The 57,671-nt window shown below is 43.3% G+C and carries 55 protein-coding genes (1 of these 55 running past the window's edge); 24 read left to right on the top strand and 31 right to left on the bottom strand.

What is annotated here, in order from left to right; all coding sequences use genetic code 11:
* Nucleotides 1-72, top strand: part of the annotated coding region (locus L4D05_RS22600; RefSeq protein WP_428793569.1) for an IS3 family transposase (this coding region is incomplete at its 5' end). The annotated region extends 170 nt beyond the left edge of the window; 72 of its 242 annotated nt are in view.
* Nucleotides 73-149: 77 nt separating this feature from the next.
* Here L4D05_RS22600 and ttcA read toward each other — a convergent pair.
* The 4 genes from ttcA to L4D05_RS22580 all read right to left on the bottom strand — a co-directional run bounded on the left by ttcA (nt 150) and on the right by L4D05_RS22580 (nt 3,530).
* On the bottom strand, nt 150-1,043 hold the full coding sequence (gene ttcA, locus L4D05_RS22595) for a tRNA 2-thiocytidine(32) synthetase TtcA (protein ID WP_428752436.1): 894 nt from the start codon (nt 1,041-1,043) through the stop codon (nt 150-152).
* A gap of 178 nt (nt 1,044-1,221) precedes the next feature.
* Nucleotides 1,222-1,881 carry a DUF2987 domain-containing protein gene (locus tag L4D05_RS22590; RefSeq protein WP_428795347.1) on the bottom strand — a complete coding sequence of 220 codons (660 nt, stop codon included), beginning with the start codon at nt 1,879-1,881 and terminating at the stop codon, nt 1,222-1,224.
* 4 nt (nt 1,882-1,885) lie between these two features.
* On the bottom strand, nt 1,886-2,686 hold the full coding sequence (locus L4D05_RS22585; protein ID WP_428795346.1) for a glucosaminidase domain-containing protein: 801 nt from the start codon (nt 2,684-2,686) through the stop codon (nt 1,886-1,888).
* Nucleotides 2,679-3,530 (bottom strand): DUF2189 domain-containing protein, encoded by an 852-nt coding sequence (locus L4D05_RS22580; RefSeq protein WP_428795345.1) that lies wholly within the window; start codon nt 3,528-3,530, stop codon nt 2,679-2,681. Before L4D05_RS22580 ends, L4D05_RS22585 begins: the two co-directional genes overlap by 8 nt.
* A gap of 335 nt (nt 3,531-3,865) precedes the next feature.
* Between L4D05_RS22580 and potA the strand changes: the two genes are divergently transcribed.
* From potA to L4D05_RS22555, 5 genes are all read left to right on the top strand, one after another.
* The gene (gene potA / locus L4D05_RS22575) at nt 3,866-4,981 is read left to right on the top strand and encodes a spermidine/putrescine ABC transporter ATP-binding protein PotA (protein WP_428795344.1); all 1,116 of its coding nucleotides are present in this window, start codon (nt 3,866-3,868) and stop codon (nt 4,979-4,981) included.
* On the top strand, nt 4,965-5,822 hold the full coding sequence (gene potB / locus L4D05_RS22570; RefSeq protein ID WP_428795343.1) for a spermidine/putrescine ABC transporter permease PotB: 858 nt from the start codon (nt 4,965-4,967) through the stop codon (nt 5,820-5,822). The genes potA and potB overlap by 17 nt, the downstream gene beginning before the upstream one ends.
* Nucleotides 5,822-6,592, top strand: a complete 771-nt coding sequence (gene potC / locus L4D05_RS22565; protein WP_428752442.1) for a spermidine/putrescine ABC transporter permease PotC — start codon at nt 5,822-5,824, stop codon at nt 6,590-6,592. Before potB ends, potC begins: the two co-directional genes overlap by 1 nt.
* Nucleotides 6,593-6,687: 95 nt before the next feature.
* The gene (locus tag L4D05_RS22560) at nt 6,688-7,719 is read left to right on the top strand and encodes an extracellular solute-binding protein (RefSeq protein WP_428795342.1); all 1,032 of its coding nucleotides are present in this window, start codon (nt 6,688-6,690) and stop codon (nt 7,717-7,719) included.
* A 247-nt stretch (nt 7,720-7,966) separates the two neighbouring features.
* The gene (locus L4D05_RS22555) at nt 7,967-9,004 is read left to right on the top strand and encodes an extracellular solute-binding protein (RefSeq protein WP_428795341.1); all 1,038 of its coding nucleotides are present in this window, start codon (nt 7,967-7,969) and stop codon (nt 9,002-9,004) included.
* A gap of 134 nt (nt 9,005-9,138) precedes the next feature.
* Here the strand turns inward: L4D05_RS22555 and cobB are convergent, their stop codons facing one another.
* From cobB to L4D05_RS22500, 11 genes are all read right to left on the bottom strand, one after another.
* Nucleotides 9,139-9,879, bottom strand: a complete 741-nt coding sequence (cobB, locus tag L4D05_RS22550; protein ID WP_428752445.1) for a Sir2 family NAD+-dependent deacetylase — start codon at nt 9,877-9,879, stop codon at nt 9,139-9,141.
* 225 nt (nt 9,880-10,104) lie between these two features.
* The gene (locus tag L4D05_RS22545; RefSeq protein ID WP_428795340.1) at nt 10,105-11,325 is read right to left on the bottom strand and encodes an ammonium transporter; all 1,221 of its coding nucleotides are present in this window, start codon (nt 11,323-11,325) and stop codon (nt 10,105-10,107) included.
* Nucleotides 11,326-11,731: 406 nt separating this feature from the next.
* A complete protein-coding gene (locus L4D05_RS22540) occupies nt 11,732-12,163 on the bottom strand; it encodes a hypothetical protein (protein WP_428752447.1) in 432 nt (143 codons plus the stop codon).
* A 16-nt stretch (nt 12,164-12,179) separates the two neighbouring features.
* Nucleotides 12,180-13,241 carry a formate dehydrogenase subunit gamma gene (locus tag L4D05_RS22535; RefSeq protein ID WP_428795339.1) on the bottom strand — a complete coding sequence of 354 codons (1,062 nt, stop codon included), beginning with the start codon at nt 13,239-13,241 and terminating at the stop codon, nt 12,180-12,182.
* A gap of 11 nt (nt 13,242-13,252) precedes the next feature.
* A complete protein-coding gene (gene fdh3B, locus L4D05_RS22530; protein ID WP_265677060.1) occupies nt 13,253-13,861 on the bottom strand; it encodes a formate dehydrogenase FDH3 subunit beta in 609 nt (202 codons plus the stop codon).
* Between the two features lie 11 nt (nt 13,862-13,872).
* Nucleotides 13,873-16,728, bottom strand: coding sequence for a formate dehydrogenase subunit alpha (locus L4D05_RS22525; RefSeq protein ID WP_428795338.1), 2,856 nt, complete (start codon nt 16,726-16,728; stop codon nt 13,873-13,875).
* 11 nt (nt 16,729-16,739) lie between these two features.
* Complete coding sequence (locus L4D05_RS22520; RefSeq protein WP_428752450.1) at nt 16,740-16,958, bottom strand: twin-arginine translocation signal domain-containing protein; 219 nt, start codon at nt 16,956-16,958, stop codon at nt 16,740-16,742.
* Between the two features lie 108 nt (nt 16,959-17,066).
* The gene (locus tag L4D05_RS22515; protein WP_428795337.1) at nt 17,067-17,696 is read right to left on the bottom strand and encodes a TorD/DmsD family molecular chaperone; all 630 of its coding nucleotides are present in this window, start codon (nt 17,694-17,696) and stop codon (nt 17,067-17,069) included.
* 6 nt (nt 17,697-17,702) lie between these two features.
* Nucleotides 17,703-19,367 (bottom strand): 4Fe-4S dicluster domain-containing protein, encoded by a 1,665-nt coding sequence (locus L4D05_RS22510; RefSeq protein ID WP_428795336.1) that lies wholly within the window; start codon nt 19,365-19,367, stop codon nt 17,703-17,705.
* 305 nt (nt 19,368-19,672) lie between these two features.
* Nucleotides 19,673-20,440, bottom strand: a complete 768-nt coding sequence (locus L4D05_RS22505; protein WP_428795335.1) for a DUF3306 domain-containing protein — start codon at nt 20,438-20,440, stop codon at nt 19,673-19,675.
* The gene (locus tag L4D05_RS22500) at nt 20,430-20,867 is read right to left on the bottom strand and encodes a DUF3305 domain-containing protein (RefSeq protein ID WP_428752454.1); all 438 of its coding nucleotides are present in this window, start codon (nt 20,865-20,867) and stop codon (nt 20,430-20,432) included. Before L4D05_RS22500 ends, L4D05_RS22505 begins: the two co-directional genes overlap by 11 nt.
* Nucleotides 20,868-21,097: 230 nt before the next feature.
* Between L4D05_RS22500 and L4D05_RS22495 the strand changes: the two genes are divergently transcribed.
* Nucleotides 21,098-21,922: a formate dehydrogenase accessory sulfurtransferase FdhD gene (locus tag L4D05_RS22495; RefSeq protein ID WP_428795334.1), complete on the top strand. Its 825-nt coding sequence runs from the start codon at nt 21,098-21,100 to the stop codon at nt 21,920-21,922.
* A gap of 230 nt (nt 21,923-22,152) precedes the next feature.
* Here the strand turns inward: L4D05_RS22495 and L4D05_RS22490 are convergent, their stop codons facing one another.
* The gene (locus L4D05_RS22490) at nt 22,153-23,745 is read right to left on the bottom strand and encodes an ABC-F family ATPase (RefSeq protein WP_428752456.1); all 1,593 of its coding nucleotides are present in this window, start codon (nt 23,743-23,745) and stop codon (nt 22,153-22,155) included.
* Between the two features lie 270 nt (nt 23,746-24,015).
* Between L4D05_RS22490 and L4D05_RS22485 the strand changes: the two genes are divergently transcribed.
* The 3 genes from L4D05_RS22485 to L4D05_RS22475 all read left to right on the top strand — a co-directional run bounded on the left by L4D05_RS22485 (nt 24,016) and on the right by L4D05_RS22475 (nt 28,123).
* Nucleotides 24,016-26,364 (top strand): ATP-binding protein, encoded by a 2,349-nt coding sequence (locus L4D05_RS22485; RefSeq protein ID WP_428795333.1) that lies wholly within the window; start codon nt 24,016-24,018, stop codon nt 26,362-26,364.
* A 14-nt stretch (nt 26,365-26,378) separates the two neighbouring features.
* A complete protein-coding gene (locus tag L4D05_RS22480) occupies nt 26,379-27,272 on the top strand; it encodes a mechanosensitive ion channel family protein (protein ID WP_428752458.1) in 894 nt (297 codons plus the stop codon).
* A gap of 77 nt (nt 27,273-27,349) precedes the next feature.
* Nucleotides 27,350-28,123, top strand: coding sequence for a hypothetical protein (locus L4D05_RS22475; RefSeq protein WP_428752459.1), 774 nt, complete (start codon nt 27,350-27,352; stop codon nt 28,121-28,123).
* A 202-nt stretch (nt 28,124-28,325) separates the two neighbouring features.
* On the opposite strand, the gene L4D05_RS22470 is transcribed toward L4D05_RS22475, so the two are convergent.
* From L4D05_RS22470 to L4D05_RS22455, 4 genes are all read right to left on the bottom strand, one after another.
* A complete protein-coding gene (locus L4D05_RS22470; RefSeq protein ID WP_428752460.1) occupies nt 28,326-28,823 on the bottom strand; it encodes a hypothetical protein in 498 nt (165 codons plus the stop codon).
* A 146-nt stretch (nt 28,824-28,969) separates the two neighbouring features.
* Nucleotides 28,970-30,733 (bottom strand): phospholipase D-like domain-containing protein, encoded by a 1,764-nt coding sequence (locus L4D05_RS22465; RefSeq protein ID WP_428795332.1) that lies wholly within the window; start codon nt 30,731-30,733, stop codon nt 28,970-28,972.
* A 47-nt stretch (nt 30,734-30,780) separates the two neighbouring features.
* On the bottom strand, nt 30,781-31,863 hold the full coding sequence (locus L4D05_RS22460; protein ID WP_428795331.1) for a DUF2955 domain-containing protein: 1,083 nt from the start codon (nt 31,861-31,863) through the stop codon (nt 30,781-30,783).
* Entirely contained in the window at nt 31,853-33,001 is a 1,149-nt protein-coding gene (locus L4D05_RS22455) for an HlyD family secretion protein (RefSeq protein WP_428752463.1), read from the bottom strand. Before L4D05_RS22455 ends, L4D05_RS22460 begins: the two co-directional genes overlap by 11 nt.
* A 241-nt stretch (nt 33,002-33,242) precedes the next feature.
* On the opposite strand from L4D05_RS22455, the gene L4D05_RS22450 reads away from it, so the two are divergent.
* From L4D05_RS22450 to L4D05_RS22425, 6 genes are all read left to right on the top strand, one after another.
* Entirely contained in the window at nt 33,243-34,280 is a 1,038-nt protein-coding gene (locus L4D05_RS22450) for an AraC family transcriptional regulator (RefSeq protein WP_428795330.1), read from the top strand.
* A gap of 107 nt (nt 34,281-34,387) precedes the next feature.
* Nucleotides 34,388-34,738 carry a hypothetical protein gene (locus tag L4D05_RS22445; protein ID WP_265677043.1) on the top strand — a complete coding sequence of 117 codons (351 nt, stop codon included), beginning with the start codon at nt 34,388-34,390 and terminating at the stop codon, nt 34,736-34,738.
* Nucleotides 34,739-34,740: 2 nt separating this feature from the next.
* Nucleotides 34,741-35,196 carry a hypothetical protein gene (locus L4D05_RS22440; RefSeq protein WP_428752465.1) on the top strand — a complete coding sequence of 152 codons (456 nt, stop codon included), beginning with the start codon at nt 34,741-34,743 and terminating at the stop codon, nt 35,194-35,196.
* Between the two features lie 2 nt (nt 35,197-35,198).
* Entirely contained in the window at nt 35,199-35,720 is a 522-nt protein-coding gene (locus tag L4D05_RS22435) for a hypothetical protein (RefSeq protein ID WP_428752466.1), read from the top strand.
* A gap of 10 nt (nt 35,721-35,730) precedes the next feature.
* Entirely contained in the window at nt 35,731-36,144 is a 414-nt protein-coding gene (locus L4D05_RS22430) for a hypothetical protein (RefSeq protein ID WP_428752467.1), read from the top strand.
* Between the two features lie 7 nt (nt 36,145-36,151).
* The gene (locus L4D05_RS22425) at nt 36,152-36,628 is read left to right on the top strand and encodes a hypothetical protein (protein ID WP_428795329.1); all 477 of its coding nucleotides are present in this window, start codon (nt 36,152-36,154) and stop codon (nt 36,626-36,628) included.
* Between the two features lie 96 nt (nt 36,629-36,724).
* Here the strand turns inward: L4D05_RS22425 and L4D05_RS22420 are convergent, their stop codons facing one another.
* Together L4D05_RS22420 and L4D05_RS22415 are read right to left on the bottom strand one after the other, a co-directional pair.
* Nucleotides 36,725-38,782 (bottom strand): sensor histidine kinase, encoded by a 2,058-nt coding sequence (locus L4D05_RS22420; RefSeq protein WP_428795328.1) that lies wholly within the window; start codon nt 38,780-38,782, stop codon nt 36,725-36,727.
* A complete protein-coding gene (locus tag L4D05_RS22415) occupies nt 38,772-40,232 on the bottom strand; it encodes a sigma-54-dependent transcriptional regulator (protein ID WP_428795327.1) in 1,461 nt (486 codons plus the stop codon). Before L4D05_RS22415 ends, L4D05_RS22420 begins: the two co-directional genes overlap by 11 nt.
* Nucleotides 40,233-40,475: 243 nt before the next feature.
* Between L4D05_RS22415 and L4D05_RS22410 the strand changes: the two genes are divergently transcribed.
* The 7 genes from L4D05_RS22410 (at nt 40,476) to L4D05_RS22380 (ending at nt 46,204) form a co-directional block, all read left to right on the top strand.
* Nucleotides 40,476-41,309, top strand: coding sequence for an ABC transporter substrate-binding protein (locus tag L4D05_RS22410; RefSeq protein WP_428752470.1), 834 nt, complete (start codon nt 40,476-40,478; stop codon nt 41,307-41,309).
* Complete coding sequence (locus tag L4D05_RS22405; RefSeq protein WP_250619059.1) at nt 41,309-42,010, top strand: ABC transporter permease; 702 nt, start codon at nt 41,309-41,311, stop codon at nt 42,008-42,010. The genes L4D05_RS22410 and L4D05_RS22405 overlap by 1 nt, the downstream gene beginning before the upstream one ends.
* Before the next feature lie 145 nt (nt 42,011-42,155).
* Nucleotides 42,156-42,893 (top strand): energy-coupling factor ABC transporter ATP-binding protein, encoded by a 738-nt coding sequence (locus L4D05_RS22400; RefSeq protein ID WP_428752471.1) that lies wholly within the window; start codon nt 42,156-42,158, stop codon nt 42,891-42,893.
* Nucleotides 42,871-43,455, top strand: coding sequence for a molybdenum cofactor guanylyltransferase MobA (gene mobA / locus L4D05_RS22395; protein WP_428752472.1), 585 nt, complete (start codon nt 42,871-42,873; stop codon nt 43,453-43,455). Before L4D05_RS22400 ends, mobA begins: the two co-directional genes overlap by 23 nt.
* A 142-nt stretch (nt 43,456-43,597) precedes the next feature.
* Nucleotides 43,598-45,382 carry a bifunctional molybdopterin-guanine dinucleotide biosynthesis adaptor protein MobB/molybdopterin molybdotransferase MoeA gene (locus L4D05_RS22390; RefSeq protein WP_428795348.1) on the top strand — a complete coding sequence of 595 codons (1,785 nt, stop codon included), beginning with the start codon at nt 43,598-43,600 and terminating at the stop codon, nt 45,380-45,382.
* Between the two features lie 27 nt (nt 45,383-45,409).
* The gene (locus L4D05_RS22385; RefSeq protein WP_250619056.1) at nt 45,410-45,676 is read left to right on the top strand and encodes a DUF2960 domain-containing protein; all 267 of its coding nucleotides are present in this window, start codon (nt 45,410-45,412) and stop codon (nt 45,674-45,676) included.
* Between the two features lie 279 nt (nt 45,677-45,955).
* Nucleotides 45,956-46,204, top strand: coding sequence for a hypothetical protein (locus tag L4D05_RS22380; RefSeq protein ID WP_428795326.1), 249 nt, complete (start codon nt 45,956-45,958; stop codon nt 46,202-46,204).
* Nucleotides 46,205-46,258: 54 nt separating this feature from the next.
* Here the strand turns inward: L4D05_RS22380 and L4D05_RS22375 are convergent, their stop codons facing one another.
* The gene (locus L4D05_RS22375; RefSeq protein ID WP_428752474.1) at nt 46,259-46,894 is read right to left on the bottom strand and encodes a LysE family translocator; all 636 of its coding nucleotides are present in this window, start codon (nt 46,892-46,894) and stop codon (nt 46,259-46,261) included.
* Between the two features lie 251 nt (nt 46,895-47,145).
* Here L4D05_RS22375 and L4D05_RS22370 point away from each other — a divergent pair, with 251 nt between their 5' ends.
* Nucleotides 47,146-48,627, top strand: coding sequence for a carboxypeptidase M32 (locus tag L4D05_RS22370; RefSeq protein ID WP_428795325.1), 1,482 nt, complete (start codon nt 47,146-47,148; stop codon nt 48,625-48,627).
* A gap of 157 nt (nt 48,628-48,784) precedes the next feature.
* On the opposite strand, the gene L4D05_RS22365 is transcribed toward L4D05_RS22370, so the two are convergent.
* From L4D05_RS22365 to L4D05_RS22330, 8 genes are all read right to left on the bottom strand, one after another.
* Nucleotides 48,785-49,483: a hypothetical protein gene (locus L4D05_RS22365; RefSeq protein WP_428795324.1), complete on the bottom strand. Its 699-nt coding sequence runs from the start codon at nt 49,481-49,483 to the stop codon at nt 48,785-48,787.
* A gap of 84 nt (nt 49,484-49,567) precedes the next feature.
* Nucleotides 49,568-50,632: a DUF1254 domain-containing protein gene (locus L4D05_RS22360; RefSeq protein ID WP_428795323.1), complete on the bottom strand. Its 1,065-nt coding sequence runs from the start codon at nt 50,630-50,632 to the stop codon at nt 49,568-49,570.
* Nucleotides 50,633-51,013: 381 nt separating this feature from the next.
* Entirely contained in the window at nt 51,014-52,300 is a 1,287-nt protein-coding gene (locus tag L4D05_RS22355) for a radical SAM protein (RefSeq protein ID WP_428795322.1), read from the bottom strand.
* On the bottom strand, nt 52,291-52,974 hold the full coding sequence (locus L4D05_RS22350) for an ABC transporter ATP-binding protein (RefSeq protein ID WP_428752478.1): 684 nt from the start codon (nt 52,972-52,974) through the stop codon (nt 52,291-52,293). The genes L4D05_RS22355 and L4D05_RS22350 overlap by 10 nt, the downstream gene beginning before the upstream one ends.
* Nucleotides 52,967-54,229 carry an efflux RND transporter periplasmic adaptor subunit gene (locus L4D05_RS22345; protein ID WP_428795321.1) on the bottom strand — a complete coding sequence of 421 codons (1,263 nt, stop codon included), beginning with the start codon at nt 54,227-54,229 and terminating at the stop codon, nt 52,967-52,969. Before L4D05_RS22345 ends, L4D05_RS22350 begins: the two co-directional genes overlap by 8 nt.
* Nucleotides 54,230-54,236: 7 nt before the next feature.
* The gene (locus L4D05_RS22340; protein ID WP_428795320.1) at nt 54,237-56,603 is read right to left on the bottom strand and encodes a hypothetical protein; all 2,367 of its coding nucleotides are present in this window, start codon (nt 56,601-56,603) and stop codon (nt 54,237-54,239) included.
* Nucleotides 56,604-56,687: 84 nt separating this feature from the next.
* The gene (locus L4D05_RS22335) at nt 56,688-56,891 is read right to left on the bottom strand and encodes a hypothetical protein (RefSeq protein ID WP_428795319.1); all 204 of its coding nucleotides are present in this window, start codon (nt 56,889-56,891) and stop codon (nt 56,688-56,690) included.
* Between the two features lie 354 nt (nt 56,892-57,245).
* Nucleotides 57,246-57,671, bottom strand: a 426-nt coding sequence (locus tag L4D05_RS22330) for a zinc-binding dehydrogenase (protein ID WP_428795318.1), incomplete at its 5' end; no start/stop codon positions are given.

The raw sequence follows: 57,671 nt of genomic DNA, 5'->3' as shown, positions 1-57,671 counted from the left end.
AAGCGTATAAAAGTGAAACTGAAAGGCCTGACTCCGATAGAATATCGAACTCAGGCCTTAAAAGCCGCTTAACAGAAATGTCCAACTTTACGGGGTCACTTCATCATGGGGCTTTTTTATTGACGACCGTTGGTGACTGAGCTAAAAAATTAAATGTTAGCAACATTGATAAACATCGATTCATCAATGTTTGACGATGAAATTTCAGCCTCATTAAATCCGTATTGAGCGCGTTCCCCTTCTCTATCGATTGGGAGGTTTTCAAAATCAAATAAATCTTTATCAGCCAATTGGCTTGGACTTACGTTTTGAATCGACTTGAAAATCTTTTCAACGCGACCCGGTGTTTTCTTATCCCAGTCAATCAGCATAGCTTTAATGCTTTGGCGCTGCAGATTCTCTTGCGAGCCACAAAGATTACATGGAATGATTGGGAATTCTTTATGCTCAGCATACTGAATTAAGTCGGTCTCACGACAATAGGTCAGCGGACGAATGACAACATTTCGTCCATCATCAGAACGAAGTTTAGGCGGCATAGCCTTTAGACGCGCACCGTGGAACATATTTAAAAACATAGTTTCAACAATGTCATCTAGGTGATGACCAAGTGCGATTTTAGTTGCACCAATTTTTTCTGCAAACGAATAAAGAGTGCCACGACGTAAGCGTGAGCATAAGCCACATGTGGTTTTACCTTCAGGGATTTTCTCTTTCACGACTGAATAGGTATCTTTATCAACAATGTAATAAGGAATATTTAGCGTTTCAAAGTACTCAGGCAAAATATGCTCTGGGAAGCCTGGTTGTTTCTGGTCTAAATTGACAGCAACAACATCAAAATGAATCGGCGCCGCTTCTTTCAATCGTAACAAGATATCGAGCATCGCGAATGAGTCTTTACCACCACTGATACATGCCATTACCACATCATTTTCTTCGATCATGTTGTAATCTATGATGGCATTACCAACATTTCTCCTAAGGCGTTTTTGGAGTTTGTTGAATTCAAGTGTTTCTTTTCTGGTATCTTTTTGATTCATTGCGACTTCTCATACTACCGACTTGTTCGACGGCCATGGACCGTCGGATGCGTTATAGGGCGCGGATTATACTTTGTTTTATTGGATGTGAAAACAAGCAAAGCAATAGTAACCCTATCACTTGCTTGTTTTATCGGTTAATTAGCTATACCCGTAACAATAAAGATCACCGTTACCACTAATTTGCACTAGGAATGTACGGCAGTACTCGGCTAGTTTTAGAAGGGAGTTGCATGTGTCCATTATTACCTATTTGTTCGAGCAAGACCTGAGCTTTACCATTAACAATCTCGATAAACTCGCCATCAGATAGCTCAATACGTCCATCCGACTGTTCAGCAAACTCTAGAGTAAGTCCAGCAACGTCAGCGGTAAACCAACCAGAAAACATACCACCAAGGTCATTCAGCATCGTCTGCATTTGTGGCAAAAGACTCGCTACATCTTGATAAGACACCTTTCCGGATAGCGATTCTTTAGTCATTACTACCATAGAAAAGTCACATTGCTTCATTTGTGGCGTGTGTATATAGACTAAAGGGTTTGCTTGCTTTAAGTTGCCATCTAATGGCACCAGTAATTCGTTGTATTCACTGGTTTTTAACTCTTCGTATTTTTCCTCTTTCTCCATCCAAGCTTTTTCGATATTACACAATTGCTGGGTCTGGGCGTCCACAAAGAAGAATCCGACCTTAACGTCTTCATGCCCTTCTTTAATATTATTTTTCATTTGAGAATAGAGTTTCGAATAAGTAAAGCGATATTCTTGTGCTGTTGCAGGTATGGCTAACATACCCGCGAATAGACCAAGTAAGGCTAAATTAGCTACTTTTTTCATAGTTTTATTTTGATATCCAGAATTCTTCATTATGGCGAATCATCGCTTGTAAGTCTTTGACGTATGCCTCACCGCGCTCAGAGTAGCGAAGTAATCCGTTCGTCATCGCGAGTGCGGAGGTTTCCGTTAACAGTGATACTCCACTTTCCCTCAGCTGTCCTCGAATAGCTCGAAGCTCACTATAGGCATTGTTTCTATTCACATTCATAAAATACCCATGAATAGATTGCTGAGGCGAAGAAAACTTAGCAACCTCATGCGTTTTGCCTTCTCCACGCTGTAGAGGCACTAGACCACATCCGTTGCTATAACACCATTGACCGAAGTAATTGTTCGCCTCTTTTGCAAAGCGAGATGTTCCCCAAGCAGATTCATTTGCCGCCTGTGTTAATACCAATGACTCTGGCAATACGTCGACCCTTTGCAGAATTTGCTCTATCCACTCGTAAGTCACCTCGCTAGGCTCTAAGTTATATAGTCGCCCAATTCGTTTCGAGGTTTCGATCTGCTCTTTGGTCAAAGATTGCTCATCAAGTGCCAATTGCAATTGCAAAATACGCTTCCGCTCTTTAACAATTCGTGCATTTTCAATGGCTACACCGGGTCTTAGGTAATCAAAAAAAGTTTGTTTCTTTTGTTTAATATCAGTAATAGCGCCAATGTCAGGTGGAGAATCAGAGATTGGCGTTAGTGCTAGCCCTGAAACATCACTGTCGTCGTAGTTTTCATTATCTTGATTAAGATACCAAAAAGTACTGCCCGAAAGCAGCACGGCTGCTGCCACTAACTTGTGCGTCTTACGCATCGAAAACCTCAGGGTTCTTGTTCGGTTTATCGTTATTACTGTTATGATCATTATCGCGTGGTGGAGTACCTTGATCACCATCGGAATCATCATCTTGATTGGCAGTTATTTGCAGTTTAATACCAAACATTTCACGATATAGAATACCTTTTACGTGGAAGAAAAATGGTAAGACGAAAATCAACCCTATACCGTAAAACATGGCACCAACGATAAACATCAACATCATCACGCTATAAATACCGGCCAGAACGAAAATCTTTTTGTTTACAGCACGCAATGAAAGCAAGAGCGATTGCATTGGCGCAATACGTTTTTCACAAATAAGCAATATTGACTGGCTAAACGCGAGCGAAAGATACATTGAAATGAAAGGCAACATCATCCCAACAACACCTTGCAGTACAAGGCTTGCTAACGTTGCAATAATAACGGGTACAGTAAATTGTAAGCCTTTGGCAATATGACGAGATTTTGTTGTCAAACCACATGCATGACTCATCGCCATTAATGACACGCTGGCATAAAATGGTGCACTTACAACTTCATAGCTAAAGTTGGCAACAAAAATTGCCTGAAAGATTCGCTCATCAAGTAACGATGGATCCGCAAAGGCTTGTAAGATAAGGCTAGGATCACCAAGTTGAAGTTTTAACGCGACATAAAAGATACCTAACTGAACAAAAATAAGGGCGATGATCGCCGGAGAAAACGACATGAAATGTTTCATGGTTTGCTTCCATGCTTCTTGAAATATCTCGCCAGCTTTCAGTTCATACTGACCCGATACAGCGCGCTCAATACTGCCACCTAAATTGAAGTCTCTTTCAAAATCATTTTTCATAGTTTTTCCATGTCACACTTAAGAATGCGAACGTCTATTTTTCCGTTAAAAAGGCTGCGCCATTATAGCGGTATCACGTAATGATTATCACGCTAATAAGCTTGCTTTATTATCTTTTTGGATAATAATTAACCACTTGATAAGGTGAATTTTTCATCTTGAAGCTTTCTGAAACAAGTATGGTAAATAATGTTTACTTTTACCTGCGAAATTTTTTTTGTTTCAAGATAAAAAGTGCTTTGATTTCACCCCATTGGTGATTATGATGCGCGCCTTAATCGTGTATCGCAACAGGCCAAGAAAAACCAAACGGCCAAGGTGGAGATAAGCAGACATTGAACGCTAAACAATCAGTAGGAACACCAGTCGTACAGCTATCTGGTGTAAGTAAAAGTTTCGATGGTAAGGAAATCATCGCAAATCTAGACTTAAACGTTAATCATGGTGAGTTTCTCACTATCTTAGGTCCTTCAGGTTGCGGTAAAACTACCGTACTTAGAATGATTGCAGGCTTTGAAACCGTAGATAACGGCTCGATTAGCCTTGCAGACCAAGATGTCACCGAAGTTCCTGCTGAGCAAAGGCATGTCAATACCGTCTTCCAAAGCTATGCCCTATTCCCTCACATGACAGTGTTTGAAAACGTCGCGTTTGGCTTACGTATGCAAAAAGTACCAAGTGCAGAGATTGAACCACGAGTGACAGAAGCGCTCAAAATGGTTCGATTGGAAAAAATGGCGCAACGCAAGCCTCATCAACTTTCAGGTGGTCAGCAACAACGTATCGCGATTGCGCGAGCGGTAGTGAATAAGCCAAAAGTATTATTACTCGATGAATCTTTGTCAGCGCTTGATTACAAGCTACGCAAGCAAATGCAAATTGAGCTTAAACAATTACAACGTCAGCTAGGCATTACCTTTATCTTCGTCACACACGACCAAGAAGAAGCGCTATCCATGTCTGACCGTATCATTGTTATGCGCGATGGTGTGATCGAACAAGACGGGTCACCACGTGAAATCTACGAAGAGCCTAAAAATCTGTTCGTGGCGCGTTTTATCGGTGAAATCAATGTCTTTAATGCGACCGTCAATCAACGTATTGATGACAAGCGTATTCAAGCAATGATTGAAGGCCAAGAGTGCATAGTTTATCACGATCAGCCTTGCGTAGACGGTGAAAAGTTACAAGTATTACTTCGCCCAGAAGATTTACGAATCGAAGAAATCAAAGAGTCAGAAACCAAAGGTATTGTTGGCCACGTTGCCGAACGTACCTACAAAGGCATGACGCTAGATTCAGTAGTAGAACTTGAATCTGGAATGCGCGTAATGGTCAGTGAATTCTTTAATGAAGATGATCCTGATGTTGACCACTCTTTGGGTCAAAAAGTTGCCGTTACTTGGGTTGAAAGCTGGGAAGTGGTATTAAAAGATGAGCAAGAAATTTAATTTACAAAATGCCATCATCACATTAATCGTTGGCTGGTTAGTACTGTTTGTATTGATCCCAAATGTGATGATCATTGGCACAAGCTTTTTAACTCGAGACGAAGCTAATCTCATTGAGATGACGTTTACGCTTAACAACTACGCCCGTTTGTTGGACCCTTTGTACGCCAAAGTGGTCATGCACTCGTTCTATATGGCAATCGTTGCGACCTTAATTTGTCTTGCTATTGGTTACCCGTTTGCCTATATCGTTGCAAAGATGCCAGAAAAATGGCGTCCTTTTATGCTGTTTCTCGTCATTGTACCGTTTTGGACTAACTCTCTAATTCGAACCTATGGCTTGAAAATTGTTCTCGGAACTCAGGGCATATTAAATAAAGGCCTGCTAGCACTGGATATCATCGATAAGCCGCTACGTATTATGTATACGGAAACAGCCGTCATGATCGGTTTAGTCTACATTTTGCTACCTTTTATGATTCTCCCCCTCTACTCGGCACTAGAGAAGTTGGATCATACCTACATCGAAGCGGCAAAAGACTTGGGCGCAAGTAAATGGCAAACTATTACTAAAGTGATTTTACCTCTGACGATGCCGGGTATTATTGGTGGTTGCTTGTTGGTTCTATTGCCAGCACTAGGCATGTTCTATATTGCCGATTTGCTTGGTGGTGCGAAAAACCTACTCATTGGTAACGTGATTAAGAGCCAGATTCTCAATGCAAGGGATTGGCCATTTGGTGCCGCAACCAGTATTGCCCTAACAACAGCTATGGCTGTTATGCTCTATGCCTACTATCGAGCAGGTAAATTATTAAACCGTAAAGTGGAGCTCGAATAATGGGTCGCACTGCTAAATTTGGTTTCATGACATTAGTTTATGCATTTTTGTACTTACCAATCATTGTCTTGATTGCTAACTCCTTTAATGCCAATAAATTCGGTATGAAATGGGGTGGTCTCACGACTAAGTGGTATCACGCACTGTTCAATAACGACAGCCTTATGCAAGCGGCTTGGCATTCAATTAATGTCGCCGTGTTTTCCGCGACAGCAGCGACGTTAATTGGCAGTTTGACTGCGGTGGCGTTGTTTCGCTATCAATTTAAAGGCAAACAAGCGGTAAGTGGCTTATTGTTTATCGTTATGATGTCCCCTGACATCGTGATGGCGATTTCATTGCTCGCTATATTCTTGGTAATGGGCGTTCAACTTGGTTTCTTTACCCTGTTGGTTGCGCATATCACGTTTTGCTTGCCGTTTGTCGTTGTCACTGTCTACAGCCGTTTAAAAGGCTTCGACGTCAAAATGTTAGAAGCGGCAAAAGATCTTGGCGCAAGTGAATGGACCATCCTAAAGCAAATTATTCTTCCACTGGCTAAGCCAGCAGTGGCTGGTGGGTGGTTGCTAAGTTTTACATTATCTCTTGATGATGTCATTGTGAGCTCGTTTGTTACTGGGCCGACTTACGAAATTTTACCGCTGAAGATCTACTCTATGGTTAAGGTTGGTATTTCTCCGGAGGTCAATGCCCTAGCAACCATCATGCTCATTGTGTCACTGGCTTTGGTCATGACTTCGCAATTTCTTGCGCGTGAAAAAATTAAGTAATGTATCGTCAAATTTAAAGTGAGAGCAGAGTGACGCCGTCACTCTGCTTTTTTTATCTATGCCATTATGGCAGCGTTTGTTTGGAGCTTACGTCAATGAAAAAATGGGCTACTTTATTAGCTGGTAGTGCATGTGCACTTTCTCTTGCATCAGGCATGGTTAGTGCAAAAGAGCAACAATTAGTATTCATGAACTGGGGGCCGTACATCAACAGTAACATCCTCGAGCAGTTCACTGAAGAAACCGGTATAAAGGTCATCTATTCGACTTATGAGTCTAATGAGACGCTTTATGCTAAGTTGAAGACACACAATAAAGGTTACGATCTTGTCGTTCCGTCTACCTACTTCGTAGCGAAAATGCGCGATGAAGGCATGCTACAAAAAATCGATAAGAGTAAACTTAGCAACTTTGGTAACCTTGATAGCAATTATCTAGACAAACCGTATGACCCGAATAACGATTATTCGATTCCTCACGTTGTCGCGATCACTGGCTTGGCGGTGAATACCGACATGTATGATCCCAATGACTTTACTAGCTGGGCCGATTTGTGGAAGCCTGAGTTAGAAGGTCAGCTTATGATGATGGACGATACGCGTGAGGTGTTCCATATTGCCTTACGTAAACTGGGTTATTCTGGTAATACAACGGATCAAGCTCAAATTGATGAGGCGTACGCTGAACTTCAAAAACTAATGCCAAACGTATTAGTGTTTAATTCAGATAACCCGGGTTCTCCGTACATGTCGGGAGAAGTGGGCTTAGGTATGTTGTGGAACGGATCTGCTGCTGCTGCGCAAAAAGAAGGCGTGCCTTTACAACTTATTTTCCCTAAAGAAGGTGGCATAGGCTGGGTTGATAACTTCGCTATCAGCTCAGGAGCAGCTAACGTTGATGCGGCTCACAAGATGATTGATTTCTTACTGCGTCCAGAAATTGCAGAACAAATCTCAAATGACACTGGTTATTTAACGGCAGTAAAGGCCTCAAATGACAAGTTTAAACATGAACCCGCTCTGTTCCCTTCTCAGGAAGATTTAGACCGTGTTGAATGGCAAGATTCAGTTGGCGATAAAACCGTCGCTTACGAAGATTATTTCATGAAGCTCAAAGCTGGACAGTAGTTTCACTACTTCCCTACTAAAAGGTGGCATCTGCCACCTTTTTTTATTGAAAGACCCTTTATAACCTTCCAAACGTTTATTTTTTGTAAACAGCCACATAGAGATATCTCTCAATCACTGATATAATCTTGTGACTTACGTCAAATTATTTATGACGTCCAAAGTCATTTGATTTTGCTTGCTAAGACATCATCAAATTGTCATGCCTTCTATGGCTCTTTGTTAATAAAATACAAACGGAAAAGTAATGAAAAGCAAACTGTATGCTAGCGCCCTTTGTGCGGCGACTCTCTTCACTACCCCGGCGTTTGCTGCCAACGAAGAACTCTATTTCTACAACTGGTCTGAATACATTCCAAGTGAAGTTTTAGAGGACTTTACTAAAGAAACAGGGATTAAAGTCATCTATTCAACCTACGAGTCTAACGAAAGCATGTACGCTAAGTTAAAAACTCAAGGCTCAGGTTATGATTTAGTGGTTCCTTCAACGTATTTCGTTTCAAAGATGCGTAAAGAAGGCATGCTGCAACAAATCGATAAAGAGCAGCTATCACATTTTCAAGATCTCGATGCCAACTACTTAGACAAGCCTTTCGACCCGGATAACAACTTTTCTATCCCTTACATTTGGGGTGCAACGGGCATTGGTGTGAATACCGACATGCTTGATAAGGCTGCAGTTAAGAGCTGGGATGACTTGTGGGACCAGAAGTGGGAAGGTCAGTTGATGATGATGGATGACTCTCGTGAAGTCTTCCATATCGCGCTAACAAAACTGGGTTATTCTCCAAACACGACAAATCCAGAAGAGATAAAAGCGGCTTACGAAGAACTGCGCAAACTGGTTCCGAATGTACTGGTATTTAACTCAGATTTCCCAGCTAACCCATACTTAGCTGGTGAGGTATCTTTGGGTATGCTTTGGAATGGTTCAGCTTACATGGCTCGTCAAGAGGGTGCATCAATTGAAATTGTTTGGCCTGAAAAAGGCACGATTTTTTGGATGGATAGCCTAGCAATTCCATCTGGTGCGAAGAATGTCGAAGCCGCTCACAAGATGATCGACTTCCTACTTCGCCCAGAAAATGCGGCGAAAATTGCATTGGAAATTGGTTACCCAACACCAGTCAAGACGGCTTATCCACTGCTACCAAAAGAGTTCGCCGAAGACAAAAATGTCTTCCCACCACAAGAGGTGATGGATTCAGGTACGTGGCAAGATGAAGTTGGTGAAGCTGGTGCACTTTACGAAGAATACTTCCAAAAGCTTAAAGTTGACAATTAAGCTCGGCTAGCGTGAATAATAGGGCTACGAGTATTACGACTACCCTATTCACTCTAAATCAAAAGCCCTCATTTTTTGAGGGCTTTTTGTTATCAACGATAACGAATTGATGACAGGTGTGAAATCCTGTTGTATTACAATGACGTCTCTTGGTCTTGAGTTTGCAATGCCAGTAGTTCTTTAACTAACTTCGGCACTTCTATACTGGCTTTACCGTACCGTTTTTCTTCAAATTCACTTTGAACGGCACTTGGCTCAAGGTTAATTTCAATAGTATGAGCACCATGCATTTTTGCATCATGTACAAAACCGGCGGCTGGGTACACTACACCCGAGGTGCCGATAGAAATAAACAGGTCAGCCGCCTCTAATGCTGAATAGATGTCCCCCATCTTTAACGGCATCTCTCCAAACCAAACAATGTGAGGGCGAATCTGGCTAGGTAATTGGCAGCAATGACATAAATCACCCGTAACGATATCGTCTTTCATGTCGATCACCTGCCCTGATTCAGAGCATCGGGCCTTTAGCAGTTCCCCATGCATATGAATGACATTATCGCTACCGCCCCGTTCATGAAGGTTATCGATATTTTGTGTGATGACTGTGACGCAGCCATTAAGGTCGCGCTCAAGTTGACCTAGTGCGATATGAGCGGCATTAGGAAGAATGCTCGGTTGTTGAAGTTTTTTGCGCCTTTGATTATAAAAGCTTTGAACCAAATTAGGATCACGAACAAAGCCTTCCGGCGTCGCCACATCTTCAATTCTATGATTTTCCCACAATCCGTCTTGCGTCCGAAAAGTTTGTATTCCCGATTCTGCTGAGATACCCGCACCTGTTAATACCACAATATTTTTATAAGGGAAGTTCATAAACCATCCTTGTTCTGACGTAAGCTATACCACAAGAATAACATGGATTACTGTGGGCAACCGAGTTTTGACACTTAGACCATAGTCTAATGCCTTTGATTTAAAAGCATTATTTGGGTGCTTTTTAGCAATTTTGTGAACGATTAAACAGTACGTACAATAGAACCCAAAAGAGGTGTCGATAGACACCTCTCTTGGGTTGATTACGTATGATGATTCGCTAACCTAGTCCTCATTAGTCGATGAAATTTTGTGGATAGCTAAATCTGCGCCATTAAACTCATCTTCCTCGGATAGCCTTAGACCCGTGACCTTGTCTAATACACCATAAACTATTAGCGCTCCGATAAGTGCTATAGCGATTCCTGCAAGCGTACCGACCAATTGCGCGGCAAAGCTCACGCCCCCTAACCCGCCTAGCGCACTTTGACCAAATATGCCTGCAGCAATACCGCCCCAAGCACCACATAAGCCATGTAGTGGCCATACACCCAATACATCGTCAATTTTTGTTTTATTTTGCAGGTAGGTAAATGCCCAAACAAACAGAGCACCTGCAATTGAACCTGTGATCAGAGCACCAATGGGATGCATTAGATCAGAGCCCGCACAAATTGCAACGAGACCCGCGAGTGGACCATTATGAATAAACCCAGGGTCGTTTTTCCCAACGATAAGCGCCGCTAATATACCACCAACCATCGCCATTAAAGAGTTCATGGCTACAAGCCCACTGATACCCTCGAGCGCTTGGGCGGACATAACATTAAATCCGAACCAGCCGACACTCAATATCCATGCCCCTAAAGCTAAGAACGGAATATTGGATGGTGCAAAGTTTGTATGTTTACCTGCGCGAATACGGCCTTTTCTCATCCCTAAAAATATAACCGCGACTAACGCTATCCAGCCACCTACACCATGCACCACGACAGAACCTGCGAAGTCATGGAACCCGGCGCCAAATGTGGTTTCTAGCCACCCTTGAAACCCAAAGTTACCATTCCAAATCATACCTTCAAACAATGGGTACACTAAGCCAACCGTAAAAAACGTCGCTAACAGGATTGGATAGAATCGAGCGCGCTCCGCGATACCTCCCGAGACAATTGCCGGTATAGCGGCTGCAAATGTTAGCAAGAAGAAGAATTTAACCAATTCATAGCCATTACCTTGTGATAGTGTTTCTGCATCGGCAAAGAATGTGCCTCCATAAGCAACCCAGTACCCAATAAAGAAATAGGCAATGGCTGAAACACCAAAATCAGCAAGTATTTTTACCAACGCATTAACTTGGTTTTTATGTCTTACGGTTCCTACTTCAAGAAAAGCGAAGCCGGCGTGCATTAAAAATACCATGATCGCGCCTAATAATAAGAAGAGCGTGTCTGAGCTTTGTGTGAGCGTTTGTACAGCGCCATGTACCTGTTCTACCGAAGGGGTCATGTATCGATTACTCCTTTAAACCACATTTCCATGTAAAGCATCATCATTGTGCTTCATAACATTTCCATCACACCAAGTTGGTGCTTTGAATTCTCATGGCTTGATAACAGCAAGAACTATTCCAAGAAACACAACCTTGACTAATCGCAGTAACACACTAATAACACTGAGTTTTAATTTGGAACATTCAGTCAACTCGCTATCGAAGTTATGATTGGTTGCACCATGTTAGTGATAAGCACTAAACTTGTGCGCACCAAGATGTTGCGACCTGGTTAATGTGGCATGTCGTAATGGAAGCATATCAAAGACACTTGAACATGCTGGTAGTATATGCGGGACAAAAGAAAGCCCATGTGTCTTACAACATGGGCTTAGCGACTTTTACAGCGTTAACTGGCTGCGTTTATTGCGTCGTATCAATCAGTTGAGGACCTTTATCAAACGTCATCGGAATATTACGCTTAAGCATATCCATTCCCTTGAACATACGGATTATCCACACGATAATCGCAACCGCTGCAAACACCATCCCTACATATGGAATAACGTTGGCAATTTGATCAATCCATGTCGCTTTATACCAGTAATGGGTCACGCCTTTCAGTAATCCATTCGAGGTGGCAACGGTAACGATTAAAACGACAAAGAAGGTTAGGTTTAGAAAAAACGTCCTAATTAGTCCGTAATAATGTGAGTTGACGACATCTGTATCCTCACCTTTATCCAATCGATAGCCTGCGTAAACAATAGCTATAACGCCTGAGATAAGTAAAGTAAAGGGCGTAAAGAGGCTTAAGATGTACGCAACCCAAATGCCTTTATGTTGTTGCTGCATAATAGTCGATACTCCCTTAAGTCAGCTTACTGTCGGATTGAGTCTTCGTAGACGTTGAATCAGCGTTCGGTGCCGAATTTACTTCTTCGTTGTCTGCGTTTTTCACTTCCTCAAACCACAAATCATGATGTTCTTTCGCCCATGTTTCATCAACTTCACCAGTAACCATGCCTTCTAGTGCACCTTCCATACCAAAAAGCCCGATATAAATATGGAACACAAAACCACAAATCAAAATCAATGCAGAGAACATATGCACTAAATTCGACAGCTCCATATCACGGCGAGTTTGTCCGAAAATTGGGAAATCGAGGACTAAGCCACTGACGGCCGCTACCGCACCAAAACAGATAAGTAACCAATAAATCGCTTTTTCCCCACCATTTGAAAACCCAGCAGATGGATGCGACCCTTTGTGCTTACCAACCATGCCTCCAAGCTTCATAAACCACTGCACGTCGGTCTTATCAAAGATGGATTTTCGCCACCATTTGATTAGAACCGCGAAAAGTAGAATGAAGAATAGCGGGCCCACATAGTTATGGTATTGCTTGGCAATATAAATGGTCCACCCCCAAAGTTCTGTTGGAACATAGGGCTTCATAAAGTGTTTACCGTAGACCAGCATCAGTCCACTAAATGCAAGAGTCAAAAAGGTAAATGCCATACTCCAGTGAAGGGCACGATCCATTCTAGACCAACGCTTCACTTTTTTGCCTGTTCGTGCAGCGCTTAGCTTCAGTGGTCCAACGATGAAGTACATAAGCACCACCATCGAGATACTACCGAAAATCGCTACCGCTGCCGCAGGAGACATCCATTTCTCTTTTAAAATGAACCAAGTTTCACCCGGAGTACTAATCAATACTCCGTGCTCTGGAGAGCCAGACGTCGTCGTCCCTTCTACTCCATCTTTAACTGCACGCCAATAATCGGCACCAGCCAACTGGACCATTTCACTTTGCACTACTTTGTCATTCTTGCTCTCTTCTGCTTGTACTCCAAACGACAAGGTCAGCAGTAATGCTGCCAATATAGGCAGCATTGCAAGAGCTTGGTTTCTAAGCGTACTTAGCATACGTGTCTCCATTAGCTCTTGGTTGCATCGTAAGACAGATCGTGACCGTCGCTCCAGCCTGCATTTTTTGCTCCACGCTCTACCACACGTTGACGGAATATGTCAGAGACTTTCTCTGCATCCCCGGCCAGCAGTGCTTTTGTTGAACATAACGAAGCACACATCGGCAATTTACCTTCAGCAATGCGGTTTGCACCGTATTTAGCGCGTTCTTCTTCTGAATTATCTTCAGTTTCAGGACCGCCAGCACAGAACGTACACTTGTCCATCTTGCCACGCTCACCAAACGAAGCTTGTTTAGGGAACTGTGGAGCACCAAATGGGCAAGCAAATAAGCAATAACCGCAACCAATACAGAGGTCTTTATTGTGAAGCACAATACCGTCCTCTGTATGCTCAAAACAATCAGCTGGGCAGACTGCCATACAAGGCGCATCCGTACAGTGCATACAAGCAACGGAGATTGAGTTTTCACCCGGTTCGCCATCATTTAATGTCACTACTCGGCGGCGTTGGATACCCCACTCGAGTGCTTCATCGTTTTCGTTTTTACATGCTGTGACACAGCCGTTACAGTCAATACAACGTTTGGTGTCACAAAGGAATTTCATTCTAGCCATGTTATGACTCCTTACGCTTTCTTGATATTACAGAGAGTGACTTTGGTTTCTTGCATCTGCGTGACCGGATCATAACCGTAGGTGGTCGCAGTATTGGCCGCTTCGCCTATTACATATGGGTCACTACCCTCAGGGTATTTAGAACGAAGATCTTCACCTTGGAATTTTCCACCAAAGTGGAAAGGAATGAACGCTAAACCCGGTTTAACACGTCGCGTTACAAGCGCTTTCACCTTAATTCGTCCCTTCTCTGCTCCTTCTACCCAAACCATGTCACCGTCTTTAAAGCCAATGTCATTGGCATCTTTCGGGTTAACTTCTACAAACATTTCACGTTGTAGCTCGGCAAGCCAAGGGTTAGAGCGCGTTTCTTCACCACCACCTTCATATTCAACCAAGCGTCCAGAGGTCAATACAATTGGATATTCGCCAGATTTATCTTGATCTTGAATTGACTTATAAAGCGTTGGTAAACGATAAATCGATTCACTGTCATCCCAGGTAGGATAATCCACAACCAGATCACGTCGTGGTGTGTAGAGTGGCTCACGATGCAACGGGACTTTATCTGGGAAAGTCCAAACAATCGCACGAGCTTTCGCATTACCAAATGGCATACAGCCATGAAGTACAGCGACACGTTGAATACCGCCTGACAAGTCTGTTTTCCAGTTTTTACCTTCCGCTGCGGCTTGTTCTTCAGGGGTCAAGTCCCCCCACCAACCAAGCTGTTTAATTAGCTTATCAGTAAACTCTGGGTAGCCATCTTCAATTTCACAGCCAACAGAATAGCTATCTTCAGCCAGCAGATTATTTCCTTCATACTCAACACCAAATCGCGCACGGAAGTTACCGCCGCCAAGTGCGACCGGCTTTGATGTGTCATAGAGAATATGTGTGCCCGGGTGCTTCATCTCTGGCGTCCCCCAACATGGCCAAGGTAGACCATACGTTTCACCATTGGCGACACCACCTTCGGCTTCTAGGCTAGTTTTATTGAAAATATGCCAGTTTTGTTGATGCGCTTTTAAACGTTCTGGACTTTGTCCTGTATAACCTATCGTCCACATACCTTTGTTAAATTCACGGGTAATGTCTTCAATCAAAGGTTGGTTATTTTCAACGCTGATGTTTTTGAATAGCTGATCAGAAAAGCCCAACTTTTTCGTTAAAAGGTACATGATTTCGTGATCGGGTTTAGAGTCAAACAACGGTTCAATGACTTGGTCTCGCCATTGAATAGAGCGGTTTGATGCCGTCACCGAGCCATACGTTTCAAACTGAGTGGTTGCAGGAAGTAAATACACCCCGTCAGTTCGATCGTTCATCACCGCCGCAACTGTTGGGTATGGATCAACAATCACCATCATGTCTAACTTCGACATGGCCTTTTTCATTTCTACGCCACGGGTTTGCGAGTTAACCGCATGTCCCCAATAGAACATGGCGCGTATATTGTCGTTTTGTTCAATATTGTCTTTGTTTTCTAGTACACCATCGATCCAACGAGAAACTGGAATACCCATGTTATTCATCGGTTTCTTACCACGATATTCGTTTGGATCGAAACGTCCTTTGACCCACTCGAAATCGACATCCCAAACTTTAGCCCAATGCTTCCAAGAGCCTTCCGCCAAACCGTAATAACCAGGGAGTGTATGAGAAAGTACGCCTAAATCCGTCGCACCTTGTACGTTATCGTGCCCACGGAATATGTTGGCTCCACCACCTGACTTACCAATATTACCAAGTGCTAACTCAAGCACACAGTAAGCACGGGTGTTGTTATTACCTGTGGTGTGTTGCGTACCGCCCATACACCAAATAATGCTGCCTGGACGGTTGTCAGCAAGAAGTTTAGCGGCTTTATAGACGTCAGCTTCGCTAACACCAGTAACACGTTCAACTTCTTTTGGATTCCAGTTAGCCACTTCTTTGCGAATCTCGTCCATCCCGAACACACGCTGGCGAATAAACTCCTGATCTTCCCATTTATTCGCAAAAATGTGCCATAGCAAGCCCCATACAAAGGCCACATCGGTTCCCGGTCTTAGGGAACAGTAATGATCAGATTTCGCTGCGGTACGCGTACGTCTTGGATCAGCAACAACGATCTTACAACCGTTTTTCTCTTTCGCGATCAGGATGTGCTGCATTGCAACAGGATGAGCCTCCGCAGGGTTTGAACCAATGAACAGCATAGACTTACAGTTATGCATATCATTGAAAGAGTTCGTCATTGCCCCGTAACCCCATGTATTAGCAACACCGGATACTGTAGTCGAGTGACAAATACGTGCTTGGTGGTCGACATTATTGGTGCCCCAAAGAGACGCCATTTTTCTGAACATATACGCTTGTTCATTGTTGTGCTTAGCGCTGCCCAGCCAATAAACGGAATCGGGTCCTGATTCTTCGCGGATTTCTAAGACTTTACTTCCAATCTCTTCGATCGCTTCATCCCACGTCAGCTTTTTCCATTTACCGCCTTCAAGCTTCATTGGATATTTAAGGCGTCGTTCGCCGTGTCCGTGCTCACGTAAAGCTGCCCCTTTTGCACAATGTCCGCCAGCATTAAATGGGTGGTCAAATGCGGGCTCTTGCCCGGTCCACACACCATTTTGAACTTCAGCATAGACACCGCAACCTACGGAACAGTGTGAACAAATTGTTCGTCTCACTTCGGTTTTCGCTTCAGGATCAACAGCCTTGGCTTCTGCCTTCTTGATCATACCTGGAGCAAATACATACGCGCCAGCGGCTACACCACCTGCTGCAAGCGTGGAGCTGCGCATAAACGTTCGGCGACTAATGCCTAGCTTGTTTTCATTTTTGCTCACTGTATTGGAGCGTTTAGTCAGTTTCATTGGTTCGCTCCTTAAAGTGTGTCGTAGTAGTCTTTCACATGTTGTGTTTCACGATATCCCGTTTTCTTTGCACTGCTATCTAACGGTGTATCTGCTACATCACTACCTGCCGCCTGCGCGGTACCTGTAATGACGGCACCCGCGACCGCAGCAGTCGTTAATCCTTTTAAAAGATTACGTCGGCTTTCATTGCATGTGCTCTGTTCATCTTGCTTGTTTTGCTTGCTCATAGTTTGCTCCCTGAGTGGATACCTTGTACTTAATAAGCACAGACATCTCTAGTAAGCTGAATAGTTAAGTTAAGCCTCACGCTCAACTTACTAACGATTAAACGGTCATTACTTAGTGGTAATGTTCTTTACATCAATTTTCATTTTTGCTTTGGTAGACACTGGGCTAGTCGCATACTTCACCTGCTCTACATCGAAAAACGCAGCCATCAAAACCGCTACAGCCTTATAAAATTGGGCACTTGATGCCGACTCCATTTGACGACAGAACGACCCATACCAAGTGGCAAGATGTTGATTAAAAAACGCCTTTGCTTCGGGTTCACTCTGTTGTTCAATTAACGCTGCCATCACTTCGCATATCGCGGCAATATGGTCTTCAGGCTCCTTTACTCCGTCCTCTCGCTCCAATCCTAATTGAGTCAGAGTTTGTCTTAACGCAGCGAGCGGTTTCTCCATTAATGAACCAGTCAGGTGCCAAGAAGCAAACGGCACAACTTCACCTTTACCAATACCAATAAATAAATCTTGATACTCATCTTCAAGCGCGCTGACCTGTGCTTCTTTGGCTGCAGCAGATAAATCCTGCCATGCTGCTGTCATTTGATTAATGCCACTTTCGATTTCTAGATGGGCTAAAAACTCCACTAGATCCCTATCTGGCGCTTGACGGCAGAGTGTTGAAATCAAGAGATAAATGTCACTTCGCATTTCATCATGTTGTTCTTCCATCAACATCTACTCCTAAATTTTTAATTGTTGTTCTGGGTTTTCAGCCATTGCTTCGAATACATCTACGACGCGGCAGTCTTCACACATAGCGATACGGCGTAACGACATTTCGTCTGAAAAATGAGAGTGACCACGTAACTTATCTTGCAGCATGGTAATCATAGACTGTGGCGCGAAAGGTTTGCCACAACGTAAGCATTCCGCCGCCTTTTCTTCATGGATAGCGACAACACTTTGGCGAGACTCTTGATTCCAATTAAGTTGTTGCGATAGAGATAATGCTGATTCGGGACAAGCCTTTTCACACATCCCGCATTGCACACAATCTTGTTCGATAAAATCTAGCGCAGGCCTGTCGCCAGTGTTATGCAGCGCTTTTGTCGGGCAAACCGCGACACAGCCCATGCACAATGTGCATTTATCTGTATCACAATTCACCGTACCAAATGGCGAAGTGGAAGGAAGAACTTGGATGGTTTCAATAACGGAATGTTGAGATGCCAACGCATCAAGAGAGGTGTAAAGGCGTTGTCGTTTGTCACCTTGCACGTCGCCGACATTCACACCAAGTGACGTGGTAACGAGTGTGGGCAACCCTTCTCGCAACGATTCTAAGTACAAGATATCAATGGTTTCTCGAGCAAGCCCTAAATTCTCAAGTAACAATTGCGCCATACCTACTTCACGATTCAGCACAGTTTGAATGGTTTCCGGCATATGACGACTAGCTGCAAATAACACTTGAGTCGCGCCGTTAACCAGTGCAGCGAGCCAAGTGTCAATTCCGACTGAAGGTAACTCTTCCACGACGACAGGAATCACATGATCGGGTAATGCTCGCAATGCCATCACGTTGTACGTTTCATGCCTGGAACTACAAATAAGAATAATGGCATCTTTGCCACCTTGTTTGTGATAGTTCGCTAACGTTCGTTCGATGAATTTTTGCGTCTCTTTAGGCGTCGGTAGTGCGTAATGAATGGCTTCTGTCGGACAAGCCGTGGCACACGTCCCTACGCCTTGACACAAGTAAGGGTTAATTTCTATCTTGTGGCCAATCTTATCGTTACCTTCACTAGATAACGCACCCGCAGGACATGCATCCACACAACGCTCACACCCTTTTACCCCACGAGAGCTGTGAGCACACAAATCGGTATCCAAGCGGAAATACTTTGGCTTATCGAATGTCCCCATGAGTGTTGGAATCACTTCCAACGCCTCAGCAAGAGATGGATAACCTCTTCCTACTGGGTAAAAGCCCGGTACGGGGACCTGCTCAGACATGCAGCCGTTGAGAGTATGATCCAACACAACATCAAAACAATCTCGCCCTACTGATACTTCCGCAAGATTGATAGTTTGCATATTGTTTTGAACATTAACGGTAAAGGTGCCTAGAAACCCCGAAATTTCAACGCTATCTGCAAAATAGAGGTTGGGATAGCTCTCACTCGTGACACCATCACTCGAAAGCAATGTAAGCGAATGCATCGCCGTTAACTGCTCGGCCGTACTCGTTATAATCGCAGTCGGGCCGACGATAAGGGTATCGCCCTGGCTTTCATAGCTAACGGTAGGAGGAATAAGATTGGTAAGCTCTACGGTATTTTCAAACGCGTAAAGACGAGCCAGTCCGTTCGTGGTTGTCGATTCTTCTAATAATTTTTTTATCATTGCATCTTCCAGTGCAGGGGTCTTTGCCCCATCGCTTTGACGTTAAATCGTCACTGTAGACACAAATTGCAATTATTGTTCCAACTAGAAGCTCTCTCGATTTTATAGCCGATCAGCTGATAAATGGATAAATATGCCCAGATTACTTCTTTTATCATTCAAGTTAGCTTGGATTATCGTTTTATTGCACACCGTTGATCGGTTTTATTTATCGTGGTGAGACAATTTGTCTTAGTTATATGATTTTATCACTAAGACAAAATGTACCTATTTTTTGTGTGGTAAATATTGTCTCAATCAAAGTGTTAGTCTTTAGCTACACCGTTATCTTTACGAGCTTCAACCTTCATTTCATCATTAACACTTGAAACGCTTGAGCTCGTATCAACATCCGTTACATCTTCTGATCGCGTTTGCTGAAGTTCACCCTTTGCGTTGTTATTTTGTTCCGCTTCATGGGCATCATCACCACTTGCTTGTTTTGCGTCATCGGCATGCTCATCATCGATCGCTTGGGCATAACTGTCATGATTGTCCTCTACGCTTTCAGGGCGTGCTGTATCACTATCCAGCTCTTCTACTTTCTTCACCCATTCTCTAAGTGTTTCTGCAACACCTGCGGCCAGAGGCTTAACCGCGGCATAGTCATGATCATAATCATTGAGTCGATCGACGACATTAAATTCGGGACTCAGAAACATTTTGCGTAGCGCCGCCTTTTTGGCCGCTTTATCAAGCCCCGTCTTAGTCATTAACTCCGACATTGAAAGCGACTCGATAGGAATATCATCGCCCTCACTGCCATTATTATCGCTCTCACCGGCACTATTACTGCGTTCTGTCCCCTCATGCTCGCAGTCCTCACCAATAACAGCAGGCTCGTCAGCATCTAAGTGACTTTCACGACTGTCTAGGGCTTCGATACGTGATTCTGATACACGGGTATTCTGACTAGTACCTTCCGACAACTGTACATCATCGGTATCGCTAGCAGGGTCTAAGTCCCCTGATAGGATCGTTTTATCTGTTTCTAGCTTGCGCTGTGACCAGCGTGAGAGAAAACTATTTTTCACTTGAACGCCCCGCACCTTTGCGTTTTTTTCGTCTGACTTCTAACAGCTCTCCATGCCTACCAATAAAGGCTTCCATCCAAGCTTGTATTGGCAACGGCATCGTATTTGACAGAACTAAATAGTCCCCATCCATAAATGAGCCAGCCACACCTTGAGACGCAGTGACAACGACGGGTGTTAAATCTAACTCATCATGATTATCAAACACGACAAACAATTTAGGTGATTGGGAACTTAAATTAAAGCGGTAGTCTGTGCGTTCATCTTTGTATAGTTCTAGTAAGCCATACGGCCGGCTAACATCAACATCAGACAGGCCAAAACCGTTGAGTTCCCTTTGGGTGGTCATCCAGCGACCGACTTGTTTTTCAGTGGCAACAACGTCAATTTGTAGCGGCCATTGGTCGTCATTTTTTTCCGGTAACATCTAATACTCATCTCGGACTAAGTTTGTTTATAACAGTGATAACTAGTGATTTACCAAGCCCATTAGGCATACAATCACTTTTGAGTCATCAGCGTCAGTCATTGGCATTTAATTTGCTTTTCTTGTTAACTAAGTTGCTAATTACTGATTACGAAGCAATAATCAAGCCAATAGGTTGAGTTAGTTGCTCTTCTTAACCACTATTACAGTTGAACAAAAGGACAAATTGCGTGGTAAAGCCAAATATTATTAGAACAAGCGAAAATCCTTTACAAACAATGGAAGTGGAAGTTGTTGACGAATATGGTGAGAAGCTCGTCAAGCAAATCGCCTGCGAACGTCCGCTTACCGTGATGCTAAACTGGAAAGAAATCGTCACGTTAATGACCCTAGGCTCTAGACCAGATTCTTTGGTCCTAGGTTATCTAAAAAATCAGGGCTTTTTGTCTGATCCCAACGCCGTCGAGTCACTCATTATCGATTGGGAAACCCATTCCGCAGCCGTTATTACAAAAGAGAATACAGATTTTCTGGAAGAAGCCTTAAAGAAAAAAACCGTCACCTCTGGTTGTGGGCAAGGCACTATGTATGGCAACGTGATGAAACAGCTGGATGGGTATCAGGTTCCACAAACTCCGTTAAAACAGTCACAGATTTATGCCACACTCGAGGCGCTCACCCACTTTAACGATACGTACAAAAAAGCAGGTGCCGTGCATGGATGTGCGATTTGCCAAAATAATCAAGTCCTTTCGTTTGTTGAAGATGTAGGGCGCCACAATGCGGTAGATACGTTAGCGGGTGAACTATGGCTCAACGAAGAAACCGGTGATGATAAGATTTTTTACACCACGGGGCGACTCACGTCCGAAATGGTCATAAAAGTCGCACAAATGGGGATCTCTGTTCTTCTTTCACGCTCTGGTGTGACGCAAATGGGGTTAGACCTAGCCAAGCAGTTTGGTATTACCACCATCGCTCGAGCTAAAGGGCTACGTTTCCAAGTATTCACCGGTAGCGACAAGATCGACTTCGATGTGAAGGGTACGAAGTAACTAATTAACCAAATAACTAAGTAGCTAAAACTGAGGCATTCGATTATAAGATCTTTGATGATGCAGTCCGAACCTTAATCACGCACTAAACTACCGAATCAGCCCCTCTGATTAAACCTAACGTTGTAAAAAAGGCAGCCCATATACATATGGGCTGCCTTTTTGTTTTTGATTAGTCGACAGTACTCAGTGTTATTTAAACATCTAAGTATCGATAAACACTCTCAAGCTTACGCGTCACCGCGCATTTTTAGGAATTCTTCGTACGTACCTTTGAAATCATTGATCTTGTTATCTTTGATTTCAAGAATGCGCGTCGCCAAAGACGATACAAATTGTCTGTCGTGCGATACAAATAACAATGTACCTTTGTAGTTCTCAAGCGCCAAGTTTAATGACTCAATAGATTCCATATCCATGTGGTTTGTTGGTTCATCCATCAACAACATGTTTGGTTTATGCATCATTAATTTGCCTAGAAGCATACGACCTTGCTCACCACCAGACAGAACTTTCACTGACTTTTTGATGTCATCTTGGCTAAACAGCATACGACCTAAGAAGCTACGAACCACTTGCTCATCATCGCCTTCCTGACGCCATTGCCCCATCCAATCTGTTAGATTTAGATCTTCGGCAAAATCGTGGGCGTGATCTTGAGCATAGTAACCAATATTTGAGTTTTCTGACCACTTATACGTACCAGATTTTTGCTCAAGTGCGCCTGCAAGCGTGTTAAGTAGGGTTGTTTTACCCACACCATTCTCACCAATAATGGCAACGCGCTCGCCAACTTCAAAGATAGCGTTAAAGTCTGACCAAAGCATTCCATCATCGAAGCCGTTAGACAGTTCTTCAATAATCAGAGCGTTACGGAACAACTCTTTCTCTTGCTCAAAGCGAATGAATGGATTTTGACGGCTTGATGCTTTCACTTCATCAAGTTGAATCTTATCAATTTGTTTAGCACGAGACGTAGCTTGTTTCGCTTTCGAGGCGTTGGCAGAGAATCGAGAAACGAACGTTTGAAGTTCTGCAATTTGTGCTTTTTTCTTCGCATTATCAGATAATAAACGCTCACGAGCCTGAGTCGCAGCGAACATGTATTCGTCGTAGTTACCAGGGTAAACGCGTAACTCACCATAATCTAGGTCAGCCATGTGCGTACACACACTGTTTAAGAAGTGACGGTCATGCGAGATAATGATCATTGTGCAGTTACGCTGGTTAAGCGTGTGCTCTAACCAACGGATAGTATCCATATCCAAGTTGTTCGTTGGTTCATCAAGTAGCATGATATGTGGGTCAGCAAATAATACCTGAGCCAAAAGCACACGCAGTTTCCAACCAGGCGCTACTTCACTCATTAGGCCATAATGCTGCTCTAGTGGAATACCTACCGCTAATAGTAATTCACCAGCTTTTGATTCCGCCATGTAACCATCAAGTTCTGCAAATTGAACTTCAAGGTCGGCAACTTTCATACCGTCGTCTTCACTCATTTCTGGCAACGAGTAAATACGATCACGTTCTTTTTTGATTTCCCAAAGCTCTTTGTGACCCATGATAACAGTGTCAACAACAGAGAACTCTTCGTAAGCAAACTGGTCTTGGTTCAGTTTTGCTACACGTTCATTAGGATCGCAAGAAACGGTACCACTGGTTTGCTCTAGCTCACCGCTTAGAATCTTCATAAACGTGGATTTACCACAGCCGTTCGCACCGATTAGGCCGTAACGGTTACCGTCACCAAATTTGATAGAAATATTTTCAAACAGTGGTTTAGCACCAAACTGTTGCGTGATGTTAGCGGTTGAAAGCACAAGCAATACCTTTGAGAATGAACAAAACTGCGCAACCCTACAGGGAGTTAGCCTAGGTTGCAAGTAACAAAGTGACGTCACCACAAGCTTTTTTCCGTAAAGCTAAAGCTTTTACTGACAAAGTGACCACGGACTATTCATTTCTAATACAAATTCTAGTCATTTTCAATTTTCTACTGCCAAAATGAGCGAAGTCCGATTACGGTAACTACACTATATAATTATGACAATACCAATTTATACAGTCAGTTACAGGCAGTGTGCACAATCATGAAAAAGCTCATTATTACACTATCGTTACTCACCTCTCTTTTTTGCTCTCACGCAATGGCTAAGTGGGAATATCAAGATGAGACTCTCCCGGTTTTATCGCAAAGTGCGATTGATATGGAGAAGGAAGTCTCCGCGTTTCCCAACCCGTTATTCTTAACGCCCTCTGAGCAATCTAAAGTCCGACGTTTGTTGTCAGTGACACTGGAACTACAAGATGATGAGATTCGTGCGTTCGAAGCGTCGTTGAAAGAGTACCGCCACGCTTCAAAAGAAAAAGAGGAACGTTGGTTAGATGTCCAGAATCACTACTTAACCTTAGGAAGTTTAAGTCTAAGTAAACAACGCTTACTCGACTTAGCATCGGATCGCACTCGAGATCAACTCACAGGCTTTGGACCTGATGGCGTGACTCAGTTTAAACAAGAGCTAAAGCTCACTGCGCTAAACGCTGAGTACTTTGTATTTTTGCAATTTATCAGTATTAAAACGCTAATTAAAGAAATCTTCATTTCGCCTATCCCTGTTATTTGGGCGGCGCTTAAAGTGTTCTTTATCTACTCATTGCTGATGTGGTGGTTAGCCAATCAGAAACGTTTGTTTGAACAGTTCAAGCAGCACGTTGCTTCCAACATGTCTAAGCCCCCTATTTGGGTTCGCATCATTTGGTACATCGGGCGCGCGAGTCGCGCTATCGCTTGGTTAATAGCGCTCACACTGTCTCTACGAGTGTTAAGTAGCATAGATGCCCTTGAGCATCTCATTTATCTAGAGATTTTCACGTGGTGGGTACTGGGTGGCTCTATTGCTATTAGCTTTATTTTGGAGTTTGCTCATCGCAATAGTATGGCGTCTAGTCCGGAGATTGTGGCATTACGTCTCTCTACAATCCGACGCTATGTCTGGAGCTTTATCTTAGCGGGCGTAGTACTGCAAATTTCATCTGAAACACTCGGTAAAGGCACCATTTATTATTGGATATACAGCCTTTTCTCATTTTGGTTTGCCTTTATTACCGTGACCGTCTTAGTGATGTGGAAACCGATCGTGTTTCAATCATTGGAACGCGTTAATGAGAAACCGCTGATTGTCGTTTGGGCGTCAAGAAAAAAAGATACGTTATTTTTAGGTATTATTGCCACCACCATTGCGACGATTTGGCTCACCATCCACCACTTAAAAAACCGTTCTATAGGGCTACTCTCAAGAAATACCTTTTTCAATCAGGCATTAACTTACTTATTCAAAATTGAAGTAGCTAAGCAAACTGGCAGTAAAGGAGACCATAATTTAGTCCGTGTCCGTGGGGATGATGCGTTTAAGTACATTCTTCCCGGTAATGAAGAAAGTCCACTCGTCGATTACGCCACAAATGAAGTAAAACAGCTATCGCAATATCTACTCACCGATAATCCAGCCATCTGCGTCATTACAGGCGAAAGAGGTGTGGGTGCTACACGCTTACTTCAACAATTATTGGCTAAAACGAAGAATGCTGAACCCATCTATATCAATTGCCCGCTAGCGGGTTACAACGAATTATTGGTTGAGTTGGCGATCAGTTTAGGATTGGAACCTGAGACCAGTGAAGTGAAGATCCTCACTTTGTTACGTAAGAGCGAAATCCCCTACCTCATTGCGATTGATAATTGTCAGAGGTTAGTTAAGCCAAAGGTAGGCGGGCTCAATGACCTCATTCGCTTTACTAATCTGCTGCGTCGCTCTAAGAAAAATCACCGCGCGGTATTTGCCATAGAGAAAGCCAGCTGGCGCTTTGTAGACCGTGCGCGTGGCGAACGTTTGTTGTTTGATTGGGTTGCCTTTTTACCTAGGTGGAGTGAAACACAAATTCAAAAACTGCTTGATACTCGTATCAATCAAACTATCGAGAAACCGTTAAGCTTTGACGGGCTCGTCGTTCCGAAACAATGGGACAACGACAGTGAAACTGAAGAAGAACGCGCACGACAAGGCTTCTATCGCATCTTATGGCATTACTCTGATGGTAACCCAACCGTTGCGTTGCGCTTTTTCAGGTTGTCTTTGAGAAGAGATAAAAGCAACGGTCATGTTGTTGTGCGACTTTTTCATGCTCCAGAATCAGAAGAATTGGAAAAAATGCCAAAACCTATGCTTGCCGTGCTGCGATCGATTGTTCAGTTAGAAGCAGCATCACCCGATGACCTTTCAGATTGTACTCAACTCACTATATCGGAAGTAATCGGTACTTTACGTTATTTCCAAAGCCGAGGTTACATTGAATGGGCTGAAGATAAAGCGCGGGTCTCCGATCACTGGTTTAGACACATTACTAATGTTCTAGACCGTCAACATTTACTCGTTAAATAACAGGGCTTTCTCTTATGAATAAATGGCTATACGTTATCGCCCTACTGCTACTTTCTAGTGCTGTTAATGCTGAGGAAGCGATCGCATCTGTCGAAAATATTACCCAGTTTACCAATTTAATTCGTTGGTCTGGCGTGATCTTTAGTGTCCTTATCATGATGGGCACTTGGCTGCTCATCAAATTTATGAATTCAATGGTAGAAAGTATTGGGGGGCAGTTCGTTCAATATCGCATGCTGCTTCAAAAACTGCAGTCTTTTCTACAGTTCTTCATCTATATGACGGCAGGCTTGGTCGTATTCATGCTTAGTTTTCGAATCAATGACCATATACTGGCGCTAATAGGCGGCACATTGGCGGTGTCTGTTGGCTTTGCACTAAAAGATCTTGCTGCTTCGTTTATTGCCGGACTGACCGTTATGATTGACCGTCCGTTCCAGGTTGGTGACCGTGTCACATTTGAAGGCAATTATGGGGATATTACTACCATTGGTTTACGCTCCGTTCGAATGAGGACATTAAATGACGACATCATCACCATTCCTAACAACAAATTTCTTAACGAAGTAACGGTCAGTGGTAACTATGGTGCATTGGATATGCAAGTCGTGATTCCGTTCTACGTTGGCATGAACGAAGATATTGTCATGGCACGTAACTTGATTCAGGAAGCGGCGTCGTCTAGTCGCTATATTCATCTGCCTAAACCTGTTACGGTATTGGTTAAACAAACGATTACAGACAATTACTTAGCGGTACAACTCACCTGTAAAGCGTATGTTGTAGACACCGCGTATGAAAAACTCTTCGAAACGGATATTACCTTACGTGTGATTGATGAATTTCGTAAACACAATATTAATGCGCCACAAATTGCGGTGCAGAACCATAATCGCACAATAGAGTAGCGAGCAAGGTAACGAGATCAACACACTCGGTATACCTACACAATTATAACGATATAAACGTACTTAAAGGATTATGCATGCGTTTTATAGGACAAAGTATAGTGGCAGCGTCATTGCTCACTTCATCGCTTTCGATGGCAGCGGATAAGGACGAGGAATGGGAGTTTCTTGTCGTATTTCCAATGTTATGGGCACCCAGCATAACGGGTACAACGGGCCCTGCAAACGACAAGATTGATATCGATATTCCTTTTGATAACATTGTTAGCAACTTAAACTTCGGTTTAATGGGGGACTTCTATGCTCAAAAAGACAGGTGGTTATTAGGTGTTCGAGCGAATTATCTTCATGTCAAAAATGATACGGATACTCAACCTGGGCGCTTCGTTCCTAGCTTCAATGTTGATTTAAGTGCTCACATGTCGCTAAACGACTTATTCGCTGGTTATGAGGTCACCCATGGGCTAGTGCTGCTGACTGGAGTGCGTCATGTATACAGCAAAATTGATGTTAATGTAGGCGCTAATAGTGACCGCCCATTTTGGAATGATAAAAACGGTACCATCACATCCAGTTCCCACCAATTCGACTGGCTGATTGGCTTAAAGTATGCCCATCAGTTTGGTAACAACTGGGGGTTAAGCTTAACAGTGGATGCGGGTATTGCTGGTGACAACGATATAAACCGCGGGCTAAATCTTGCTGGGACGTATAGTTTTAGTAAGCACAATAACCTCTGGTTCGGCTATCGATATCTAAACCTTCAAAATACGACCGACAGTACAAACGGTCCGGTAGAATTAGATGTGACCCAAAAAGGCCCAATGATTGGCTGGGCATACATGTTTTAGTTGTGCTACTTCTAAAGCTCACCTCCTCATTCAACATAAAAGGGACTTAACGACTGGCTGTAGCACTCTTAAGTCCCCTCTTTATTCCATTTAACCTCGTTTGACTTGAAGAAACGTCGCGAGATCAATATGAAACCATAGTTCTTCTATATCTTGTACTCTAAACAATACGACCATAATTCACCTATCTCTTTACCCGGCATTAACTCGCCCCAGCACACACTACGTTCAAAGAGAACTGTACCGTATGGCTACCAGCTGTCAGTTCATCTTGACCGTTTTGATTGACGTAAATTTTAATATTAGTAACATTTTGAATCCGCGGTACATCAAATTCGAAGCTATTACTCGTCAAATCGCCTGTATCTATAATTTTGTCGCGAGAAGTATCAACAATGGTCCAATTAAAAAACGGATCACCGTTAATATCTAGTAACTTCCCATCCTGATAATCTACGACTGTTGACACAGAAATTGTATCTACCACGTTATTAATAATATCAGCGGAAGCGGGATCATCATCGGAAGATACCCTATCTTCACCATGGAACTCACCGATAGTTCCGCTCTCATCCACTACCGTTACCCCACATTGACTCGCAATATTGGTATTAAAATACACGTCATTCCCACCAGAGCTATTCGCAATAGCTCCCCCAGACGCAAGAAGCGTCGTAAGAAAAATCAGTTTTTTTGTCAAAATCAAGTCTCCTAAATAGTAAACGCCAAGCTTCTGCTAGCTTGGCGTATAATATTTCGGGATTGAAATCGTTACTTATCATTTTACGACAATTCAAAGATTGTTGGTGAACAAGTAATGGTGTGAATTAATGACTTGCTGCGCGGTTAGAACTGATATTTTAATCCGGTTGACTCAAGAGTTTCGAAGATCCCACGCTGGCGACTTGACGTTCGGCCTTTTGAGCCACCCGCCTCCCTCAATTTGTACCTCATTTCCAACCATTCGGCACTTCCCCACTGTAAAGAGTCTTGTTTCAGTAGCGAAAACTGTAAAGTAAGCTGCTTAACGAGCGCCTCGCCACTGAGAAAAAAACCCACTTCGTTATTGTACAAAAGCGAACGAAAATCCAAATTGGTCGTTCCCACGAATGCGCTATCATCGATAATTAAAAACTTAGCGTGTAACTTTCCATAATACTTATCACCGCCAATGAGAATCGAGTCTTGTTTTCCTAATTGATAGAACTTAACTTGAGGATGCTGCGTTAACTTCTTCCACCCATTCGACTGAATGAACTCAGGGTTTTGCTCATTATTTTCAACCTCATCATCCAACCATTGTTGTTGCGTATTGCTGTCCATCATTAAGATATTTGGCGCAGTATGCATATCAATAACAGCTTGGGTGAAATAATTATCACTAGTGAGTACTGAGTTAGTGATAACCTCTATACGTCGCTCTGGATCTTTTTCCAACCATGCCAACGTCGTATTGAGATCACGCTCTAGGACGCCTTCATCCTTAAGTAAATCAGATTGTAAAAACAGATAAGGCGAAACAATTTTAATCGTTTTCACATCTTGTTTGGAGTAAGCAACCTTAGCTAGGATTCCACTAATGGAATTCGCATTGGCCCGTTTATTACTCGAGTATTGACTCACTTCATCTTCCGCATTGAGATTATCCAGTTCATGGGCAAACTTAGCGTGGCTTAGGTAATAATCTTGTGTTAAATAGTCATCGATATTTTCATAGGCCTGCTTAAATTCCGGCAATTGATGCAATACCTCTAGTGACGTAAGAAGATGCTGCTTGTCCTTGTTGTAACTTGTCCATGTATCCAGCTTCTTGTTACCTGGCTTAGTAAACAACACGGAAAAATAGTATTCACTTAACTGAGCCGGAGACTCCTCTGGTGTTGCAGCAATAGGCGGTCTAACCACAATCTCAATATCACGAAATGAGGTTGGATCTGGCTGACCCTTAGCATCAATACCATAGTAATGAAGAGACATATTTCGACCACCAGTGATCACATAGGCACTATCACTGTATGCGGCATCGACAATAAATAACTTGTCATGTGAACGATGATTCCACTTTGAGTCCGCTTGAGTTAATGCATTAAATACGACCGCTTGAACCCGCGCTTTTTGGGAGGTTAGCTTACCTTGTCGATCGGTAACATATCCCGCTTGTTTCTCGCATTGCATTAACCCTTTTAGGTTACCATTATTCATACTATAGGAGCCTAAGCTATCGACCATTATCCTAATATCAACGCCACGTTGCACGGCTTGGCATAGTGCACCTAATGTCGCACGCCCCGCTAAATCGTCGGCAAAAATATAGTAAGTAATGTCAATGGTATGTTTTGCGTTCTCTATCAGGTAAATTTTGCTCGCTAAACTTTTTATGGCAACATCGGTTTCCGTGCCGATTACCTTGACTAACGCTTTCTGTGCTGGTAACTCAGTCTCTGAAGCGAGCTTTAGGTAATCACTTTTTAGATCATCCGGCGCCCGCCATCTCCTCTGTTCCATAAGTGCGGCCGTCCATGCATCATCTGATATCGTCGCTAAATGGGCATTCGATGTACAACCAATAACCACTCCGGCAAGGAGGAGTGACGAAATCCTTTTCCACATACTGTCTGTTCCTAATTCATCATATGGCGATTGAACTATATTAATTTTTATCTACTTTCAGGCTTCATCATCTGCCCATTAAATTTTAATATTTGCCAGTTTCTCGTTTCAATAAAATACGCAGCAACAACCATGTATATCGCTACAATGAGCAACAAACCAAGGCGAATCCACATTTTTTCGTCGATTACGCCTGAGCTCATCATGGTTGTTCCAATCAGTACTAACGCGGTATTAAATGCCGTGCTATATATTGGCGCTTTAGTCGGTTCGCTATACATTTTCTTCCCGAACACAATGGCCATGAGGCTAATGCACAGTGTATAAAAGGTCATTGCTGGTACCAGTGCTAATACACCAAACACACCAATGGCAATGACGCCGCCTATTGCATTACTGATCAATAAAAAAGCGCCAAGCTTTATCGACTTTTCTCCTGTAATCATCAATGATAGCAAGGCGATAAATATCATCGATAATAATGCCTCTGATATTTGAAATACGAAGAAAAACACCACAACGGGCAAGGCAATAATTGAGGCACGCATCGCAGAGAACCACCGAAACTCCTCGGTCATCGCTGGAGTCGCTGGTGTAACTTGCTCTACTTCAGTTTCAGGAAGATAAATATGCATTAGAGCAAAAACCGCCACCGCCACAGCACCCGATGCACTTAACCCAAACCCAAGAAAAACGGCAACAGCAGGACTGTCTATCGCCATAAATGGCAGCATTAATACCGCCATTAGTAAGATTGTTGCAAACAGATTCCACTTAGGATCTAGGAACAGATAATAACCTAACGTCATTAGCCCACCGACACCGATAAGCAGTGGAATTGGATAGTGAGAAAACCCCATACTCAACACAATGCCAATCGCTACAGTAGCAATCATCGCCAGCAGCAATTCATACACCACGCTTTTATTCATGGTCTTTTTCTCAAAGAGAAATTTAGCCGTGAAGATCGGGGCAACAAAGGCAAGAGGCCAATCAATCCAAGCCGCCAGAAAAGTCGCTATCCCAACACCAAAAGCAAAGCGCAAAATCCGAGTTTCTTGTAATCTAGTTTCTAATAGCCTAGACACCAACTCTGGGCTATGGCTTCTCGACTCCACGTTATCGGACATAAGACATCCAACTGACAAATCGAATCCATAGTTTACCTAAGCTATTGAATACAAAATTATCGCCAGTATAGACAACAACATCGGCTTGACCGCCAATGCGTAGCTGCCCCTTGGTATCTTCTGGATTGAATTCAATCATAACGGGCAACATTTGTGTTTGGCGTAGCCAACCTGTTTGATTATTTGCTTGTGCTAATTTCCCAGCTTGATTACTTTGACCCCAATCTACGCCCCAATCCACACTTGAAATCGTTCCTTTAACCACTTTCCCTGGAGCAAAATCTAATGCAATTTCAACCTCATCACCAGCTTGGATATTACCCAAACTATTTTCTCTGAAATACGCTTCAATCCAAATTGAGTCTGTAGAAATAAATGTCATCATTGGCTGCCCAGTGGTGGCGTAAAAGCCTTCCGATAGACTGAAGTTAGACACGCCGCCATTCGTAGGAGCACGAACGGTTGTTCGCGCTAAATCAAGTTGAGCTTTTTCTAACGCCAACAACGCTGCTTTGATTTGACTGTTTTCTTCTCCAGCACTGCCTAATTGTTTATTGGCTTTATCAAGATCGGCTTGCGCATTTTGGACATTCGCACGGGCTCTTGCCAATGCAGCACGAGACTTGTCCGCTTCAGAAACTGAAATGACCCCCTTTTCCGCCATAGCAAGTACACGCCGGGTTTGCAGTTCAACATTGTCTTTTTCAACTGAAGCACTCGTAAGTCGGGCTTGCGCCGCAGCGATTGATGCCGTTTGAGCCCCAACATTCTGACCCGCGATCGCTAAGTCCTGTTCGGCTTTTTTTACCGCAATTTCATAATCTACAGGGTTAAGAGTGACTAAGACGTCCCCTTCTGCGACCAATTGATTAGGCCTCACCAGTATATCCGTCACCTGACCAGACACCTGTGGCTTAATTGGAACCACATAGCCTTTGACTCGCGCATTGTCAGTTGTAGGAATTATCCGATCTGACGCAATACTCACGACTACTGATAGGGCGACGACTCCAAGAAGCAAATTGGTTACTTTTCTTACTCGTTGCTGGCTGTTTTGCCCTTCTTGACTCGCTTGCTCAGCGTCCTTATCCGAAACCTGCTCTTCGGCATCACATTTTGGCTCAATTTCTTTACTCATTTTGTCTTCCTTGCGACAACCTTCAACAATTCTTCTATCGTTATATATAGACTAAATATGCTAGCGATCAACAGTAATACATTGAAAAAACGATATTTTTGTGACCATACCGACCATTAGCCGTACTACTTTTCGTTGTTATAAAGAATAAAAGAATCGCCCTAATAAACTTGCCATATTGCGCCAATCATCCGATGATTATAATCATTAACGTGGGAAATTAGTAAAAGGAACACTCCGGATGACATCGACGCTCAGTGATACAAAAAATACTGAACCCGTACCCATGATTAAATCGGGTTACGCAAGGATCATCATCGAACTACTTGCAGAAAACCATTACGACGCCCATCAGCTTATCCGTGAGTCAGGGTTGCCACCCGATCTTCATGATTTAGACAATGAGTTTTTACCCGTTGAGCCCATTCGCCGATTGCTGTTTTTGTCGGCGCATCAATTAGGCACAACGAATTTTGGCGAGTTGCTAAAAGTGGCAATCAGGCAAAAATTAGTACCTAAATTACTAGGGGAGTTTCAAGAATTTTCTACGGTAAAAGAAGCACTTATCTCATCAAATATGATCTATCAATACGATACAGTCGGTACGACTACAGGTGTAGAGGAAGTGCATGGAAGAACTTGGTATCTGCGTTATAAGCCATTTGAAGACAACGAACTTTACTTATGGTCTGAAGTCTTTGCCTTAATGTATGCGATTGAATTTATCCGCGCTTTAACCAAAACAAATTGGTCACCTAAACAAGTGAAGCTTCAATCAAGCAATATCGATGTGTTTAATTTGACCATTGGCAAAGACATCCAATACTTCGTTGGCAATGATAAAATGGCGATTTTGATCGATGACGATATACTCAAGCAAAGCGTCAGAATCACTAGTAAAGATATCGCCAAACAAGAACCGCTAGTGACTTGGCACGCCAACTTTACCGACAAGGTGTTCACTTCCCTACTTCCTTATGTTCGTGAGCACAATTTAACCCTTGAACAAGCGGCAAAACTGCTGCGCATGACTCCACGGACATTACAACGACGCCTTAATGAAGAGAAAACAAACTTTAGACATATAAAAGACAACCTTCTTTTCACCGTCGCTGTTGAAATGATGGGAGAAGAACTTTCTTTAACACATGTTGCAAACCAACTCGGGTATTCTGATATCTCTCATTTTTCCCGTGCTTTCAAAAGAATCAGTGGCCTAACACCAAAGCTATATCAAAAAACAATTCTTAGCTTAAATAAGGTTCATCGCCAACCTTAATCCCACCTTTACCTATTCGCTATTATTTCTTCGATGGCATGAAATGGTAATTAATCTATCTGGTGTCGCATTAATATTCACTATTAATTCAAACAAAGAGTGATGAAATGCGACTTTTAATACCATCCATCGGTTTACTGATGCTAACCACATCATTCGTAACTCAAGCCAATGTACACAAGTGGAAAAACACGTCATTTGACGCGTACTCAGACAAAACTCAAGTCAAATTCACGCTATTGAACCGGTCAAACATCAATGCCAATTATTTTCTGAGAATTGACAAGAAAGTCTTTCCTCAGAAGATCCCATTGAAGCCTAACGAAGAAATTGAACTCGACGTCACGGTTAACACCCCTTCGGGTACCACGTCAGAGAAATACATTTGCACCAAGATGGTGTCTGATTCACCTAATACGTATGAAGTCTGTACCCAACTGACGTTTAAAAGGTACTGACTATGCAATTCCAACATTTTTTGGTTTTATGCGTGCTCGTTCTATCAAACGCTGCCTTTGCTAACCCTATTCCGTCGGTATCAAACCCCTCGGGTACCGACAGGATTCGCACTTCCGGCGGCGCAAGCTGTGAACAAGCCGTATCTACAGGTAAAACATTTCAAGTAGGAACCTATGGAAGCAGCGGTGCCGATAACCAATACAACGATGGTAGCGGCTATGACCCTTACCATAATTATTACAATGAAGATGATAAAGGGATTTACGCCGCGGTCACTATTCAGTTTGGTGGAGAGGATCGTATTGATTGTACCAAGTTGTATCGCTATGAAATGCTACAGCGAAAACGTGAAGAAGAGCTCGCTCAAGCGGAGCATGAACTGAAACTACTACAAATAGCAGCAGAGAAGCAGCGGCTATTACAGATGAAACAAACCAACACGTCATTTGCGGAGTAAACATGACTATAAATAGCAATACAAAAAAAGTGAGCGTTCCTACCCTTACTCTAAGCTTGCTTGCCACATCTCTACTCACATTCACAAGCTACAGCTATGCCGATAGCAACGATACTGGAGAAGTGTATTTTAGAGCAAATGTCGAGTCTCAGTGTGGAATAAAAGTAGAAAAAGAAAATGGTACTCTAGGATTTCGAGATTATGGGCAAGAAGCCGCAGAAATTAAAATTATTAACAACAGCCATGATGGTCAAGTTCAATTAAAACTCACTGATATCGACTTCGATGATGAAGACTATTTTGCACCTATTCATAATCGATTGTTTCACTTTAAGGTTTCTGGGGATATTACCAAAGAAGGTTCCGTATCTGATTGGTTAGTAGGGCAAACCTTTGATCACGACGATCTTGGCGGAGGGCATAAACTCGAAATTCAAGCCAAAGTCGATCTCGACGAAGCCGATGCGGTAGCGAAAGAGGACATCGTACTTGAGACAGAATGGACGGCTTATTGTATTTCTTAAGGGGAATATTTTGAAAAACACGTTACTGTTTAGTTCATTGCTTACGTTTAATTCATTAATTACGTTTGATAGTTACGCTCAGGTACTTCCACCTGAGCAAACCGCCCATTATCAATTGGTTTGCCAAGGTGCATTGAACGCTCATGGACTGCGACTGTTTGACGCATTAGCAAATAGTGAATTTCTAGATTGGACATTAATAAAAACCGCCCAACAAACCAGCCGTGTCAATTACACGAGAACTGTCGACACCTTAGGCGAACGAACCGTTCATTGCGACGCTGTAATTCAATATCAATATGACCACAAAAACGTGGTCATTAAAACCATGTATGTAGTAGATCAGGATCGTGATAGCGTTCGTAGTGAGTTAGCTGAATTGGATGAAGCGGTGCGCGATTTCCTTGTTCAGCTAATGGTGTGATACATCGATGATAAAAAATCTACTTTTTTCCCTTACTATTGTTTGTATGCTGATGCCACTTAGTGAAACGATGGCAGCCCCCAGTGAATTGCATTTCAAAGCTCACGTTCCTAAGCGCTGTGGTATTGAAGTGATAGATAGTGGCGGCGAACTTTCCTTTGGACAGTATTACTCGGGTCGAGCGATACAATTAGAGGTTGAGAACAACATTGAACGAGGACAAATACGACTCAAATTAAATTATGCCGATTTTGGCGAATGGGCATCTCGACTATCGCCAGATCTTATTCGATTTAAAGTTGAGGTACCGCAAACTTATGAAGGCGATATAGAGTATTGGAGAGACGGAGTTGTGCTAGATAATCAACAACTCGCTCATGATAATATCGTTAAGATCTGGGCTCGTATTAACCTTGATGAATCCCAAGTCCCCGCAGGTGAACTCGTTATGCGGCTAGAATGGAGTACTGAATGTGTTAGATAGTAAGGCAGCCAAGCCACCATGACTGCCCTACTGCTAACTGCTAACTGCTAACTGCTAACTGCTAACTGCTAACTGCTAACTGCTAACTGCTAACTGCTAACTGCTAACTAGTAGATGATGATCGGTTTTATTTGGTAAGTACAAGGTAAATTGGCTTCCTTTACCTAGCTCGGATTTTACTTTTATCTCACCACCTGTTTGACTCAAGATACTTTGCGATACGGATAAACCCAATCCAGTACCGTCGCGCTTAGTGGTAAAAAATGGGTCGAAGATTCGCTTCAAATTAGCATCTGAAATTCCACAACCTTCATCGATAATATGAATTAATGCGCCAATTTTTTCGCTTCCTTCAATCCAGTCTTCACTTAATACTGTAAGACGCCCCTTGCCCTGCATCGCATGTATCGCGTTCATTTGCAGGTTAACCAAAATTTGCAGCAATTGGTGACGGTTAATTTCTACTGGTGTTTTCGCATGTAAGTCCACGTAAAATTCGACATCTCGCTTCTTTGAACCCGTACGAACGAGAGTCACGCTCTCATCGACAATGGGGTTAACGTGCTGCCAGGTCACTTCATCTTGCACGCCACCTTGTCGGCTATACTGCAGTAAACTTCGGGTAATGTTTCGAATGCGGTCAATCTGCACTAAGATCGCGTCCACCTCTTCTTCAACGGCGCTAACATCATCACCAAGCTCAAATTTTAGCAATTCCACGTTACCTAAAATTACAGCGGTAGGGTTGTTAATTTCATGAGCAATCCCTGCCGTTAGCTCCCCCAAAGCCGCCAGTTTTTCATTAACAATTAGCTTATCTTTGGTTTGATTCAACAAGTGAATGTGCAGCTCTAGCTGCTCAGTTTTGTCCTTCAAACTCGCGGTTCTTGACGCCACTTTAGCTTCTAGCTCATGAGCGGCTTCTTGAATTTGCTCATTGCGATATTGTAACTGATTAAGCATGTTATCGAATTGCCGAGCAAGTTGACTTAACTCGTGCTGACTATCTAATCCAATATCACCGATACGCTCTTCGTCTTTACCAAGCTGTACCATTTTCACCACTCGGTGAATTTGCTCAATGGGTTTAAAAAGACCACGCGCACCGCGGTAAACAATAAATCCAGACAGTAATAATATAGTGACGATGATGGCAGTCACCTCACCGACATTGGTTAAATAGGTTTTTAGCAATGGCCATGCTCGGTAGCCAGTATAAGCGATACCGACAATATTATTATCCATATCACGTAGTGCATCATAGCCGGCAATGTACCAAGTATCATAGACATAGGCTTTATCGATCCAACGTTGTCCTTGTTCAAGGACACTTTTGCGTACTTCGTCAGAGACGATAGTGCCTATTGCTCGGCGACCTTGATATGACGCTTCAATCGGAACATTCGTCGCCACCCGTAAATCTTCTAAAAAGATGGTTACGGTACCCTTAACATGGCGAGCTTGGCTTGTTTCTGAGTAAATGGTGTCCCGAATGCTGTCAACAAGTTCAAGGTTATTATTGAGCAATACCCCACCATCAAGATAACCAACCACGTTACTCGTATCATCAAATATCATAATTACCGAGCGGCTAACCAACGAACGCGTTTCTAATGCTTGCGTCGCCTGATGGCGCACCTCAGAATGCTCAGCAACTTGAGGCTCTAAAGCAAAAGCATCTTCACGTTTCAATACATCAAAAAAAGATCGTTGGCTCGCCATCTTTTGATAGTGACGAGAGTCGGTTTGTGGATTAACGGTACCTTTTATATTGGATAAACTTTGAATTGGAATCCAGCGTAAAAAATCGAGTTGATAACGCGAGTTTTGCAACTTAACCCATTCATCAAACTCTTGAGAAGACTGTATATGAGCAAGCCGCGTACGAAACTCATACGATTCCGAGAACGCCTGTAGGTGTTCGTGCTGCTCATTTTGCAAGCTATCCAGCTTGTCGGTGACAATATTCAGCCGCTCACCAACATCAACCAAAGCACTTTGCCATGTATAGTGAATAGACCAATAGGCCGTAATCGCGAACATGGCAATTAGAGTAAGGACAATGGGAGCAGACGTAAGAAATAACAATCGATAACGTACCATTGTCTGAGTACGAAATCGCCATCGGCTGACTAAATAACTATTAATCCTCATTCGACAGCCTGCATTCATCCCATTCCTTATACTTACGCTCTAGTGTTTTCCTTGCGACACCTAAATCACGAGACGCGGCAGACTTATTACCAGAATGGAAATCCATGACTTGTTGTATGTGCGCCTTCTCAACATCTTTTAAGGACCATGAATCCGGATAGCCAAATTGAGACTCACCAGAACCGCTTGTTGCAGGAAGCGTGGTGATATCATTGGATGATAACGTTATCGCAGCGCTGACCGCTGGGCCGTTTAGCTCTCTAAAGTAATGCGCTGGCGGCTTATTAAGCAGTATACAGCGCTCTAACATATTCTTAAGTTCTCGTACATTACCCGGCCAATCATAATCTTGCATGGCATACATATCTTCATGCGCCCAGTTTGGCTCGGTAACGCCCAACTCTTTCGCCAACATTCTTGTTAAATACGGGACTAACTCGTTTAAGTCGCTGAGTCGTGTGCGCAATGCCGGAACTTCGATCTTTAACACATTTAAACGATAGAATAGATCTTGCCTAAACTTACCATCTTCAACTTCTTGTTGTAGATTTCGGTTGGTGGCTGCGACGATTCGAACATCTACACTGATTTCTCGCTCAGTACCAACGGGTCTCACAGTACGCTGTTCAAGCACTCTCAATAATGATGCTTGCATAGCTAATGGCATTTCACCAATTTCATCTAGAAACAATGTGCCGCCACTGGCCACTCTAAATAACCCTTCACGACTTTTCTTAGCGCCAGTAAACGCGCCTGCCGCATGACCAAACAGTTCACTTTCCAGTAACTCTGGTGCTAATGCACCACAGTTAATCGCCACATAAGGACCCTTTCGTTTGCTGGCATCATGTAGCCCTCTTGCCACTAACTCTTTACCTGTACCTGACTCACCTTCTATTAACACCGACGCCTTTGAGGGCGCAAATTGACTGATGAGTTGTTTAAGCTGCGTGGTTTTAATAGAGGAGCCAATTAATTCCTTGGAAACTCGACGGTTAATATCATGACTTAATGCTGCGGTAACACGTTCAGCGGAACGCTTGTCCATACAACGGCTAACAGCTTGAAGCATTTGTTGAAGATTAAATGGCTTCAAAATAAAATCCGACGCGCCCAATTTAAGTGCGCTAATGGCCACCTCTAATTCAGCATAACCCGTCATAAAGATGATATCGGCCTTGCGATCCGCATCATTGAAGGCTTCTTCCCACTCAATACCTGAACGTCCCGGTAAATTTATGTCTAGGATAATCAAATCATAGTGGTTCTTAAGCCGCAGTGCTTCCGCTTCCTCCACACTACCGGCGGTGTCAACATGACCAAAAGCTTTACCGAGCGCTTTTTTTAATACCGCTTGCATGCCAACTTCATCGTCAACGACAAGGGCCGAAAAGGCAAGATAAGGGGACGCTTGCGCGTGGGAGTTTTCAGAAGAGTCAAAGAATGTCATAAATACTTGTTATTATTCCTATTTGAGACAGAGTGTACCAACCTGAGTCAAAACATCCTCATTAATATTGCGACATTTTGTCCCAGCTCAAATTAATTGTAGTTTACCTTTCGGAAAATTTAGCAAAATGTCGCACTTTGCCACTTTTTTCCTATAAAAATTATGGCATTGTCTTTGCTTAATATGCTGTGTCACTCCGAGCATTACGCTCTCCTATAAAAATAGACAAAAATGGATAACATTATGAAGCTCCCTCATTTGATGGTTTCAGCCCTTTCCGTGGCAGTACTTTCTGTATCGGCTTATGCAGAGACTCCTCAAAGCGAACTGCCTCACGTCAGACTTGCGACAACCACAAGCACATATCATTCTGGTTTATTAGACTACCTACTACCTGAATTTACGAAAGAAACAGGATACCAAGTGGATATTATTGCCGCTGGCACCGGAAAATCCCTTCGAATGGGCGAAAATGGCGATGTGGATCTTGTCATGACACACGCGCCTAAAGCAGAAGCTGCATTTGTAGAAGCAGGTTACGGCATCGAGCCGCACAAAGTAATGTACAACGACTTTGTTATCGTCGGCCCTGAAAAAGATCCAGCCAACGTACATGACCAAAAAAGTATTGACCAAGTGTTCGATAGCATCGCCAAAACCAATGCTATTTTCATCTCACGAGGCGATGATTCCGGCACACATAAGAAAGAGCTGCAAATTTGGCAGCAGGCAAAAATTGAACCAAACTTTGGAGGTTACCGTTCTGTTGGACAAGGCATGGGACCAACACTCAACATGGCGTCCGAGATGCAGGGCTACACCATGACGGACCGTGGAACTTGGCTTGCCTACCAAGCGAAACTCGATTTAGCGGTGCTGTTTGAAGGAGATAAGCAGCTGTTTAACCCTTATCAAGTCATTTTGGTTAATCCTACTCGCTTCCCAACACTGAATACCGAGGGAGCGAAAGCACTAAGTCAGTGGCTAATTTCAGACAAAGGTCAGACAATGATTAACAGCTATCGCAAAATGGGTGAACAATTGTTTGTTGCCAATGCAGAGAAATCCAATCGTTAATGAGTATTACCGAAACGACCATGGAGGCCTTTGGCCTCCTATTTAGCCTAGACCGAGAGCTGTGGAAAATTGTCGCAGTGTCTTTTAGTGTCTCTATTTCCGCCGTCTCTTTGGTGGTCTTGCCAGCTATCTTATTTTCTTACCTACTCGCCTATAGTAACTTCCCCGGTAAATGGATGCTGTTATCTTTAGTTAATACGCTACAAGCTATCCCTACTGTGGTCATCGGATTACTGCTTTACATGCTGCTTTCTCGCTCAGGTCCATTAGGTGACTGGCAGATGTTGTTTACCCAAAAGGCGATGATCATAGGGCAAATGCTAATTTGCTTTCCAGTTCTGGTTTCTATGATGCACGGTGCTTTACAAAGCACAGACCGAAGAGCAATGGAAACCTCCATTACTCTAGGGGTGTCGAGAACTCGTACGTTGATGACGCTGATTTGGGAATCTCGTTTCCCATTACTAGCAGCCGTTGTCGCTGGATTTTCCCGCATTGTCACAGAAGTGGGATGCTCAATGATGGTTGGGGGAAATATTATGGGACTCACTAGAAATATCCCTACCGCTATCGCAATGGAAAGTCATAAAGGCGCTTTTGCTCAAGGTGTAGCGTTAGGGATTGTCCTATTACTTCTGGCGTTAGTTTTAAACTTCATGCTTTCGTCTATGAGAGGCAAAGGGGTGCTGCGAACCCATTAACGCCCCTATGCGTTGTTTCATGAATAACATATTCGTTAAACAATATTATTTCGAAACACCTGAACATTCAGGGCTCGAAGGTGGCTACGAATTAGCATTCACCACTATACTTATTTAAAGGCTCTGCTTTAGGATTACAAAAATAATGACAATACAATTAAAAGCTAAGCAGATTTCCATGCGCTTCAATACTCGCGTGCTTTTCCATATCCCTGAGTTAAGTATTGGTCCCAATGATGCCGTCTACCTCAAAGGGGCAAATGGAGTAGGTAAAACGACCCTACTGAAAATTTTAGCTGGCCTGTTAAAACCTAGTAGCGGTGAAATCACCCCGAAACAAGGAGGTTTTATAAGCCGATTTTGGTCTGGGTCAGGTCGAAAAGACGTCATTTATTTGCATCAATCCGCGTACTTGTTCGATGGCACTGTTTATCAAAACGTTGTTTACGGCTTAAAGCACCGCCGACAGGACGCCCACGATAAACGTGCCGATGTTATCGCCGCACTGCGACTTGTAGGGTTAGAAACGCTTGCTGACGAACATGTTTCTGTACTATCAGGCGGCGAAAAACAGCGGGTTGCAATGGCAAGAGCTTGGGTGCTCAAACCTTCGATTTTGCTAATGGATGAGCCTAGTGCTTCCCTTGACCAAGAATCGATCGAACGCTTAGTCATTATGGCTCAAAATCTTTTGGACTTGGGCTCTAGTATTGTCGTCACAAGCCACCAAGCCAATAAACTCACGGCGTTATGCCGAAAACAGTGGTGGATAAAAGACTGTACCTTGATAGAATCGCCCTTGCTACAAGTTATCGATAAAAGCACTATCCATAAAAGCGATATCAAACAAGAGAGTACTTATGCTGCAACCAACGCAGACTAGTTGGGTTATCCTCGCCGGAGGACAAGCCTCACGCATGGGCGGAAATGACAAAGGGCTCATCGAGTTCAATGGCAAGCCATTGATTGAGCACGTATTACAACAATTGTCGTCTCAAACCAATAACATCACGATTAATGCCAACCGAAACCATCACCGTTACACGCAATATGGCCCTGTAATTAGTGACACCTTCCCAGACTATCCCGGCCCTTTAGGTGGCATTCACGCAGGCCTTCTTGCTGCAAATACTGACTGGGTCGGCTTTGTACCTTGTGACAGCCCTTTTATCGACTCATCACTCATTTCTCGATTTTGTGACAAGGTCACGCCAAATTCGGATATTCTTGTTGCGCACGATGGTGAATTTCATCAGCCCGTCTTTACGATGTTTCATCGACGGGTACTTCCCAAGCTAGAAGCATTTTTAGAAAGGGGCGATCGGAAAATCATTCTCCTTTATAAAGATTGTCACACCGATTATGTCGACTTTTCTGACTCGCCTGACTGCTTTGTTAACCTTAATACACCAGAAGAACTTGCTCGCTTGGCTGCGAACCATTGAGCAAAACCTTCTTTGATTAACGCAAAAACTGAATAGAGCTACGTCGCTTCAAAAATAAGGACTTCTGCCCAACGTAATGGCTGACGTTTCCTTCCTACAGAGCGGCTTACGAAAACCATCGAAATTAGAGTTTGTTATGACCATAAAAACTATCAACAACATTCCACTTCTCGGTTTTGCTGCATACAGCGGCACAGGTAAAACAACATTATTAGAAGCCTTATTGCCGAAATTAACCGCTACTGGGCTTAGAATTGGTGTACTAAAACACGCACACCACAATTTTGATGTCGATAAACCCGGTAAAGACAGCTACCGCTTACGCAAAGCTGGCGCGAGCCAAATGTTAATCTCTTCCCGCTATCGTCATGCCTTAATGACAGAGACGCCAGAGGAAGAAGCGAACTTCGAACACTTACTCTCCCGTTTTGACCATAAAGCACTCGACGTGATATTGGTGGAAGGATGTAAGAATATCGCGTTTCCGAAGATTGAGCTGAACCGAAAAGAATTGAGTAAACCTTGGCTTCATCCCAGTGACGAGAATATTATTGCCGTCGCAAGCGATAGCGCGCTTGACGTGTCATTACCTACTATGGACATTAATGACTTAGATGCTATCACTCAGTTTATCATCGAATACCTAGCGCCAACTGCACAAACTGAAGTAGCCGCAAGTTGCTGCGATACGCTGTCGCCTGCCTTACTGTCGGTCAAACAAGGACAGCAGAAAATACTAGAGGCAGTTTCATCAGCAGCCATGACTGAAAATGTCGAGCTCATGTCAGCGTATGGCCGCGTACTCGCGCAAGATATCGTTTCCCCTATTAACGTGCCAGCCTACACCAACTCAGCAATGGACGGATTTGCACTGCGTGCTGAAGATTTACCAACTGAAAACAATGGTCAGCAGCAATTTGATGTAGTTGCTAGCATCATGGCTGGTCACGCGTTTGACGGTACATTGCAGCAAGGTCAGGCGGCTCAAATCATGACGGGCGCGCCAATGCCAAAAGGTGCAGATACGGTAGTCATGCGTGAGCAAGCAACGCACGCTAACAGCAAAGTTTCTTTTGGTAATGCTGCTATTACACCTGGTCAAAATGTCAGACAAGCTGGCGAAGATCTTGCCATAGGACAATCGGTGTTTGAGATAGGTACCTTAATCGAAGCCCCAGAGCTTGGCATGATAGGATCACTTGGATTTGGCCAGGTTGAAGTAAAACGTAAACTTAAAGTCGCCGTCTTTTCTACTGGCGATGAAGTACAGGCGCCTGGCAGCCCTTTAAAAGCAAATTCTATCTATGATTCGAACCGTTTTACCATTATGGCAATGCTTCAAAAGCTCGGTTGCGATATTGTCGATCTCGGAATTCTTGAAGATGACGAATCTGTTATGGAAGCCGCTATCTTAAACGCCAGTGAGTCAGCGGATCTCGTGGTAACGTCCGGTGGAGTCTCTGTTGGTGATGCTGACTTTATCAAAGATGTACTTGAAAAAAGCGGTAATGTTGATTTTTGGCGCATAAACATGCGACCAGGTCGTCCCCTCGCCTTCGGCCATATTAATGGTAAACCGTTTTTCGGCTTACCGGGTAACCCTGTCGCGGTGATGGTGTCGTTCATTAATTTTGTGGAGCCGGCGATTAAAAAAATGCAGGGTATCGCAGAGTTTTTGCCTTTCAAAGCAAGCGCTATTGCTGAAATGCCGCTTCGTTCACGCCAAGGACGCACCGAATTTAGCCGAGGTGTCTACACTATGAATGAAGAAACTGGTCACTTGACAGTGCGAACGACTGGCAAACAAGGCTCTGGGATCTTACGTTCAATGAGTGAAGCAAATTGTCTCATTGAGATATCTCCGAATATCGATACAGTAAAAACCGGTGAAAGCGTGACAATTGTCCCACTTCAAGGCAGAATCTAGCGTAAAATTTTCAGCAGGTAGCAAATTATGGCTCGTACCATTCTTTACACATATAAAGACGAAGACAAAACACTGACGTTTTCTTATCAACAGCATCGCAACATCCATGAAGCGGTGGCAGAAGCTGAAGGTATCGATTTGACTGAGTTTCTAAAAATGGAACAACAAATCGAAGCAATTTCTGATACAAAGTCGGTGCGTAACTACCGTGATAATCACTTTCGTAAACTTGGTTTTACTAAATTGACGCTCGCCCAAAAAGAAAACCATGGTGTAGGTAAAAAGCCTCAATAGCCACTTTGTGTATACCATCTAGCTTAATCGCGGCAATCACCGTTATGCGAAACGTCGCGATTAAGCTTGCTCTCTTCACAAGTTCCCCTTCATTGAAAATGATGTGTCGCCATGATTACATCGACTCAACAAGCACTATCCCTTTTATTGAACAGCAGTCCCATCTCTTTCAATCGAAACAAAAATGCTAAACGCAACGGAACTTTTGGCGTGAAATGGCAACTAAATACCCTATAGAAGATTACAATAACGAAAGTTAAGTTAGTCAATTAGGATCACATGTTTAAGTTATTATCATTAAGCGTCATATTTTTTGTACTCACTGGCTGTGCAACACAAAACCAATTCGCAAGCGAACGAGCGTTATACCAACATAACACGGATGCTCGAAATTTCTGTAAAGCCATTGATGAAGAGAATCTCTCTTATCAGTGTTTTGATGAATATGTTCTAAATTCACCCACTGTCACGCAACATGAGTTACTCACTATCAAGCAGTCACTGCAACGTGCCAAGCAACAATCTTGATAACGTATATGATGGTACAGAGCCAATAATTGCGCGAGTTAAGTGGGCTTCAGATTATATTTCCGGTTCTTCGACAAGCAGTTTTATCCCTAAAGCAATCAATACAAATCCGGTGGTCCCTTCCATCCAGCGCATGAAGCGACCACTTTTTAGCAGCGATTTAGCCGAATTGAGCATACCCGATAAACTGCACTGCCATAACATAGCAATAAGAAAATGAATCGACGCCATTGCCATTGATTGTGCAAACGGTGAATACTCAGGGTTGATGAACTGCGGCAGAAATGCCAGATAAAAGACCGCGGTTTTAGGGTTCAATACATTTGAGAGAAAGCCCTCTCTGAGCGATATTGACGTACCCACACCTTGTGAGGCTGTCTCAGCAATAGGAACACCTTTTGCTGCTCGTAGCGCTCGCAAACTCGAAATGCCCAACCATATTAAATACAGTGCACCAACACCTTTCACTAATGAAAACAGCTCGGCAGACTGCGTCAATATGACAGAGATCCCCAGAGCGGAGAACGTCGCATGGACAAACAGTCCAAGGCAAATGCCTAAACTTGTTATCGCGCCATCTTGAAAACCTCCTCTTGAGGTATTTCTTATAACCAACGCAGTGTCAAGCCCGGGAGTCATAGTGAGGATAACAATAGCGACAAGGAAAGCTTCTACATTTAGGAAATACATAACATCCACTGTTTCATGTTCATCAAGGGTAAAGTGGATTTTGACTCAAGCACAACCTAATAGCTACTAAATCGGCAGTAAATAGACAATTAATCGGTAGCAAATAAACATAAATAGTCACTCGCGGATCCGACTAAGCGCCTTCGTTAAAGTGCTAAATAGAAAAAGTGACCGACTTGTTCGCTAAATCTTTTCGTAATCTATTGTAAATGTTAACTTAGCAACATCGTTCGCTTGGAAGGTTACGTAATATGGAAAACTACAATAAACTCGTTGAACATTACAAAACAATAGCAAATTTTAATCATCTCTCTGCAATTTGTGGATGGGACGCTGCCGCGATGATGCCTTCAGGAAGCAACCAAGCTCGCTCTGAAGCCATGGCGCAATTGTCCTTACACATCCACCAACTGTCTACCGCCCCGCACCTTTCTGACTTAATTAACCAAGCCCAAGACGAAAACCTCTCTGCGCCTGAGCATGCCAGCTTACGAGAAATGAAAAGGCAATGGCAGCTAAGTACCGTAGTGCCGGAAGACTTGGTCAAAGCTAAATCATTGGCAGGTTCAAAATGTGAACACGCTTGGCGAACGCAGCGTGGGGCGAACGATTGGTCTGGTTTTTGTAACAACTTCGAAGAAGTGGTCAACCTTTCACAGCAAGAAGCGCAAATTCGTGGTGAGGTAGCTGGCCTAACACCGTACGATGCTATGCTGGACATCTACGAACCAGGCGTCAATTCTGAGCAGCTAGATAGTATTTTTGGCGACCTGACTTCATGGTTACCAGAACTTACCCAACAAGTTCAAGACAAACAAAAACAAGAATCCGTTCATACTAGTAATGAAAGCTATTCTACCTCAGCGCAAAATGCGCTAGGCCTAGAGGTAATGTCGTTACTGAACTTTGACTTTGAACATGGCCGACTCGATATTAGTTCTCACCCATTTTGTGGCGGAGTGCCGGAAGACGTTCGTATTACCACTCGCTATGACGAACAAGATTTCGTGCAATCTCTAATGGGAATTGTCCATGAAACGGGTCACGCTCGTTATGAGCAAGGCTTGCCTCGACAATGGGCTGGTTTGCCGGCTGGGCAAGCTCGCTCTATGGGCATTCACGAATCTCAATCGCTGTTTTTTGAAATGCAGCTGGGGCGTAGTGACCCATTTATTGCAAACCTTGCGCCACTTGCACGCCAACATTTTAAAGGCAATGACCCATCCGTCTTTGAAGCAAACAATTTGAAGAAAATCTACACCCGCGTTCAGCCCGGTTATATTCGCGTAGACGCGGATGAGTTGACCTACCCCGCTCATGTCATCCTACGTTACGAAATCGAGCGCGATTTAATGAACGGTAAAATTAGCTATAAAGATATTCCTGAACTTTGGGATAACAAAATGCAGCAATATCTAGGCTTATCGACAAAAGATAACTATAAAGATGGCTGTATGCAGGATATCCATTGGACCGACGGCGCATTTGGCTATTTCCCATCTTATACACTTGGGGCTATGTACGCGGCTCAATTTATGGCAGCGATGAAAAAAACCGTGGATGTAGATGACGCCATTCGCTCAGGGGAACTATCGCCAATCTTTACTTGGTTGTCTGACAATATCTGGAGTAAAGCGAGCCTCTTAACCACAGACGAATTAGTTAAACAAGCGACTGGCGATACCCTTAACCCACATCATTTTGAGAATCACCTCCGAAATCGTTATTTATAAGGTTAAGATAAAAGCGTAGCTATTGCTCCCCATCACAATAGCTACGTTTGTAGGGCGGTTCGTACTCAAATTACCTAACTGATGACGTTTACTAAACGCCCTATGAAGCCAGTGGTTAGAGTATCTAGCGCTGCATTTAGGGAGTGCGTTTTCCGTGCTAGAACGCATATTTGTATTTGAAATAAACCTCACCACCTGTTTCTATCGATGTACTGTAATCGTACTCTTCCGCTTGCTGCCACTGGTTTGTGGTGCCTAGTCGGAATTGGTGGCTCTTGTATTGATAGCTAACAAAAGTATCGAATTTAAAACTATCCTCTTTCTCTCCATCAACCACCGTATAGAATGGGTCTAGACCGACTGACCAGCCATTGCCCAGTTGTATACGATTATAACTTCCGACGGTGTAGATTGCTCTATGATGGCTTCCACCCAACTCACCTGCACTGCCAATAGTCACGATTGGGTATAACTGCAAAATGTCGTTAAGTTTTAGAGAATAAATTGCGCCTAAAGATGCTGTATAGCCATGGTACTCCTCCTCACCTAGTACCTTTGCAGTGGTTATCGTATTGTCAAAGTACAGCCCAAGATCACCAAGCACTCCCATTCGAGCGTATCGTGTGTTGATACTATCCATACTATCCTTGGACTCGATAGACAATAGATTTTTACCCCAACCCACACCAATAGAGACGTCGCCGTTTGTCTCTTCACCGCTAGCGCCGTAATTCTGAGACAAGGTACCGCCTACGCTTGAGTACACTGCCGTTGGATCGCTCATGTCTACATCTTTAGCGAGTGCAGACAGTGACACGATATTCGCCACCAATAATGCTAATTGTCGTTTTTTCATTACTTTCACCCAGAACAAAAGTGGGTGGCTTTATTTACCACCCACTTTCAAAATCATTTCGTCTTTTGAGTCATCTAGTACTTTCTAATCACCTAGTACTTTCAAATCATCTAACACGTTGAAGTCTCCAGATTTAACAATCTCACTAGGTTGGTAATGACGCATCATTAAGTTCCAAGCGCCTGTGTCGTTGTTAATATCAATATTGTTCTTCTTACCTTCACAACCAAAGTGGATGGTAAATGTTCCATCGGCATTAGGCTCGGCGGTATAAGAGTTCAAACTCGCGTTCTCTGAAAACATGTAGATGTCTTTGTTGTACACGGTAAGTGACCAGAATGCGCCGTTCTTAGGGTCATCGAAAGTAAGGACCTGACACTGCATATTGGTGTTTTGTTTGGCGGCTTGATAGACGTTGTCTACGGTGTTAGCACCAGCCCAGCCCATAGCGGCACCAATTGGGTGCTTATAAGCATCAACTTCATTGGACGCGCCAAACATATTAAAACTGTTTATCCCTTTCGAAGCGCTGACCAACAGTTCGTGATGAGTCGCTTCAAATGACTCAGTCTCGTAGTTCACAGGGACGAAAGGTACTGCGGAACCCGCTTTAAGCACTAGGTTGTTTTGTACCTCCCGCATTTTTTCCATGTCAGCTTCCGTCGCATCGGTACCTAAGCGAACGACTATCCATACGTACGGTGTAGACCCTTTGATCTCGACAACATTGGGTTCAGTCCCCCCGTAGGCTAGATGACGAGTAAAGTGATTCCCATCGACTTGCTGTAATGACAGGTAACGCCCTTCCTCAACCGCAGGAAGCGTAATCTCAGCGCCCTTCGTCGTATCGACTAAAATGGTCGAGTACAGCGTGTCTTTTTGCATGCGAACCACATTTTGCTTATCAACTGGTGTAGGCTCACGGTAGTGTAGCCAATTGTTAATGCCAACGCGCTCCTGTTGGATTAAGAAGTTACGCTCAGACTCAGCTTGTGCATAGTTTCGTACCGTCACAAGCTCAGATGAAGCGCCTTTGTCTTCAAAATATTTAAGGCCGTTTTCACCAGTAAAACTGTCGGTACCCCCTATTGCTGCGAACGCTGAACCAGTAAAACCAAGAGTAAGTACGGTTATTAATAGTTTTTTCATAATGCATACCTTATTTGTGTTGCAACAAGGCGACACAGACAAACCCAAAACAGCGAAACATTTTTACCGCTTTGAATGGAGTCACGATGTCTATCCTTGAGTAAGTTGAACTATTATCGAGTTGATAAAACAACGCATTTCTTAATCGTATTGTTACTTGTTTATGATATTACTGGAAATCATTAGTTCTCATAGCTGATATCCATCTAGGTAATAACAAACGGCATATCATTTGCCTGCAACAACGGAGCGTGAGCTAACTCTTTTCAAAACATGCGGATCTTTGTCGAACCTTCTATAGATATAAAAAAGCCCCATCAGAAAGATGAGGCACTATGGCTCTTCACACGTTTTGGTCTGGCAGTCGTCGTGGTATGTAAATCACGCCTCTCGCGCTAAAGAAGCATATTTAGCGACGGTATTGAATAGCTCCCTTGACCCACAGCAGGTCTTACTGGCTTTACTGTCGTACTTTAGAGAGTTAATCCTGTCATGAGAACACCCGCCACGGCAAAACTGAAACCATTCACATGATTTGAGTGCGCGTAAACTGTGTTGCTCTTCTACTATCATATCGTTGTGAAACTCTGACTGCTCATAAAGCGTTGCCAAATCATGTTTTAATATCGAGCCATAAACCGAGCCCGGAGTGCCAAGGTACTTATCGCAAGCTGTAATATCACCATTAGGCTCTACGGTGATGATTTCTCGGGCGCAATTCTGATCCCAATAACATTGAGAATGTTGCGAGGTTTCCTGAGTCAGATAGGCAACAATATCTTCAAACAATGGGATGGAAAGCTCGTCTCTGAATGACTGCCACCATATTTTGAACACTGCGCTAAGAAACGAAATGTATTCTCTGTAGGTGATAAATCGTTTGTCTTGCTCGATGTCCGAAGTTTGTGTATTGCTCGGTACATAGTTTAAGAACTCGACATTATCTATTTGGGCGGCAACAAGGTTACTTAACATAGGGGTAATTTCACACGTCGTGATTTCTCTATCGACCACCATCAGCGCACCATATTGAATATGATGCTGCTTAAGTTTATTGAGCGTTCGGATGATCCTGTCACTACAGCCTCTACCATTAATATCAACACGTCGACGATCATTTATAGCTGGCGAACCATCAAAACTGACGCCTACCGGAAGCCCAATGCCTTTTATAAAGGTGATCCATTCATTTGACATACTGAGCGCGTTAGTCTGAATGCTATTAGATATCTGTTGGTTTGGGGTTTTCAGTGTCTGTTGAACCCAAATGAGTTTTCTGAAAAATTCTGGTTTTAATAAGGTGACTTCGCCACCATGCCAAATAAACTCAAAGCGCTGAATATTAGGCGTAGACAAAAGCCGTTTGACCATAGTAACCATGGTTGAGAAACTCATGGTTGCATCCGGTCGATCAGACCACGATACACAGTATTTACAACGTAGATTGCACTTACGTGTCACCTTAACGATTGCCACGAGTTTATTACCTGTTACCGTACGTGACGACGTAACATTCTGATTAATTCTGTCAAACTCTATCACTTCGTCGACTGATAGCATGTTCTCCTTTGGGGTAGACCCTATGATATGGGCAGCAAGCTTTTTATAGTCCTTATTTGCCAGTGCGATAAGGTTGTCAGTGTCAATTAGCCGATTATCTATTGCCATGTGTTAACTCTTTCCTCTACGATTTCACCATCATGCATAGTCAGTTGTTTAGTCCCGTAATTCGCCGCGTGGTTTGAGTGCGTCACCATGACAATGGTTGCCCCGTTGTGATAAATCTTGCGCAAAGTTTCTAGCACGACCTTACCGGATTCACTATCAAGATTACCCGTAGGTTCGTCTGCAAGAATCAGTTTGGGCTGACTCACACAGGCCCTTGCAATGGCGACGCGTTGCTGTTGCCCGCCTGAAAGTTGGAAAGGCTTGTGGTTCAATCGGTGACCAAGTTGAATATCTTGCAAACTTTTCTTGGCCATCGATTTGGCTTGCACTGGGTTATATCCTCGATACAACAGAGGAAGTTCAACGTTTTCAAGTGACGATAGATGCGGAATTAGGTTGAAAGATTGAAAAACGTAACCCAATGTCGCTCGTCGAACCCTTACTATATTGGTGTTGCTCATTCGAGATACCTGATGCTCATCCAATGTATATGAGCCCTGATCTAACGCTTCAAAAAGTCCTAAAACATTAAGCAATGTTGACTTTCCGCTACCAGACGGACCCATGATAGAGACAAACTCATGATTATTTATTGTCAAATCAATATCATTTAGAGCAGTGGTACGAACCGTATCGGTTTGGAAATGTTTCGTCGCGTTAGCTAGTTCAATCATTAGCGGCAACCTTTATAAATGCAGAGTGAGTGTAGGTGTTGTTATTGAGAGTAATCACGATCATTTCGCGGTCTACCCCCTCAAACAGCTCGACTTGCTTATTACCTAGCCGGCGAGCTTTTACCTTTGAGCGCACAGCGATCCGCGTCGCTGGATCGAAATGATAGAGGTATTGATGTCCACCTTCGTTGACGATGGCTTTTTCTTGGGTAATGAAAGCTTTATCTGGCGAAGTGGTTTGAATATTCACCGCGATAGATTGACCCCGAGTGAGGGTGTCAGGTTTGAGATCTTTAAATTCAAACTTAACCTTGAATTTGCCATTTTTAACGAGCTTAGAAGTCTGTTTGACTGTGAGAGCATATGGCTTGCCATCGATCGTTGCTGTAACCAATGATGTGTCATGAACTTGGTGCAAATAATATTCACCAATTTGTGCTTCCAAATGATAGGTGCTTGGCTGGTCAACTAGCCCAATGGTTTGTCCCGTAGCAATATTCTGCCCTATTTTAATATCTAGCTCTGAGACCACACCATTAAAGGGAGACCGTATGACCAACTGATCTAGCCCCTGTGAAACGAGGGCTTTCAGCTCAAATAGCTCCTCGATGGAGGTATCAATTACTTGTACGTGTTGTGACGACGCTTTCATTTCCGAACCTAGGAATTCACGTAGCAGGTTGTATCGTGTCTGCCAGTGTTCCAGCTTGTCGGTTAAATTGTGGATTTGATTCTCTTCAATGTAGCCAGAGCTAGAGATGATTCGTTTTTTAGCTAACTCTCTAGACAGTATGTTCATATTGTATTTCGCCTCACTGTAATCAAGCTGGCTGTTGAGTTGCTGACTTTCTATGGCCAATTTCAGGCTACGCAGATTTGAGATCTGCTCAGCGATGAACGAAATTCGAGACGAAGTTTCCATGACAAGATTATGATTGCTGAGCTCTGCAATCACGTCTCCTTTTTGTACCGACTCTGACGCAGTCCTATTGATCTGGGTGACATTTCCACCGGACAAAGCAGTAAGAACGTGACTACTGCTAGGGATGGCGATGGCTCGGGCGTGAATCGTTTCACTGACCACTGATCTTGTGACGTGATGCATGGCCACGGCGGTATCTGGAACGCGAATAGTTTCATTATTAGGTCGAAACTTCCAAGCTAACCAAACTAACATCGCAATGAGCAAAGTAATGGAAAGAAGGACAAACCATGACTTGAGGTGAATACGTTTTTGAGGAATATAAGTGTCCATAGCTTATCTATTCTAGGTGAGCTCGATTAAGTTTTCGGTGAGATATTAAGTACACGGCGACAGAAATGACGGCGGCAAACAAAGCAAGCACAGTGATGGAAAAACCAGAATAGAAAATCACAATGTTTGACTCATACGCTGGAAGCGGAATAACATTTTTAGACGCTAACGTTCCTATCCACAAAGCGGCAATCGCTGCTATCAAACTGGGCAGTGTGAGTCGTTTGAGCAAAAATAGAACATTCATTGTCTTATGCGCGCCCATCGCTTCCATAATGGCCAATATTCGACTCAACTTTTGTGTTTCTGATAAGCCTACCAGCAGAGAAGTCATCACAAGCAATGCAATACAAACTGCGATCAATCCTCGTAGAACACCGCCAATTTGGATCTGTTCGTCAAAATATTCACGCTGCAGTTGTTCAAGCAAGATCCCTTTTGAGGCGCCGGGGTAACTATGTTGAAATTTGACTAGTTTGCTCGCTAGATCGTGCTCGGTTTTAAACGCTGCAATTACATATCGCTGGGGTTGATCTGTTATCAGAATTGCGGTCGCTAGCGGAGACTCACTCAGCTCTCCGAGCTCAAAATTCTGGATCACTTTTGTGACAGTAAAAGCGTACGGGGTTGAATCAAACGTAAAGTTAAAACGATGGTTAATGAGTTTCTCAAACTCATTGAACCCAAACTGCCGAGCAAAGCTCTCCGTAACAATGGCATTGTATTCAAACTCTTTTGGGTTAACTTGAACAGCAGAGCGATGCCCTGCCAGTGTTTCTACCCCCAATACATGATGGATATCAGGGCCTGCATACATTGCGTTTGTTGATATAAATTCGTCTTCATTGGTTTGCATTCCATGCTGTAGGCCCAAGGAAATTCTCGATTTATCAAATGGTCGCCAACTACTGGTTGCGACAAACTCTATGTCTTGCTGAATAGCGCTAGGTATGGATGTAACAGGTGTATTGTTCGCGCTTTGCGCTATTTCTAATACCGCATGTCGATCAGATTGGTAGCCATAGTCGGTTTTTAACAGGCGCTCATTTTCAATGTAGCTTGCCAAACCTAAGCTGACCATAATGCCGGAAATGAGAATTTGAATACCCAAGAGAAGATGGTTTGATGACCAGTGCGCCGTTTTCTCGTATCGAGTGGTCGTAATGTTGTGACTGACACTACGAATAACGCGATAACTAATGATGCTTTCATACAATAAGGTAACGGTCACAAGGCCAACAAAAACATAAGTTATCGTCGTTACGTTTTGGGCAATAAGGTATTGAACTTGTGGGGAAAGGTCGAATTGCTGCTGGATAACAATACTGAGGATTTGGGCTGAGATAAAACAAAATGATAAAAACAACAATTGATAACTAAGGACATCAAACAGCGCCTGCGATGAGCTGCACCCAACGGACAACTTTACCTTTAAACTCTGCAATTTCTTTGTCAGTGAAATAGAGCTTAAACAAAAATAGCAAGCCACAGTACAACAAGCGACAATGAATCCAACCATATAAATGATGTTTAAGGTCGCTTTGGAAATGGTGTTATGGATATCGTCTGGCAACCCCAAGTCATAGTGTATCTGTGATACTGGGTTTACCTGCAGATCGATAAACTCTTGGGCTGTAAAAGGTGCGCCCGGAAGATTGGGGGCATTCTGGCTAACAAAGTCAGACAACATTGCTGATGATAATGTATTGGCTTCGCTAAGCTGAGCAAACAAGTAAATAGCAACGTCGTACCAGTTGTGTGACACACCGTGGTAATAATTGTCCCAGAGAGCACTATGATTGACAATCGCTCCGACTCTAAACGACGTGTCCTCCCTGATTGATAACACGTCTTTGATGGTGAACAAGCCAATGCTCTCCACATGAATCACTTTTCCCTTTGGCTCATCAAAACCCAGATAGTCTCTATTAAACTCAGGTGTAATGATTATCTCGTTATCTTTAAGTCGAGGAGGTACAGTCGTAAATGGATTTATCAATGAAAAGAAATTATCGCTCGCTGTATATAAGTCGCGAGTAGTGGTGGTAGTGATGTCACTTTTAAGAGTGACTCTCGGATTTCCAAGAAAGCTCGCACCTTCAACCATAGAGCTTTCTTTTATTGCGTGATACGCAGGAAAAGGAGCCATAGAGGAGCGAACGACATCACCGTTGGGCAGGTTAAAATTAGTCTGAAGTCGAACTAAGTTTTCGCTTGTCGAATAATAACTATCAATCGCTCGGTCGGTCACAAAAATTGAGACCGAGAAGCTGAGACACATAATGCCAACTACATAAGTTAGATAGGAAATAAGCATCCCGAAAGGGTCGGCCACTATGTCATAGGCCAGCTCTTTTAAGCAATTCAATCTCATACGCTACCAAGATCACTGTATATTTTAGTCATAGTTAGCCCGACCCTTTCGGTGACTTATAAAGAGCATTTAACGGAAGTCGCTCTATTCTTTATTGCCGAAGCCTCGAGACCAACTCCACGCAGAAATAGCCTGACTTCGTTCAAACAGTTCTAAGTTGATAGATGAGGTTAGGACCTTTTCAGTTCTACCCATACCCAGACTAGTATCCAGAGCGTTAAGTTTATGATTCAGCGAATTGACAGCAGATTCGTGTTCGCGAACGTGCAGTTTTTCCAAAGCACTCATAGGTGATCTCCTTTATATCCATGATTTAATTGTGGTTAATCATAGGGTTTGGGCTTTACGTTTCAAAAATAACTTACCTATGATTCAGGTGACCGCTCAGATAACAGAACTTTCATATCAAATAGTTACATTTATAGTGTGTCGTGCCGCGCAGTTTCCCGGGAATTTCGAAAAATGTCAGACAATCAAAATATTACCAACGATTGGCTTAATTGGAGTGAATTAGAACAGAAGAGAAGCATAGCCAGTACAACACAAAAAAAAGCGCCTCCGTTAAACAACAGAGGCGCTAGACAAATCATTTATCACTATTCGTGTAACCTAGTATGGCTTGACCCTAGGTCAACACTACCTTTACTTATCCATATGTAGAACGGTACGGATTGACTCACCTTTGTGCATCAATTCAAACGCTTCGTTTACATCTTGTAGACCCATGGTATGAGTGATGAACTCTTGAAGGCCAAACTCACCTGCCATGTAGCGGTTAACGATTTCAGGTAGCTCTGAGCGGCCTTTCACGCCACCGAAAGCAGAACCACGCCATACACGACCGGTAACCAGTTGGAATGGACGCGTAGAGATCTCTTGACCCGCGCCAGCCACACCGATGATGACAGACTCGCCCCACCCTTTATGACAGCATTCAAGCGCTTGACGCATCACGTTAACGTTACCGATACACTCAAACGAGTAATCAACACCGCCATCTGTCATGTCAACAATCACTTCTTGAATTGGCTTATCAAACTTCATTGGGTTAATGCAGTCAGTCGCGCC

This window comes from Vibrio nomapromontoriensis, assembly GCF_050337205.1.
Lineage (GTDB): Bacteria > Pseudomonadota > Gammaproteobacteria > Enterobacterales > Vibrionaceae > Vibrio > Vibrio nomapromontoriensis.
The sequence above is the reverse complement of the archived record's forward strand: the minus strand, read 5'-3'. Positions and strand labels throughout refer to the sequence as shown.

Excerpts from the sequence above, each read along its gene's own strand:
- L4D05_RS22385 (WP_250619056.1), top strand. The coding sequence starts at position 45,410 with ATGGCTCGTACCATTCTTTACACATATAAAGACGAAGACAAAACACTG.
- L4D05_RS22340 (WP_428795320.1), bottom strand. The coding sequence starts at position 56,603 with ATGAGATTGAATTGCTTAAAAGAGCTGGCCTATGACATAGTGGCCGAC.
- L4D05_RS22580 (WP_428795345.1), bottom strand. The coding sequence starts at position 3,530 with ATGAAAAATGATTTTGAAAGAGACTTCAATTTAGGTGGCAGTATTGAG.
- ttcA (WP_428752436.1), bottom strand. The coding sequence starts at position 1,043 with ATGAATCAAAAAGATACCAGAAAAGAAACACTTGAATTCAACAAACTC.
- potC (WP_428752442.1), top strand. The coding sequence starts at position 5,822 with ATGGGTCGCACTGCTAAATTTGGTTTCATGACATTAGTTTATGCATTT.
- L4D05_RS22555 (WP_428795341.1), top strand. The coding sequence starts at position 7,967 with ATGAAAAGCAAACTGTATGCTAGCGCCCTTTGTGCGGCGACTCTCTTC.
- L4D05_RS22480 (WP_428752458.1), top strand. The coding sequence starts at position 26,379 with ATGAATAAATGGCTATACGTTATCGCCCTACTGCTACTTTCTAGTGCT.
- fdh3B (WP_265677060.1), bottom strand. The coding sequence starts at position 13,861 with ATGGCTAGAATGAAATTCCTTTGTGACACCAAACGTTGTATTGACTGT.
- L4D05_RS22500 (WP_428752454.1), bottom strand. The coding sequence starts at position 20,867 with ATGTTACCGGAAAAAAATGACGACCAATGGCCGCTACAAATTGACGTT.
- L4D05_RS22410 (WP_428752470.1), top strand. The coding sequence starts at position 40,476 with ATGAAGCTCCCTCATTTGATGGTTTCAGCCCTTTCCGTGGCAGTACTT.
- cobB (WP_428752445.1), bottom strand. The coding sequence starts at position 9,879 with ATGAACTTCCCTTATAAAAATATTGTGGTATTAACAGGTGCGGGTATC.
- L4D05_RS22545 (WP_428795340.1), bottom strand. The coding sequence starts at position 11,325 with ATGACCCCTTCGGTAGAACAGGTACATGGCGCTGTACAAACGCTCACA.
- L4D05_RS22435 (WP_428752466.1), top strand. The coding sequence starts at position 35,199 with ATGACTATAAATAGCAATACAAAAAAAGTGAGCGTTCCTACCCTTACT.
- L4D05_RS22485 (WP_428795333.1), top strand. The coding sequence starts at position 24,016 with ATGAAAAAGCTCATTATTACACTATCGTTACTCACCTCTCTTTTTTGC.
- L4D05_RS22465 (WP_428795332.1), bottom strand. The coding sequence starts at position 30,733 with ATGTGGAAAAGGATTTCGTCACTCCTCCTTGCCGGAGTGGTTATTGGT.
- L4D05_RS22585 (WP_428795346.1), bottom strand. The coding sequence starts at position 2,686 with ATGCGTAAGACGCACAAGTTAGTGGCAGCAGCCGTGCTGCTTTCGGGC.
- L4D05_RS22360 (WP_428795323.1), bottom strand. The coding sequence starts at position 50,632 with ATGAAAAAACTATTAATAACCGTACTTACTCTTGGTTTTACTGGTTCA.
- L4D05_RS22540 (WP_428752447.1), bottom strand. The coding sequence starts at position 12,163 with ATGCAGCAACAACATAAAGGCATTTGGGTTGCGTACATCTTAAGCCTC.
- L4D05_RS22520 (WP_428752450.1), bottom strand. The coding sequence starts at position 16,958 with ATGAGCAAGCAAAACAAGCAAGATGAACAGAGCACATGCAATGAAAGC.
- L4D05_RS22345 (WP_428795321.1), bottom strand. The coding sequence starts at position 54,229 with ATGGACACTTATATTCCTCAAAAACGTATTCACCTCAAGTCATGGTTT.
- L4D05_RS22445 (WP_265677043.1), top strand. The coding sequence starts at position 34,388 with ATGCGACTTTTAATACCATCCATCGGTTTACTGATGCTAACCACATCA.
- L4D05_RS22510 (WP_428795336.1), bottom strand. The coding sequence starts at position 19,367 with ATGATAAAAAAATTATTAGAAGAATCGACAACCACGAACGGACTGGCT.
- L4D05_RS22350 (WP_428752478.1), bottom strand. The coding sequence starts at position 52,974 with ATGATTGAACTAGCTAACGCGACGAAACATTTCCAAACCGATACGGTT.
- L4D05_RS22405 (WP_250619059.1), top strand. The coding sequence starts at position 41,309 with ATGAGTATTACCGAAACGACCATGGAGGCCTTTGGCCTCCTATTTAGC.
- L4D05_RS22375 (WP_428752474.1), bottom strand. The coding sequence starts at position 46,894 with ATGTATTTCCTAAATGTAGAAGCTTTCCTTGTCGCTATTGTTATCCTC.
- L4D05_RS22560 (WP_428795342.1), top strand. The coding sequence starts at position 6,688 with ATGAAAAAATGGGCTACTTTATTAGCTGGTAGTGCATGTGCACTTTCT.
- L4D05_RS22440 (WP_428752465.1), top strand. The coding sequence starts at position 34,741 with ATGCAATTCCAACATTTTTTGGTTTTATGCGTGCTCGTTCTATCAAAC.
- L4D05_RS22400 (WP_428752471.1), top strand. The coding sequence starts at position 42,156 with ATGACAATACAATTAAAAGCTAAGCAGATTTCCATGCGCTTCAATACT.
- L4D05_RS22535 (WP_428795339.1), bottom strand. The coding sequence starts at position 13,241 with ATGCTAAGTACGCTTAGAAACCAAGCTCTTGCAATGCTGCCTATATTG.
- potB (WP_428795343.1), top strand. The coding sequence starts at position 4,965 with ATGAGCAAGAAATTTAATTTACAAAATGCCATCATCACATTAATCGTT.
- L4D05_RS22525 (WP_428795338.1), bottom strand. The coding sequence starts at position 16,728 with ATGAAACTGACTAAACGCTCCAATACAGTGAGCAAAAATGAAAACAAG.
- L4D05_RS22370 (WP_428795325.1), top strand. The coding sequence starts at position 47,146 with ATGGAAAACTACAATAAACTCGTTGAACATTACAAAACAATAGCAAAT.
- L4D05_RS22415 (WP_428795327.1), bottom strand. The coding sequence starts at position 40,232 with ATGACATTCTTTGACTCTTCTGAAAACTCCCACGCGCAAGCGTCCCCT.
- L4D05_RS22380 (WP_428795326.1), top strand. The coding sequence starts at position 45,956 with ATGTTTAAGTTATTATCATTAAGCGTCATATTTTTTGTACTCACTGGC.
- L4D05_RS22475 (WP_428752459.1), top strand. The coding sequence starts at position 27,350 with ATGCGTTTTATAGGACAAAGTATAGTGGCAGCGTCATTGCTCACTTCA.
- L4D05_RS22425 (WP_428795329.1), top strand. The coding sequence starts at position 36,152 with ATGATAAAAAATCTACTTTTTTCCCTTACTATTGTTTGTATGCTGATG.
- L4D05_RS22355 (WP_428795322.1), bottom strand. The coding sequence starts at position 52,300 with ATGGCAATAGATAATCGGCTAATTGACACTGACAACCTTATCGCACTG.
- L4D05_RS22455 (WP_428752463.1), bottom strand. The coding sequence starts at position 33,001 with ATGAGTAAAGAAATTGAGCCAAAATGTGATGCCGAAGAGCAGGTTTCG.
- L4D05_RS22460 (WP_428795331.1), bottom strand. The coding sequence starts at position 31,863 with ATGTCCGATAACGTGGAGTCGAGAAGCCATAGCCCAGAGTTGGTGTCT.
- mobA (WP_428752472.1), top strand. The coding sequence starts at position 42,871 with ATGCTGCAACCAACGCAGACTAGTTGGGTTATCCTCGCCGGAGGACAA.
- L4D05_RS22450 (WP_428795330.1), top strand. The coding sequence starts at position 33,243 with ATGACATCGACGCTCAGTGATACAAAAAATACTGAACCCGTACCCATG.
- L4D05_RS22335 (WP_428795319.1), bottom strand. The coding sequence starts at position 56,891 with ATGAGTGCTTTGGAAAAACTGCACGTTCGCGAACACGAATCTGCTGTC.
- L4D05_RS22515 (WP_428795337.1), bottom strand. The coding sequence starts at position 17,696 with ATGTTGATGGAAGAACAACATGATGAAATGCGAAGTGACATTTATCTC.
- L4D05_RS22365 (WP_428795324.1), bottom strand. The coding sequence starts at position 49,483 with ATGAAAAAACGACAATTAGCATTATTGGTGGCGAATATCGTGTCACTG.
- L4D05_RS22420 (WP_428795328.1), bottom strand. The coding sequence starts at position 38,782 with ATGAGGATTAATAGTTATTTAGTCAGCCGATGGCGATTTCGTACTCAG.
- L4D05_RS22590 (WP_428795347.1), bottom strand. The coding sequence starts at position 1,881 with ATGAAAAAAGTAGCTAATTTAGCCTTACTTGGTCTATTCGCGGGTATG.